This window comes from Methanobrevibacter sp. UBA212 (genome assembly GCF_905233225.1).
Lineage (GTDB): Archaea > Methanobacteriota > Methanobacteria > Methanobacteriales > Methanobacteriaceae > Methanocatella.
Genome location: NZ_CAJODJ010000001.1, coordinates 57,672 through 108,550, shown reverse-complemented (window position 1 = coordinate 108,550; position 50,879 = coordinate 57,672). Strand labels below are relative to the sequence as shown.

At 36.2% G+C, this 50,879-nt stretch carries 26 protein-coding genes (1 of these 26 only partly in view); 2 read left to right on the top strand and 24 right to left on the bottom strand.

Annotation, left to right across the window (positions count from 1 at the left end; all coding sequences use genetic code 11):
- The 5 genes from QZ138_RS00300 to QZ138_RS00280 all read right to left on the bottom strand — a co-directional run.
- On the bottom strand, window positions 1-4,881 hold a 4,881-nt coding region (locus tag QZ138_RS00300; RefSeq protein WP_292884765.1), incomplete at its 3' end, for a hypothetical protein.
- Window positions 4,882-5,280: 399 nt separating this feature from the next.
- Window positions 5,281-8,088, bottom strand: coding sequence for a hypothetical protein (locus QZ138_RS00295; protein WP_292884763.1), 2,808 nt, complete (start codon window positions 8,086-8,088; stop codon window positions 5,281-5,283).
- A 40-nt stretch (window positions 8,089-8,128) separates the two neighbouring features.
- A complete protein-coding gene (locus QZ138_RS00290) occupies window positions 8,129-12,703 on the bottom strand; it encodes a C1 family peptidase (protein WP_292884761.1) in 4,575 nt (1,524 codons plus the stop codon).
- A 96-nt stretch (window positions 12,704-12,799) separates the two neighbouring features.
- Complete coding sequence (locus QZ138_RS00285; protein ID WP_292884759.1) at window positions 12,800-16,258, bottom strand: Ig-like domain-containing protein; 3,459 nt, start codon at window positions 16,256-16,258, stop codon at window positions 12,800-12,802.
- A gap of 153 nt (window positions 16,259-16,411) precedes the next feature.
- Window positions 16,412-21,295: a C1 family peptidase gene (locus QZ138_RS00280; RefSeq protein ID WP_292884757.1), complete on the bottom strand. Its 4,884-nt coding sequence runs from the start codon at window positions 21,293-21,295 to the stop codon at window positions 16,412-16,414.
- A gap of 108 nt (window positions 21,296-21,403) precedes the next feature.
- Between QZ138_RS00280 and QZ138_RS00275 the strand changes: the two genes are divergently transcribed.
- On the top strand, window positions 21,404-21,799 hold the full coding sequence (locus QZ138_RS00275) for a hypothetical protein (RefSeq protein WP_292884755.1): 396 nt from the start codon (window positions 21,404-21,406) through the stop codon (window positions 21,797-21,799).
- On the opposite strand, the gene QZ138_RS00270 is transcribed toward QZ138_RS00275, so the two are convergent.
- Window positions 21,791-22,768: an Mrp/NBP35 family ATP-binding protein gene (locus QZ138_RS00270; RefSeq protein ID WP_292601252.1), complete on the bottom strand. Its 978-nt coding sequence runs from the start codon at window positions 22,766-22,768 to the stop codon at window positions 21,791-21,793. The genes QZ138_RS00275 and QZ138_RS00270 overlap by 9 nt on opposite strands.
- A 26-nt stretch (window positions 22,769-22,794) precedes the next feature.
- Window positions 22,795-24,126 (bottom strand): FAD-dependent oxidoreductase, encoded by a 1,332-nt coding sequence (locus tag QZ138_RS00265; protein ID WP_292884753.1) that lies wholly within the window; start codon window positions 24,124-24,126, stop codon window positions 22,795-22,797.
- A gap of 90 nt (window positions 24,127-24,216) precedes the next feature.
- Here QZ138_RS00265 and QZ138_RS00260 point away from each other — a divergent pair, with 90 nt between their 5' ends.
- Window positions 24,217-24,840 carry a CatA-like O-acetyltransferase gene (locus tag QZ138_RS00260; protein ID WP_292884751.1) on the top strand — a complete coding sequence of 208 codons (624 nt, stop codon included), beginning with the start codon at window positions 24,217-24,219 and terminating at the stop codon, window positions 24,838-24,840.
- On the opposite strand, the gene QZ138_RS00255 is transcribed toward QZ138_RS00260, so the two are convergent.
- The 17 genes from QZ138_RS00255 to QZ138_RS00175 form a co-directional block, all read right to left on the bottom strand.
- Window positions 24,837-26,465, bottom strand: coding sequence for a hypothetical protein (locus QZ138_RS00255; RefSeq protein WP_292884748.1), 1,629 nt, complete (start codon window positions 26,463-26,465; stop codon window positions 24,837-24,839). The two genes, QZ138_RS00260 and QZ138_RS00255, sit on opposite strands and share 4 nt — an antisense overlap.
- Before the next feature lie 64 nt (window positions 26,466-26,529).
- Complete coding sequence (locus QZ138_RS00250) at window positions 26,530-26,856, bottom strand: TIGR04076 family protein (protein ID WP_292884745.1); 327 nt, start codon at window positions 26,854-26,856, stop codon at window positions 26,530-26,532.
- Between the two features lie 16 nt (window positions 26,857-26,872).
- Window positions 26,873-29,197, bottom strand: a complete 2,325-nt coding sequence (locus tag QZ138_RS00245; RefSeq protein ID WP_292884742.1) for a hypothetical protein — start codon at window positions 29,195-29,197, stop codon at window positions 26,873-26,875.
- Window positions 29,198-29,259: 62 nt separating this feature from the next.
- Window positions 29,260-29,769, bottom strand: coding sequence for a hypothetical protein (locus tag QZ138_RS00240; protein ID WP_292884739.1), 510 nt, complete (start codon window positions 29,767-29,769; stop codon window positions 29,260-29,262).
- A complete protein-coding gene (gene npdG / locus QZ138_RS00235; protein WP_292601265.1) occupies window positions 29,756-30,445 on the bottom strand; it encodes an NADPH-dependent F420 reductase in 690 nt (229 codons plus the stop codon). Before npdG ends, QZ138_RS00240 begins: the two co-directional genes overlap by 14 nt.
- 9 nt (window positions 30,446-30,454) lie before the next feature.
- Complete coding sequence (locus QZ138_RS00230) at window positions 30,455-31,006, bottom strand: DUF2284 domain-containing protein (RefSeq protein WP_292601267.1); 552 nt, start codon at window positions 31,004-31,006, stop codon at window positions 30,455-30,457.
- A 43-nt stretch (window positions 31,007-31,049) separates the two neighbouring features.
- Entirely contained in the window at window positions 31,050-31,394 is a 345-nt protein-coding gene (locus tag QZ138_RS00225; RefSeq protein ID WP_292884737.1) for a hypothetical protein, read from the bottom strand.
- 10 nt (window positions 31,395-31,404) lie between these two features.
- Window positions 31,405-32,769, bottom strand: a complete 1,365-nt coding sequence (locus QZ138_RS00220) for an MATE family efflux transporter (protein ID WP_292884734.1) — start codon at window positions 32,767-32,769, stop codon at window positions 31,405-31,407.
- A gap of 4 nt (window positions 32,770-32,773) precedes the next feature.
- Window positions 32,774-34,126: a CCA tRNA nucleotidyltransferase gene (gene cca / locus QZ138_RS00215; protein ID WP_292884731.1), complete on the bottom strand. Its 1,353-nt coding sequence runs from the start codon at window positions 34,124-34,126 to the stop codon at window positions 32,774-32,776.
- A 5-nt stretch (window positions 34,127-34,131) separates the two neighbouring features.
- On the bottom strand, window positions 34,132-34,689 hold the full coding sequence (gene thpR, locus QZ138_RS00210) for an RNA 2',3'-cyclic phosphodiesterase (protein ID WP_292884728.1): 558 nt from the start codon (window positions 34,687-34,689) through the stop codon (window positions 34,132-34,134).
- A gap of 8 nt (window positions 34,690-34,697) precedes the next feature.
- Window positions 34,698-35,828, bottom strand: coding sequence for a 3-dehydroquinate synthase II (locus tag QZ138_RS00205; RefSeq protein WP_292884725.1), 1,131 nt, complete (start codon window positions 35,826-35,828; stop codon window positions 34,698-34,700).
- Window positions 35,829-35,836: 8 nt separating this feature from the next.
- The gene (locus QZ138_RS00200) at window positions 35,837-36,628 is read right to left on the bottom strand and encodes a 2-amino-3,7-dideoxy-D-threo-hept-6-ulosonate synthase (RefSeq protein WP_292601278.1); all 792 of its coding nucleotides are present in this window, start codon (window positions 36,626-36,628) and stop codon (window positions 35,837-35,839) included.
- 423 nt (window positions 36,629-37,051) lie between these two features.
- Window positions 37,052-37,192, bottom strand: coding sequence for a hypothetical protein (locus QZ138_RS00195; RefSeq protein WP_292601282.1), 141 nt, complete (start codon window positions 37,190-37,192; stop codon window positions 37,052-37,054).
- Window positions 37,193-37,323: 131 nt separating this feature from the next.
- A complete protein-coding gene (locus QZ138_RS00190) occupies window positions 37,324-37,839 on the bottom strand; it encodes an SAM-dependent methyltransferase (RefSeq protein WP_292884722.1) in 516 nt (171 codons plus the stop codon).
- Complete coding sequence (locus QZ138_RS00185) at window positions 37,832-38,677, bottom strand: pantoate kinase (protein ID WP_292884720.1); 846 nt, start codon at window positions 38,675-38,677, stop codon at window positions 37,832-37,834. Before QZ138_RS00185 ends, QZ138_RS00190 begins: the two co-directional genes overlap by 8 nt.
- Window positions 38,678-38,759: 82 nt before the next feature.
- Entirely contained in the window at window positions 38,760-49,850 is an 11,091-nt protein-coding gene (locus tag QZ138_RS00180; RefSeq protein ID WP_292884718.1) for an Ig-like domain-containing protein, read from the bottom strand.
- A gap of 95 nt (window positions 49,851-49,945) precedes the next feature.
- Window positions 49,946-50,879: the final stretch of an Ig-like domain-containing protein gene (locus QZ138_RS00175; RefSeq protein WP_292884715.1), read on the bottom strand. The gene runs 7,046 nt beyond the window's last position; only the last 934 of its 7,980 coding nucleotides appear in the window; the start codon falls outside the window, past its right edge — the gene reads right to left on this strand; the stop codon is at window positions 49,946-49,948.

Below are 50,879 nucleotides of genomic sequence, written 5' to 3'. Positions count from 1 at the left end.
CATTGTGGTATTTTCCACACCGTCAACGAATAAAGTGATAACACCATTACCATTTACACTTGCAGATAAATCCACACTCTGACCAGCATAAATTGTCAAATCAGATGCAGTTAATGTTAAAGAATTTGAGTAAACATGATAATATTTAGTTGCCAAATCAGTTGAAGCGGATTTGTAAGTTATATTTTCATCCTCTGCACCATTATACCTTGCATAAAGATTATATGGATTGTTATAAGGATTATGACTATTTGAATCAACAGTATATACATATGATTCACCGGCATTGATTCTTGCAATATCATTATAACCGTATAGGTCTTTACCTATTGTTACTGTTCCCACATTAATTTCTTTACCTTCTGAATCAACAACATGAGGTGTGATTAGTATTTTACCGTTTACGAGCACTTCAGTAGTGTTAATTTCCAAAGTTACAGTTGGTGTAACTTCAGGCAATACGATAATGTAAGTTTCAGCACCAGACTCACTGGCTCCTAATTTTAAAGTTTCATTTTTAATATAACGGGCAAAAATAGCATTTGAATATGTTCCTTTTGCCTTATTTGGTGTGTATGTGTAGTTTTTATTAGTTGCCAAATCAATTGTTGCAATTAATGTTTCGCCGTCCCAAATTTCAACCTGTCCTGCCTCAACATTCTGATTATTTGCAGTTACGGTTGGAGTGATAATTATGGATTGCCCTTTAATAATTGTATTAGGACTAATTGTAATTGAAGTTTGAGTTTCAAATTCTTCCAAAACAACGAATGTTACGGTTTTTGATTCAGCATTATAATTGACATCATCACTATATTCAATAACTATATTATAAGTTCCATTAGCAAGATTTGATAAATCTAATGTGATTCCTTCACCAGATACATCTCCTGAATATGTGAATTTTCCTGTTGCATTGTATGCAGAGGTTGAAACAGCAATGGATTTGGAACCTTCACCGTAAACCGTATTATTTCCTTCAACATCAACATCAAATGTTAATGTTCCTTTAGTCACTTCAAAAGAGGTTGCATTTGTTAATTGATTGTCTTCAACACACACAATATTGGCATCATAATTATCTGCGGTTAAATTGCCCAGGGATACTTCTTTTACTCCATTGTCACTTTCTATTACTTCAGCATTAACGGTTTTGGAACCGACAGTGATTGTATAATTGCCAACCCTTGAAGTTGTAATGACGGCAATGAGCTCATTCGGATATTGCTTGGTGGCTATATCAATTTTGAGAGTGTGGACAACCGGCTGATTAATTACAACTGTAATATTGTTTGTTGAATTGCTTGGGTTGTAGCCGTCACTACCTAAATATTTAGCTGAAATCACATGCTCTCCGATATCCAAACTGAATAAATCAAGTGGAGTGCCTGCAGTTAAATTGGTAAAGTAAACTCCGTTATCATAATATGAGATATTTCCAACCAATACGTTTTCACCTTCAGCAATCACAGCAGGCTGAATTGTTACTGTTGTTCCCAAATCGACATTAACCGGAGTTGTATTTTCCAGAGTCAATGATGTGTCTTTTGAAGGAGCGATAATATTGACTGTTAGATTATTACTTTGACCAGGAGCATAATAATATGTACGGTCCACATATCCCTCATATACAGCATATACTTTATGTGTTCCTATGCCGAATTGGGATGACTCGAATGTATAAGGATTTAAGGTGTATGATCCTTGAGAAGAGCTATAAGTGGTTGTGAAATTTGCAACATTCACATCATCAACATAAATAAGCACTGTTGAATCTGAAGCGCGCTTGTAGAATTGAGACAATGTCACTTCCAGTGTAATATTGTTGCCTGAAATTACGTCTATAGTGCCTGTTTGACCGTCACCAGTCAATTCAATCTCATTTTCTTTCATGCTGTAAAATGAAACTGAAGAAGAGGAGTCATAAGAATAGTAATAATCTCCATTCACTCCTTCAAAACTCCAATAAAAGCTTTTGGAACTTGAAGGGGAACTGGTGGCTGCAGGAACATCATATTCAAAACTTCCATTTTCAGCCAAATCAATAGTTGCAATTACATTTGTTTTTGAATAGTCTGAGTAAAGAGTTAAAGTACCGTTGGTCAGATACTCCTTGGAAGAGGAATAGTCCTGATAATATACCTTTGGAGTAACTGATACTTTAGTTCCTTCAACCGCAGAATTTGGTGTTAATTCCATTCCTGATGCAGTTCTGGTCTGTAAGATCTTGAATGTCACATCATTACTTTTAGATGGCAAATATGTGTCATCGCCTTCAAATTCAACGCGAACTACATGGTCTCCTGCCTCGGAACTTGTAAAGTATAATGAAATATCATCATCACTATCTGTTGTAAATGTTCCTGAAACAATTTCATCATTGTCATAAACTTTTACTGAAAGGTTTAATCCGTTTGCATCTGCATAGAATACGTATTGCGGCAGATATACATATTGATAAGTGCTATAATCAATTTGCTGAGTGGCTACCTGTCCGACAAATGATGTTTTACCGTCAACAGTTAATTCAATTGTTAAATGTTTTTTGATTTTGACAGATTTCAATTCAGAATTTGGACTTTCAGCATAGCTTAAATCATTATTTTCCAAGTATTTAGCATAAACAGATACTGTATCACCCTCTTCGCCTGCAGGTGTGAATACAAAATAGCTGTTTTCAGCCAAATTAATTGTATCGATTAAATTTCCATTTTCATAATAAATGGCAACGCTTCCGGATGTAACAGTATTGCCATTAACAGTTACTGTAGGAGTTACTTTAATGCTGTCGCCTTTAGCAATTCCAGTAGCGTTTAATTCAATACTGACTGAACTTGGATATTTGTCATATACATTAGCATAAATAGTTTGGCTTGCAGAAGTGTAGTTTTCATCACCGGCATAATATATATCAACAGCATTCATACCGGCAACTAAATTCTCCAAAGTTATTTCTCCCAAATCTTTTTCAGCACCATTATTAATTCTTACCTTACCATTACCGTTAGCGCTAACTGTCACTGTTTGAGTATCGGCAAGCAAAGTGTTGTTTCCTGTTAAAGTTACCTGAAGGTTCGCATCAGCCTTAGAGATTGTAAATGTTGTAGCATTAATCAAACTAGCATCATTGTTGTCAACGACTGTAGCGGAATACGGTGAACTTCCTGCAGCATAACCTGTAATTGGAATTTCCTGACTTCCTGCCTGATTGAATACTATTCCGGTATTGTAATCAACTCCATTGATTTTAAGAGCATATGTGCCTGCCTGACCTGCAGTGACTGTTGCAACAGTATTACCATAAGTAGTATTTGTTACAGATACTGTTAATAATCCGGTATTTGGAGTGGCACCTTCAATATGAACTGTCAAATGATTACTTTCATTTCCTGCATGATAATAAACGTTACCATTTGTATCTTCAAAATTGTAACCTTCGTATTTTACATAAACATCATAGTCACCGGCATCATAACCTGTGAAATCCAATTCATAATCATTTACAGAAGTTGTTGATGCAGCGGAAAATGTTCCAACTTTTTGTGTTCCAACATAAACATCTATAAATGAGTTTGTGCCATCATTCATATAATAAGTTGGTGTCACATGTAAATTGACTTTATTATCAGAATCAGGATTAATCTCACCGGTTTGGCCATTGCCTGTTAATGCAATTGGGTTTGAATCCAATACAAGGAAATAAACATAATTGGAACTTGAATGGATGAATCCTTTACTGTTATATTCTCCGGCAAATGTATAATACAATTGAATATAGTCACATTCTGCAGTAATATCTACCAATGGAACTGTAAATGATCCCCCATCAGTTGATACTGTAGCGATTCTGTTTGCATCAGTGTATGAGCTTGAAGAGTAAAATGTGACATAACCTGAAATAGGTCTGGAAGTATAACCGTCTGCAGATGAGGAACCTGAAGACATTGCTGTTGGAGTAATGGTTATGTTTTGGCCTTCAATGCCCCATTCAGGATCAACAGACAATGAAGCTATTTTATTCTGTCCGGATACAACATAAACTTTTACTTCATTACTCTTTTTACTTCCGTCTACAACATAAATGGTATTTTCGCCTAAATTGTCAGTGTTAAATTCAAGAGTTGCGGTTCCTGATGAAATGCTCTGTTCAGTGCTTCCGAACTTGATTTTTGCAGAAGATGAAGCGCCTTCAACCTTAAATGTCACTACCGCATTATATCTGGCATTATTTCCTGTAGTCGCAATGAACACATAATCTTCAGTGTATGGGAAATGCATAGAGCTGCTTTGTCCGTCATATTTGCTGTATGCATCAGTGACCTTTAAGGTAATGTCAGATTCATCACCTCCGGATGAACTACCTGATTCATCTTCCACTACAGTAAATGTTACTGAATCAGATGTGTATGTTCCAAACATTGAACTTCCACTGCAGTAAACAGTGTTTTCACCAATTATTGCATTTGAAAGAGAAAAAGTAAATCCTGTGCTTGAATGAACCTCACCGTAAGTTGTAGTCTCTATCTTACCATTGTTAAGATAAACATCCACATCGCCGCTGTCTGAGGCCATTGAGTATGAACCCATCTTTACAGTAATCTCGTCGTTTTGAGTGTATGATGTTTTCTCGTTAATAATTTCTAAAGTGGTGTCGGCACCCAATACTTCTTCATCATCAGCTGCCTTCAATTCATCATTCTTATTTTCATCTGCAATGTCAACAACGTTTCCATCATCAACATCGGCATTGTTTACATCAACAAGATTTAAATCTTGCGAGTTATCGTTAGCTGCTATTGCCGTTTCGTTAAAACTAGTTTCATCAACAGCACTAACAGCACCTAAACCTATCATGACTATAGCAATAGCTACTACAGCCACGATTAACGTGCTATATTTTTTAATAATTTCACCTCAAGTACTTGCGAATATAAAACTAAAAATTTTATATCCTAATAATATTTAGGCATGACTAAATATTTAAAGATTATTAGTAAGCATCCAAACATTTATCAAAAAAAATGAAAATAAGATTAAAAAACTAATAAAGGCATAATAATTTAAATCCGTGTGTACTTGAGGTAAAATTAAATAAATTCAAACTAAAACGCCTTTATGTAGGTATAATTTACATTATACAATAAAGTATAACTTCTTTTTAATATATAAAATAATCGTTTTTAATACTCATATAGACAAATAAAGGTTTAGTTATGCCTAAAAAATGTAAAATATATTAAACCTTATACAAAAAGAAAAAAACAGATAAGAAATCAATTCTTATCTTTTTACAGTTACGGTTTTTTTGATTGAAGTTTTAAGATAGGAAATAGTTATTTTATGTTTGCCAACTTTAAATAAACTCTTAATTTTGATAGTGGCTACACCTTTTTTATTGGTTTTGGCAGAATAAATTTTTCCTTTGATTTTAAAGGTGATCTTTTTGCCACTTAAAGCCTTACCACTAGTGGTTTTTAAAGTTGCAGAGAATCTTTTAACATTGTATCTTTTAAACTTCTTATTTTTAGATTTCAAAATCTGTTTGACAACCAGTTTGTTTGATACCTTAACTCCTTTATACTCGGCAGTTATTGTATGAGTTTTTGGAAGCAAGTTCTTATCCTTAACAACAAGTTTTGCATAACCGTTTTCATCTGTCAAAACAGTTTTTGCATTTTTGCCGTCAATCATAAAGACTACTTTTTCACCTGCTCCAACAGCCTGGCCATTATCTCCATATACCTGAACTTTATAAGTTGCTGAATATGAATAATCCGCTTTTATATCATTATTTCCGTTAATCCTTGAAACGATGGTTAAATTATTTGTTATCTCTTCATTGGTCGCAGGATTGAATGATGTTATTGTGTAAACCCCCGCAACCAGGGAATTTTTAAATATTGCATAACCGAATTCATCGGTTAAAACCTCATATTCATTTCCATTGAAAACAAACAGAACTGTCTTATTCCTTAAAGGATTTGAATTTTTATCCAAAAATCTTGCCTTAAAGTCATATGCTGAATTTTGCGCTCTGATGACATTTTCAGAAACTATTGAGGATTTACCTGCTGAAGGCATTACTTTTATAGTTTGAGAAGATGTGGAGGTAACGTTTTTACCTGAAACCTCAACTTTAGCCCTGTATTCCCCGGCAACATTTTTATCAGGATTAATCCGAGCAATACCATTATTATCAGTGGTTGCAGAATATGTTATTCCATTTATTGTCAATCTAACTTCTGTATTGTTAACAACACGGTTGTATTTGTCCTTGACTTCAACATTGATTGTTCCATCTTCATTATAGAAGTAGCTGACGCTTACCTCATCGGTCAATGGTGTTGAGGTACTGTTGGCAACCCATATCTTTGATGGAGTTGAGTTTGAAATTATCTTTCCTTCTACATTAACGCTGATGTTATGCTCACCCGCAACCAATTGAGGAGCAATTTGAGCAATTCCCTGTGAATTGGTAACACCATCATATGTTTCACCATCAATAACGACCTGAACTTCCTTATTAGCTACCGGCCGATCATATTCATCAATTACAATCACGTTCATGGAACCGTCATCATTGAAGGAATATGAAACTGTTGCCTCCAGCTCTTCACCGCCAACAATAAACAATGAAGAGTTTTGAGTCAATGAAAACTTATTTGAGTTTGAATCGCCTGCAATTAAAACTGCAGTATAATTACCGACATTCAAATTATTTAATGTAAGTGTATCGCCGGTCAACTCATATTCCTGACTGTCTACAATAATGCTGTAGCGAATATTCAAAAGATTATTTGTTCCGTCATCGTGAGTTACTTTAATTATTTCAGTTTGACCATAATCAATGTCTGATGTTTCAATTGATGAGACAATATCAAAATTTGAGTTTTTGATTGTCAGAGATGATGCATATCTTGCACTGTAAATATTATTACCATGTGCTGCGGTATTGTCCTTGAAAGTACAGTTGTCAATGGTTATTGATGCTGAAGAGCTAATGTATAAAACCCCTCCATAACCTTTGGCGGAACAGTTTCTAAATACGGAATTTTTAATAACGACATTTTTTGCTTCCCCTTCAACGACTATTGCACCGCCATCACCTGAACCATATTCCTCATGGAACCATAATTTGGTTCCTGTTGAGCTGATTTTATCAAAAATACAACTGTCCACTTCCACGGTACTTTTCTTATCAATATTTATTACTCCAGCAGCATCCACAGCCTTGGAGTTTAAAAAACTGCAGTCAATGAATTTTACAGTACTCTCCTTAACATAGAATAGTCCGTTTTTTGCAGAAGAGTCTCTTACTGTACAATTGTGAACTTCAACATATGCCTTTTTTGCATGAAGTGCACTTCCTTCCTTTGAAACGCATCTTTGAACCAGGGAATTGTAGAGGTATAAATTTGAGTTTTCATCACAGTATATCGCTCCACCCTTTTTACCTCCATTTGCAAAAAATGTGGAATCATAGATATGGCATGTTCCGGAGTTGTGAATTGCTCCCCCTTCAGTACCTATTCCCTGATTAGATGCAAAATAACAATCAGTTACAGTCAACTGACCCATGTTTACAATAGCCCCTTCACCATCATAGCCGGTTTTTGGCCCATCAGGATTTCCCTGTTTTTCACCAGTGTATGCATTAATGAATGACAGCTTTGTTAATGTTACGCTTCCCTGTGTTTTGAAAAATCCTCCTGACCCACTGGCATTGATTACAGTATTTCCACTTCCTTTTAAATTGATATTATACACAACTGTGTCCTTTATATCATAGTAAGTGCCGTTTGCAAACTGAATTGTATCACCTGAACCTGCATTATTCCATGCCTGATTCCAGTTTGTCGGATCCGCTTCGCTTGAACCTGATCCGGTACCGTCAGGAGATATGTAAATTGTATTTCCACTACTTACTTTATCTGTCGTATCTTCACTTTCAATTTCATCAATTTCAGCTTGAGTTAATGTATCCTCAAAATTTGCACCTTCCTCAGCAGTTATATTTTCTGCTGAGACAAATGAAAGTGAAAACATCAAAATCAATGAAAATAACACCAATGTCAATATTTTTTTCATAATTTTCACCTTAAAAAATATATTAATAGGGTTTCAAACCCTATCTTTTTATAGTAATTTTTTTAGTAATCTTTGTTTTCAGATAACTGATTTGCATTTTGAATGTGCCCACTTTCCAGAATTTTTTAATGGTAATTTTAGCTACACCCTTTGAGTTGGTTTTGGCCTTATAGGTTTTACCTTTGAATTTGAAAGTAACCAGTTTGCCTTTGATTGCCTTGCCTTTGGATGTCTTTAAAGTTGCAGTATATTTTTTAGCATTATAACGTTTGAATTTTTTATTGGAAGCCTTTAAAATCTGTTTTACTACAACTTTATTAGACAGAGTTACGCCCTTGTAATTTGCACTTATTGAGTAAGTGCCGGGCAGCAAATCGCTAACCTTAACTGAAGCATAACCATTTTTATCAGTTATTGCAGTGTAAGTTTTGGAACCTGCCTTAATCACTACTTTTTCACCTGCCCCAACAAGCTGACCGTTATCTCCATAGACTCTAACGCCATAAGTTCCAGAGAAGGAATAATCAAAGTTAAGGTCATTTCCGCCTGCCATTCTTGGAACAATTGTAACTGTCTTAACAATTGACTTTAATGTAGCGGGATTCATGATAGTTATATTATACATTCCAGGTGCCAAGTTATTTGCAAATTTCAAAACACCATATTCATTTGTTTTAACAAAGTAATCATTTCCGTTCAGGACTAAATTGATTTCCTTGTTTTCAAGAGGATTTCCATTGGCATCATATAATTTTGCCTGCATATCCCATGCACTATTCTGTGCCCTATCTGAATTTTCAGCAATAATTGAAGCAATGGAACCTTCAGGAACATTTACAATCCTCACACTATCAGATTGGGATGATGAAACTGTAATTCCATTAACGGTTACGGTTGCAGGATATTCTCCATCATCCAAACCATCAACCTTGAATGTGGCCACACCACTTGCATCGCTGACATTGGAATATTGTTTACCCGCAATATTCAATGTCACTGGAGTGTTGGGAATTGCTTTGCCTGCACTATCCAAAATGACTGCACTGATTGATCCGTCATCATTATAAATGTATTTGACATCTCCAATTGTTGCAGCATCACCTGAACTGTTGCCTGTTGATAGGATATTTACAACAACTGAAGCTGAAGAGGATATGTAAGCGGCTGAACCTGCAAAACTGACAGTTCCGGAATACTTTCCAACATCAAAAGCATTAATTTCAAATACCGCAACGCCGTTAGCGTCTGTTTTAGCAGTTACTGAACTGCCCTTTGTAAATGTTAATGTTAACTCAGCGGATTTGACAGGGTTGCCTAAACTGTCCTTTAATGTTGCAGTTACATAAGCAATGCTTCCAAAGTTATATTCTCCGCTTTCAACATCAATACTGGTCGACAACTTTTGAGTATCCTGATTCAATACAGTTATCCTTGATGATTGACTGGATGAGAGATATGCATCGTTACCTGCAAATGAAACTTCAGCATCATATTGGCCGACATTTAAATCATTTGCCTGAATTGTAAATGTTACAATACCATTGCCGTTTGATTTTCCATTATAATTTTTATTACTTACCTTTAATGTCAAATCAAGGTTTGCAATAGCTTTAGATGATAAATCTGTAATTATTGCTGTTACACTGGCAGTACTGCCGTAAATGTATTCAACATCACAAACAGTAATTTTAGTCACTTTTGGAGCTGCTTTTGATACTGTTACCTTGGCTGTGTCGCTTGAAACACTATATGTTGTTGAACCTGAATTATAGGTTGCCTTTACATTGTAACTGCCGGCTTCATTAAATACAGTTTCAAAAGTAGCATAACCGTTACTTACCTTGACGGCCTCTGTAATTCCATTTACTTCAAAGGTAACATATCCCAAGTTGACTAATTTGCCGTTTTCATCTTTAACCAATGCTGTAATTCTTGTTGTAATGCCTGTTTCACTTGCAACATCACCAACAGATGTTGTGGTTGACAGAGTAATGTTTCCAGCTCTTGTAAACGCTTTTATACAGGCCACCTGTGACGCATATCTGTGTTCGATTTCAGGACGGTCCAGTGTGAATGTGTACAAATCAGTCCATGAATTTCCATTATATGAAAAGAAGGAAATTCCTTCGGAATATGTTAATCTTGTAGCTGTAATCACTTCACAAATTGGAATTGAAGCCCCACCTGCTCTTGAAATCTTAAATTGGATTGTGAATGTGTCTCCTGCGGTCAATTGATATTCTGTTGTTAATGGGATTGTATTATATCCTGCAAAAGCATGGCCTTTTTGAGTATGTTTTAATGCATCATTAATGTATACGCTTAACTCATAATCCATTGCATCTTCAAATATTGTTGAAGCGGCTGTTAAAATATCATTTCCGAGTGCTGTGAAAGTATTTTTGTAATATAATGTCTGATTGTTACCTGTAGGATATAGGAAATCAGTCATTCCACCGATATCATACTGATAGTTTCTGTTGTACCTTACTGTATCATTTAAAATGAAAGTGTATGCAACATTTTTTTCACCGATTTCAAAGACAACAGGATCATAATATGAAACATAGAAGTATCCGTCATCTCCCCAATCGGTATTCCAGCTGTTTTTTACAATCCATGCGCCATTACTTTCAGCCATACTTCCCATCGGGAAATTGTCCCTGTCATAATTGTCATCCCATCCGACAACAGTTACTGCATGGTTTGCATAAGCTTTGGTTGTGGTTGCAAGGAAATATGCGGATTTGTCCTTATCATAATTCAGGGGTGAGTCAAAATCAGCATACATCAGCACGCTTATTGCACCATAGTCCATGATTGCCTTTTTAATCGCATCATTATCAAGCGCATTGGCACGTGCAGGAAGGTAATATACATTTTGAACGTGCATGAATGCTTCTTTTAATGTTGATAATGTTGAGTAGTCATCATAAGGATCATCACTTTCCAAAACAGGACCCAGCCAGCTTATAAGATTACCCCAGGTCATTTCAGAGTGACCTCCTTCGTTGGTGGTCATTTTCCAACCGTATGCGGAGTATAATTCAATCAGGTTTTTAACGCTTTCTTCAGATAAGTCCACTGATTTTCCTGTTGCTTTGAGAATGCAGGATTCCAGTGCGGCGATTCCGGCAAATGCCCAGCAGTTGCCTCCGCCTTCCTGGTCACGAACAGGTGTAACCATACCCAGTTGCCTTAAATCATATCTTGAAGGCAATACTCCTGAATATGATGAGTTATATTTCATCATTTCATAATCTGAATTGTATCCTATGTCATAATCATACTTGTCTTGATGATAAATTACAGGTCCGATTGGAGCGGTACTTTCACCCAATGTCACATTATCCAAATCAACAGTTTTTCCGTTTGAAAATATTGTTCCACCATACCTTAAAGCGGCACTCTTATCGAATGTGGAATGGGATATTGATATGGATGTGCAGTTGTCTTCAAAAACAGCCCCTCCATCAAGAGCAGAGTTTTTCCTGAATTGGGAGTTTGTAACGGCAACATTTCCATACATTACATAAACTGCTCCCCCTTCATATCTTGCTGTATTATTGTTGAACCTGCAGTTATCGATTACCAAATTTGAGTTTAAATTACATATTGCTCCACCAAAGTCCCCGTAACCGTTGTTGAAATCTGTATTTTTAACTGTCAAATCGGTTACCTTGGAATATATTGCTCCTCCAGCATCTGCTCCGGCACGGCAGTTTTCAAATTCACAGTCTTCAATGACTATTATTCCCCCGTCTGTTGCAAGAACACCTCCGTAGAGGTCTGCATAGCTGTCATAGAATTTGGTATTTTTGATTATGGTATCCCCATATTTGTGATAAATGGATCCTCCATAAACAGCGCTGTTATTCATGAACAAACAGTCGTATAATTTAAGATAGGATTTCATTCCGTAAGCTTCATAATAATAGGAACCCGGTGAGTATATTGCTCCTCCAAATGCGTTGTTTCTTGTAGGATAGTATTGTGCAGTTGTATCGACTGCAACACAGTTTTTAAATACAAGACCATGCCCTTCAAGGGTTCCCCTGTTTTCTATTGTTGCATGGTCAAATGTCATGTTATATGCAAAGAGCCTTGCAATGTCATTGATTCTGAATGCCACTGCACTGTCATTTGTGCATTTGAATATTACTCCATCTGTACTTTCACCGTAAAAGGTTACCTGTGTAGGGGGACTTATAAGAACTCCGTCATTTGAATATAAATCACATGTGCCTGTAATTTCATAAACCCCATTTGCAAAGTAAGCAGTAACTCCGTAAGGCAATCTGCCATCAGTCACATATTTGAAAGGATTTGCTCTTGATCCGTCCCCGTCAACTGCAACTGAAGCGTTGAAATACATTGTTTGGGCATAAATGTCATCACCCTCACCCACTTTGCCGTCTTTACTGTCTGAAGATGACACGTCATCAATTTTAATGTCCGAATTGACATTAACAGCATCATCTGTGCTTATAATCTCATCAATATCATTACTAGCATCTGTTAAATTTTCATCACTTATCTCCTCAGCACTTACTGATGAAACTGACACTAAAAATAATATTAATGCTAAAAATAAAATTGTCTTTTTAACATTCATATAAAAACCTCAAGTATACTTATCCCTCTGTTTAGAGTCATGATAAAATTTGGTTTACATAAAAAATTTTAAAAAAATAAGATAATGTTTAAAACATTATCTTTTAATTCGAATAGTTTTCTTGACTGAAAGCTTTTGATAGCTGATTGTTGCTTTAAACTTACCGATCCTTTTCAGATTTTTAATCTTAAAGGTGGCTACTCCTTTAGCATTGGTTTTAGCCTTATAAGTTTTTCCTTTGACTTTCAGGAAAATCTGTTTACCTGCAACAGCTTTGCCGGTAGAAGTTTTTAAGCTAACCTTATACTTTTTGACCTTTTTAGCTTTTTTAAACTTGGCATTTTTAGCTTTCAGGACTAATTTTTTAACAACAACATTATTGGATACTTTAACTCCCTTATACTCTGCGGTGATCTTGTAAGTTTTCGCCAGCAAACCGCTGATTTTAAGGCTGACATAACCGTTACCGTCGGTGTATGCAGTATGTACGACATTGTTTAATGTAATTGATACCGCTTCATTTGCACCGGCAACATTACCGTTATCTGCATATACCCTTATCCTATAAGTGGCAGAAAATGTGTAATCAACATTAATGTTTTCATTGCCTGTGATTCTTTTGACAATTTTAACCGTTTTATTAAGAGTTTCACCACTTTCCAAGTTTTTGATTTGGATTTCATAACTTCCGGCAGCCAATACGCCCACCAGTTTGGCAACACCATACTCATCTGTTTTGACAGTATAATCATTGCCGTTGACTATGAAAATCATATCAGCATTCTGAAGCAGTTTTCCATCCTTATCATAAAATGTTGCCTTAAAGTCATATGGACTGTTTTGAGCTCTTGTCAAATCATCCGCATCAATGGTTGAAGCATTATACGAATTGTTTGAATTTGTTCCATTATCAATGACAATAACAGTATTATTTACATAAAGAGAGGTTATTTTTTTAATTGGACCGTAATTATCATCGCCGGAATATTGTATAACAATTGTATGATTACCATCAGCCAAATTATTCAATGTTATTGATGCTTTACCGTCAACCAAAGATTTTGATATTGGATTATTGTCAACAGTGACCGTAAATGTGCCTGTTGCATTAGCCAGATTAATGGAAAATGTCAGTGAGGAGGAATTGGCTGGGACATTAATGTCAACTGCACTGTTTTCATCTACATCAGCTTTTAAAACTTTAAAAGAGGTTGCATTTTTAAAAGTGGAATTTGTTTTAGATACTACTTCGGCAGTATAATTATCTGATGACAGGAAAAATGCAGTTGTTCCGATTCCTCCGCCAACAATGACCTCTTTTGAAGTATTGCTGACAGTTACAATATATATTCCATCAATGCTTGATTTTACAATGACTACTGCTTCATCAGGATAGGTTACATCACTGACAGTTATTGTAAGGCTTTGGGTTACCGGAGGATTATCTGAAGTTTCATTTGAAATTGTGAATGTTTTTGTATCACTCACACCATTGTATTTTTCATTACCTTTATAAAATACAGTATATGAATAATCTCCTTCATCCAGGCTTCCCAATTCCACATTAGCAAATCCATTTGAAAGTTTAACTTCAATTGGATTTTGATTGTTTAATGTTAAAGTAACGTTTTCATTGATATCCAACGGCAGTGTGATTGTAATATTAACCATATTTCGATCAATCATTGCATTAATTGATATTTGAGGTGTTGTTTTGTCAATGCTCAATACTCTGAATGTTGTTGAATTTCTAAAAGATGAATTAGATTTGGATTCAACGGTTGCGGTATAAGAATCAGCAGGCAGTGCGAAATTTACACTTCCAACTCCTCCGCTTACAGTCACATCCTTAGAATTGCCACCAACAGTTACGGTATAGACTCCATCAACACTTGAGCATACAGTGGCTGTGACCTCATTAGGATAAAATACATCGCTTACGCTAATTGACAATGTTTCATCATCAACAGTTTGGCTTTGATTGTTAATTTCAACATGATATGTTATTGAATTACTATCAATACTGCCCTGTTCACCCATAAATATCCAATAATTATATTTAGCAGTGAATACATAATCTCCGGTTTCATTAATTAATATGCTTCCACCTATAGAAGTAAAAGTTTTATCAACAGGATTAATGGATGTCAATGAATTTCCATTACAATATATCACCAAATCATTAACCAAAAGATCACCTGAAGGAACTGTGACATAATATTCAATCAAAACATTGTATTTGTCGTTAAGGTTGATAACAGCGGAATTTGGATTGTTTGAATCCCTGATGATTAGCTGCATTTCACCCGGTTGAGGTTCAGGGTTTTCTCCAGAACCGTTAGTATTGTTGCCTGTTCCGTTACCTGTTGAGTTACCTCCACTGGTATTTCTAGTAATGAAAGTCAAATTATTACTTGTTGCAGTAACAGTCTTGCCATTATAGCTTGCAGTATAAATGACATATAAAACCCATTCATTATCTTCATTGATTATGATATTGCCCAATTGATTGGCCGAATTTGGAGTTGTCACACCAATACTTTGACCATTAACAATAACATCCAAAGATTCATCACTGAATCCGTCACCGGATTTAAAGATATTATATGCAATTCTTGCAGTATAATCCCCTTCAGAAGTTATTGTGGTTAAATCAGGATAAGAAACATCATAAATTGAAATAGTTGCAGTACCGTTTTCATCCTCAGTACCATTTCCTGATGAGTTTCCACCACTGGTATTTCTAGTAATGAAAGTCAAATTATTACTTGTTGCAGTAACAGTCTTACCATTGACAGTTGCGGTGTAAATTACAGTCAGAGTCCATTCGTTATCTTCAGTGAATGTCAGATTTCCTAAACGATTTGAAAGTTTTGGAGTTGTTGAACCGATTTTTAGACCGTTAACAATAACGTCCAAATTCTCATCTGTAAATCCATCGCCTGATTTTGTTATGGTATATGCAATGTCTGAAACATAATCACCATTGGAAACGATTGTGGACTGACCCGGATAAGCCATATCATATATGGAAATGCTTGCAGAATCTTCAGCAGGTCCTGTTCCATTTCCCTGAGATCCCCCATTATTATAGATGTAGGTTATATGATTACTTTCATAAATATGGGATCCAGTATCAACCTTTAAGACATATGTTCCCTCTTTTGCAAAGTTATATGTAAAAACGGAATCTGCACTGCCGTAATTTTCAAATAAACTGATAGAATATGAATTGGTTGTTTCTACACCATCAACATACAGGTATAATGTTGTTCCGCCTGCACCTGACCATGTCATGTCCAATGATACTGATGAATCTGATGTTGTTATGGTACCAGTCTGTCCGGTTTTATGATCCTTGATTTGGACATAATCTCCGGCATTTTCCAGTTTGCTTTCTTCTTCTATATTAGAACTTTTTAAATCTGTATAATCTAAATTTATCTCATTTAACTGTGAGTTATCATCAATAGAAACTATTGTGGAATTCGTATCATCCAAATTTTCAGCAGATACGCATCCCAAACCAATATATAACATTGTTAATGTTAACATTAACAATATTATCTTGCTAAAGTTTTCATTAATATTTTTCACCTCCTCAAGTACACACGATATAAAATAAATTATATCAAAATTATATATGTTCCTTAAAATATATAAATTTAGTCATGCCTAAACTTTGAAAAAAATAAAGAGAGGTAAAAATTACCTCACAATCTTAACTGTTTTTTTGATGCTGGTTTTAAGATAGGTTATGACCATTTTATATTTGCCTGTCTTAAACAGGCTTTTAATCTTGATTGATGCCATTCCCTTCTTATTGGTTTTGGATTTATAGGTTTTACCATTGATCTTGAATTTTACAGTTTTTCCCTTAATTGCCTTGCCTTTTGATGTTTTTAACGTTGCAGTGTATTTTTTAACAGAATATCTTTTAAACTTCTTGTTTGAAGCCTTTAAAATCTGTTTCACAACAACATTATTTGACACCTCAACTCCATTATACTCACAGGTTAAGACATACGTTTTAGGAAGTAGGTTTTTAATTTTAAAGACAGCATAACCATTTTTATCAGTATTAGCATTATAGGCAACACCGTTCAGCCTGAATGTTACTGTTTCACCAGCACCTGCAACCTGACCGTTATCATCATATAAACGAATCTTAAAATCACTTGCATATGAATAATCAACACTGACGTCCTTATTTCCTGTTATTCTCTTAACTATTGTCATGCTTTTAGTCATGTTCAGACCTGTTGCAGGATTTTCAATGAAAACTTCATATTTTCCAACATTAAATTTATTGGACAGGCAGGCAACGCCATAATCATCTGTTTTAACGTTATATTCATTTCCGTTAACTATGAAAGTGACTTCACTATTTGCCAATGGAGTTCCGTCAGATTTTAGGAAAGTTGCCTGATAATCATAGGCACTCAAATAAGACCGGATCATATCTTCAGCTTTAATTGATGAATTTCCCTGAATCTTTTCGGAAATTGTTAAATAGCCATCCCTGCTTATCGGATTATAATTTAAATCACCATTAAAGAAAACTGTATATGAATATGTTCCGCAATCCAAATCATTAATGGCAAAACTTGCTTTAGAATCTTTCAGCTGTTGAGATAATGTTTTATTATTAAATATCAATGTTACATTGCCCTCTGAATCATTTTGAAATTCCACATTTATAACGACATCACATCCGTCAATTATATGATGAACCAAAAGATTAGGATTCAGTTTATTGCTGATGAGAGCAGACCTTTTAGTTTCAGCCGCTTTGTAGTTCAAATCCCCTGAAAAAGTTACTGTATAGTCATAAATCCCATTATCCAGATTATTGATTTTAAATGATGTTTTGCCGTTTACAGGTGTTTTTGTAAATTTCAGTGAATTGAAATTAAGAGTTACGCTTCCCGCAACATCTTCTGGCAATTCAACACTGATTGAAACAGAATTTGCATTAATAATGTCTGTAACTTTCAAATCAGCAGTTTTTTTAGCCTTTTCAAGAACTTCCAGTGAATCGGTTAGTGATGCCGAATTATATTTCATGTTTCCATTGAATTTTATTGTATAATTATACTTGCCCAAACCAAGTTCAGGAACTGTAAAGGTTGCCTCACCATTTGAGGCCTTAGAAGTTATTGTCTGTGATTTGATTGACAAGACAATTTCGTCATCAATGTCCTTTGGCAGGTAAACCTTAATCAGTGCGGTTTCGCCTTCAACAATATCATCATCAAATATTGACAGTGCAGGAGTAATTTTGACCACATTGAAAATTTTGTGAGCAGATGCTTTTGAGTAGTATTCATTGCCATTGAATGTTGCCTCCGCTTCGTAACTGTTTGCAGATAATGTATTTTCAATTGATATTGCTCCAAAACCATTGGATACATTTATTGGATAGTTTTTTCCATCTATTAAAACGTTTACTTTATCCGTTATGTTATTTGACAGTTTTACTTTTATCTGGATTTTTTCACCGACAGTCACATCGGCAATTTCAAGTGAAATTGCTGGTTTTGCTGTTGTTACCTTAACTGTTTTATTTGTTGTTTTACTGTTGAAGTCATCACTTTGGGCTGTTTGCACACAGATGATATAATCCTTTGGGGACGGATTGGACAGGACAAATTCCCTCTGAGTGTATGTATCACCATTTACATGAACTGTAAAAGACAATGGGATTTCTTCGCCGATAGAATTTGTAATGATAATTTTAATCGGCAAATCCTGACCATATTGAATATCATCGGCAATGATGCTGATGACGGGAGTGTCACGACCTACATAAACAGTTTTTGATATTTCAGAAGAGTTATAGTATTGATTTTCAAGGTATGCGGCATGAATTGTATGGGAACCTGCCTTCAAATAAGTGTCAAGAACTGCAGCGGAATTGACGACATTGGACTTATATGAGGTTCCATCAACTGCGAATTCCACTTCCCCTGTGTTTATAATGCCTCCGTTTTGGTCTAAAACCTTGACTTCAACTGAAGTGTTATTCACATTTAAAATCTCAATTGATGTGTTTAAAACAACCTTTGGACCTTCTTTGGTAAATGCCTTGAGACATGCCACCTGATTGAAATAGTTATGGCCACTGTCCCCACTGCCAAAACTTGATTCGTAACCGCAGAAATCAGTCCATGCAACACCATCGAAACTGAAATATGACACACCCGGCTTGAAATACTGCTTTACCAATGTATAATCCGGACCGGATTCTGAAATGGGAATGTCTGCTGTGGAGCTGCATTCAATTTTAAGGGAAATGGTGAATGTGTCACCAAGTTTCAAAGGTATCTGCTCATTTAAGTTAATTGTCCAATATCCGGGGTTGGATTTGCCTGTTTGTGTTGTTTTTAGCTCATCATTTACAAAGACTTGTGCTTCCCAGTTTGTTGTCTTTCTGAAGTATGTTGAAAAAGCTGATAAAATATCACTGCCTGTTGAAGTGAATGTGTTCTTATACCACATTACCTTATTGTAAGTTGGAGTTAGGAAATAATCAGTGAATGCTGCATCATACTGGTAATTTTTATTAAATCTTAATGTATCATTGAATACAACCGCAAAGGAATTATATGATTCATCATATACCCTGAACAATGATTTGTCATAATAGGAAACATAGTAATATCCTCCATCTCCACGGTGTGGGCCATAACTGTTTTTAATTATCCATGCTCCTGCTCCAGGAGCTCCTGAAATTGTCTTTGCATCATCCCATCCTACAACGGATATCGCATGATTTCTCGCTTCATTACCGCTATAGTAGTAATTATTTCCGTTTAAATAAGAACTTGACCAATATATCTCGGAACAGACCGCCCCGTAATCCATAATTGCTTTTTTGATAGCATTATTATCAGTGAATGATGTTCTTTGCAGGAATAAAATATTTTGAACGTGAACTGCACTGTTGATGATTGGAGCGATCACATCCCAGTCGTCAGTCGGGTCAAGGGAGTTCATTACAGGTCCCGCCCAACTTGTCAGATAACCATAAACAAATGGATACTTTCCGCCATTGTTTGTCTCATATCTCCAGCCAATATCCGAATAGATATTCGCCAGGTTTTTAAGGTTTCCTTCTGACAATATTATTTTCTTTCCTGTTGCCTTTAGGATTGCTGATTCAAGTGTTGCCATTGTTGCAAATGCCCAGCAGTTTCCACTTTGACCCTGATCTTTAACGGAGGTTACTCCGTTAACTGTTCTTAAATCATATTTTGATGGAAGTGTTCCTGCATATGATGACTTGTATTGAATCATCTCATAATCATCACTTCCTATGTTCAATGTGATTGAATCAGTCTGATATAAATCATTATGCTCTGATGCGGTGTTTGATGTATATGTTGGATTTGTAATCCTATTAACAAGATTGGTGAATGCAAATATTGCACCGGCACTTCCATTAGCTTGATTGTTTTGGAAGATTCCACCATTTACTTCAAAGTATGTTAAATTATCTGCATAGATTGCTCCACCATGGTATGCTGAATTTTCATAGTAGTCAGAACCAGTTGAAGTCAATCTTCCAAACATTGAAAACACAGCACCACCAGTCCAATTTGCCTTATTTGAACTGAAAGTGGAACTGGAAATTGTTACCGGAGACCTCAATGATGCTAAGGCCCCTCCGATAGCCGCATGACAATTCAAAAATTGGCTGTTTTTGATTGATGCTGATGTTGCATTAAATACATAGATGGCACCGCCGGCATCATATAATGAATAATCGTTTATAAATTCACAGTTGTCAACTGTTAATGCGGCTCCGTTCAAAACAGATATTGCTCCTCCACCGTTTTCCGCATGATTGTTTTCAAAACGGGAATTGGAGATGGTTACAGTTCCTTTTTCCGAATATATTGCCCCTCCATAAGCTGCAAAATTATTTCTAAATATGCAGTTATCGATGTTGATTGTTTGGGTTGATGATGAGCCTCCGCCAAAAATACTGCCCCAATCCAATCCTGTTGAGGCGGACTGTTTAATGGCACCACCATAAGAGTTTCCATATTTATAATTGTCAGATTCCGTTTCTATCTTAGCTACTCCGCTGTCAAAAATTGTGTCGGTGGCAGTTAAGGTTCCTCCAGATGTCTGAATACTTCCTCCCTTAATTGTAATGCCGGTAAAAGTAATTGAATTGCCTGTTGTGATGAAGGTATCGCTTCCAAGATACTGCAAAATGGTATTGTCTTTATTCTCACCAATAAAGCTCAATCCCTCATATGATATGAATGAAGACAATGGACTGCTTATACTATAGGTTCCCTGCTTAAAATGATTTTTAGAACCTAAATTAGAAGAAGTAACAGTATTATATGGCCTAGATTGACTGCCATCACCACCAGATGATGCTGATGCATCAAAATATACATCGCTTGCTCCTAATATTTCCTCATCATCACTACTGCTTATTGTAGAGTTTTCACTAACTGCACCACCATTTTCACTTATAACTTCATAAGTGGCGTTATCAGCAGCAAAACTAACCGGAATAGCAATGATTAATAAAAATAATAGGAATAAAATAAATCTATTCTTATTAATCAAAATTTCACCTCAAGTACGTACAAGGGTATTTTTGATTTTATCAAATATAAAAGTTTAGTTTAGCCTAAATTTAATAGATATATATTAAAAAAAATATAATATAAGACAATGAAAATTGAAGAAATAAACCATCCGGAACTTAAGAACTACATTAACCTGGCATATATGCAGGGTGAAAACGGAAATCAGGAAGCCGTCCTGAAAATAGAGGAAGATATGAAGAAATACCTGAAGGACAATGTCTTCATAATATCAGTCGAGGACAACGAGCCTGTTAAAATTCCATACGGCAATGACGGTGATTATATAGTTCCCATCTTTACGGACAAAAGGGAATATGACATGGGCATGCAGTATTTCTCATTGAATGAGATGGCCGAAAACAAGGATTATATCATTGAAAAAACAGATTATTTTAAAAAATTAAAAGAAGATCCTAATTTCTTAGGATTTCTGGTAAATATAAGCAGCGTAAGCTATATAATCAACACTAGCTTACTCTAAAAACTCTTTTTTTATATCTTCAACAATTTCAACAAACCTTTTTGACACTTCGTCATCAGGGTCAAGAACTGAAATGGTTGCATCTTTGGTAGGAGATTCGGCAACGCTTTCCTTGATAGGCAGGTCTCCAAGATATGTGATTTCCATTTCATCAGCGAATGTCTTGCCGTTGCCTTCGCCGAAAATGTGAAGCTTTTCATCACAGTGAGGGCAGATATAGTATGCCATGTTCTCGATAAGGCCAATGTTTTTGATGTTCATCATCTCAACCATCTTTACACACTTGAGAACATCTTCCTGTGAGACCACATTCGGTGTGGTAACCATCAATACCAAATCGGTTTCGGGAATTGACTGAAGCACGGTCAAAGGTTCATCCCCTGTGCCCGGTGGGTTGTCGATTACTAAAAAGTCCAATTTGCCCCAGTGTGCATCACTGATTAGCTGTTTTATTGCACCGGTTTTTTGAGGTCCTCTCCAGATGATTGGCCTGTCCAGGCTGTCAATCAGAAACGCCATTGACATCACTTTCAATCCGCTTTCGGTTTCAACAGGAAATATTGAATGCTGATATTCCTTTTTCTTCTCTTCAATGAATTCACGCTGTTCCTCTTCAGGCAAGCTGGTGTCAAGACCCTCTTCAACAAGTTCTTTAAATTTATCAAACTGATATTGGTTGAACTGCTCTTCAAGCATTTCGATACCAAGCATCTTAGGAACGTTCGGACCGTGAATATCCGCATCAAGGATACCTGTCTTGTATCCCATTGCCTGCAATGTCTCGGCGATGTTGGCTGCAACGGTGGATTTTCCTACTCCTCCTTTTCCACTCATTACAACAATCTTATGTTTAATCTGGCTTAAGTTCTTAGCCAGTCTGATTTCCTGCTGCATCATTTGCATTTGTTGTTCCGGAGTCATCTGACCCCCATGACCGTGATGGCCATGTCCTTGACCATGTTCTGGCATAATTATCATCTCCAAAATAATTTAATTTAACTGAATTTTTTACTGACTTCCTCAACAGCGAGGATTAATGGGTCGGTAACCATTGATACAGGCGGTGCATAAGCAAATTCCATATTGCTTAAATCAAAGCAGGTCAAACCTTCTGTAATGGCCAAAGTCATTGTATCGATTCTTTCAGCCACCCTTTCTTCCGCTATGATTTGACAGCCTATAATGGTTCCGTTTCCATCACAAATAACTTTGATATCCATTGGTTTTGCATTCGGATAGTAGCGTGCTCTTGTAAGTGCCTGCACTTTCTGTACAACGGGCCTGATACGGTTTTGCTGTGCGAAACTGGTGGTGTATCCGACAGCACCGAATTCCAGCTTTCCGACCTTTGAAACCATAGAATTCAATACAGGATTGAATTTTGATTTTTTATTACATATTGTACGGGCCAGAGTTTTTGATTCACGAACTGCAGTGGTACCCAATTGTGAAATGGTATTTGAACCTAAAATCAGGTCTTTTGACTCAACACAGTCCCCCACTGCATAAACGTCTTCAACTGAGGTTTCCATTCTGTCATTTACAAGTATTGCCCATCTTCCGATTTCACATCCGGCCATTCTTGCAAGATCCAGTTCGGCCCTCACTCCTGTTGCCATGATTACCATGTCGGCGTCATATAATTCCTCATCGCCAAAGCATGCCTTTTCAACCTTGCCGTCACCAATCAGTTTGGTTATAGGTTTTCCCAGGACTACCTGTATTCCTTCCTGTTCCAGATATTTCACCAGAATGTCTGACATGTCCTTGTCAAGTGATCTTGGAACAATTTGAGGAAGCATTTCACTTAGGATAACATTCAATCCTTTTTTCTTTAGGGCAAATGCAATTTCAATACCGATTAAACCGGCACCTGTGACGATAGCGCTTTTGGCGGTTTCCATAGCTTTTTGAACCCTAATACCATCATCAATATTTCTGATTCTGAATACTCCATCCAGTTCAACCCCCTGCATTGGAGGCACAAACGGATTTCCTCCGGTGGCCAAAACCAGTTTGTCGTATTTTAAAACTGTATCTTTGCCATTTTTTTCATAAGTCACTGTTTTCTTGTCGGAATCGACTGTGGTCACTTCGACTTCAGTGATTACTTCTATATTTTTTTCCTTATAGTCTTCGGGAGTTCTCATGACAATGTCATCAAATGATTCTATTGTTCCTGACAATACGTAAGGAATGGCGCATGGGGAGTATGCCACCTTGTTGTCTCTTGTGAGAACTGTTATTTCTATGTCTTTGTCGAGTTTACGAATATTTGAAGCTGTGGATATTCCTCCAGCTCCTCCACCTACAATTACTACTTTCATTATAACAAAACCATCTATGATTTATAACATTAATATTTATTATCGAAAACATATAAAAAACTAACTATTAATAAGAATTTAGGTTAAAAAATGAGAGAAATTGAATTTAATTTGGATGAAAATCCCTTTATAAATTTATTATCAGCACGCTATGCGATGTCTGCAAGGGTCAATGTGGAAAAGATGTGGAACTGGTGCCATGAAAACGACAAGTCATTTTTCATAATGAGCATGGGATGCCTCATGAATGCAGTCAATTCAGTTCCTGAACTTAAAAGAAGAATAATAGATGGAAAGGTTGTTGAATATGACTATCTTGACGGAGTATCTCCAATAATGGATGAGGGAAACGAAATCTATAAGGAAATGAGAGTCAAAGTGCCTCAGGAATTTGACGATATCATGGCCTGGCATGACTATGTCAGGGAGTTGTCTTCAGACATATTGTCCGGCAAAAAAGAGGGATTCTTCATTGAGATGGAAAAGAGGGACTTGACAAACATTGCAAACTTCTCCTGCATTCCATGGGTTGACTTTGACATGATCACCAACTGTGTCGCTTCAGGCAATGCAATCCAGCCTTTGATAACATGGGGAAAAGTCAACAGTAACTTTGAAATGAGCGTTTCCATAACCGTTTCCCATATATTTGTCAACGGCAGGGAACTGGCCCATTTTTATGAAAATGCCCAGAATGAATTCAACAGCATTTAACGGCCAATATTTGGAATTCTTTCATGGACATTTTGCCTATTCCATTTTCCGCCCATGCTGGAATAATAGTTCTTCAATTGCTTTTTGACATTTTTTGATAATTTATATTTTGGCTTAACGACCAGGCCAACTCCCGCAAACTTGGATTTCAACTTTTTAACGGATACCCAGTTTGTCGGAATATGTCTGCATCCGTCATTGTAGCTTCCATATGAATTGCTCACCAGAACCTTCTTGCCGTCGGGACTTACATCTATAACTGATATGTAGTGATTTCGAAGAAATACTATCAGTGCACAGCCCTTTTTCAATTTTTTCATTGTCTTTTTAAAGGAATCGCCATAGAAATATTTTACGCTGCAGTGATTTTTTTCTATAATCCTTTTAAGAACTGGAATATTGATTCCGCTGGTCACATGGCCTTTTTTCTGGAAGTATTTTTCCGAATGGAAATTCTTCAGAACCTGACTGCAGACGCTGGCGGATGTAGGTCCGCATGTATATTCGGTATTTTGAACATCACGAACTTCAGAATAGGTATATGATTTTCCCTTAAGGGACACTGTAACCGTTTTTGGCCAGTAGTTGTACTTATTCTTCTTAACGACTTTGGTATATATCTTCCTTTCAATAACATTCCATTTTTCCCGCTTGAGAATGTGATAAGTCTTTGGGGAAAGCTTTGTTTTGAAAAAGGTATATTTTGACAATTTGCCATATAGATACAGACCATAGCTGTCCCTTTTCATGACTTCACGATAATCTGATTTTCTTAGAATATATTGAGCGTCACCATCTCCCATCACAAAGTTTTTAGGCATCAAATCAACATCGGGAACGCCGCCTTTGGTTGGAACCTTCTTCTTTAAAGGATTTATGACATTGCCCTTAATGCATTTGACCATTTTGGATTGCTCAATGCCAACATATGATACAGTGATCTTATAGGTTTTGGGGCTGACATTAGGCTTAAAGACAACAAAACCCTCCTTATTTGTTTTCATTTTAAAAACCTTATTTCCAACTCTTATTGTAATCATTTTATTGGAAATTGCATTTTGCGGGCCATGCAGATAGACTCTAAGATATCCGTTGGTAAGAAGCCTTGAATTTCCAATCTCGATTGAAACCGCCTTTAAAATTACTACGTTGATCGTTTTGGAAAATTCATTGTATCCTGCATCGCCATTATAGGAGACTTTCAAATCCACATTTGACTTGGCCATGTTTATATTGATGGCGAACTTGCCGTTTTGACCTGTGGTTTTTTTGTAATCCTTTCCGTTAAGGTTTATGATTACTGTTTTTCCGACTACCCCATTTCCGATTGAGTCAGTCAGATACATATCATAATCTTTTCCCTGCACAACATAATTGGAATCGGTTTTAACGGTTAGATCCTTTTTTGATGAATCATTACTGCTTGAATTATCTTCAGAAATTCCCAATAGATTTGGATTGCCATTATCGAAGCTTGAAATTTCCTGAACCGTAGTATTGATTGATTTCAATTCATCTTCACTATCTGCCTGGACAATATCGGTTGAATTCTCATCGATAGCGTATACTGCTCCAATGGTTAAAAATAATAATGATAAAATAAATAAAAACTTCAATTTTTTCATCATAATAAAGTTAAATTTAATATTATATAAAATTATGGCAATTTCAAAACAAAATTTTAGTTAACTAATCGCCTTTTGATTCAATGTCAGTTGCCTCAAGTTTCATGATTACCGGCCTGAGGCCGTCATTGCATGACACGATTGCAACACCTGGAGTTTTAATCCAATCGGAGTAATACCATATCTCCTGAACTCCATGCGCCAAGGCAAAGACGTACTGATATATCGCTTTCCATGCCTCATCACAGAATCCGTCAGGCTTTGCATAATCGGCATAGTATACCTCGCCTTCCTTCATTAGAGGGCATGTTGCAAGGCCGTCAACTCCGTATTCCCTTGCAAGGTCTTCCTGAAGGGTTGTCTTCAAAATGGTAATCCTAACTTTTTTCATAATATGCCTTTAAAAATTATCTCTTAACTGTGATTTTAGCGGACTTGGATAAAGCTGTATAATAACTGTTGCCCGCATATTTGACAGTCGCAGTATATTTACCTTTCTTTTTTAATTTAGTAATTTTAAAAGTGGCTCTTCCTTTTGAATTGGTCTTGGCAGTATAGGTTTTCCCCTTAACCTTTAATTTGACCTTGATATTTTTCATCACCCTGTAAAGATTATCTTTTAAAACTATGTAGAACTTCTTGGTCTTTTCTTTTGCATAATATTTCATGTTGGATACAATCATGTTTGGTTTTGCCTTTTTGACAGTGATTGTGGCGGAAGATGAAGCCTTGAAATATTTATTGTCACCATCATAGTTTACCAAAACATTATATGACCTAGGAGATAATCCTGTAGTAGGCACCAATACCTGACCGTTACTGTTTGTCCAGTATGTTTTTAATGCGCCATTGATATTCACTTTGACCGGAGCGTTTCTGAGTATGGAGCCGTCGGAATCATGAAGGTTAATGATTAAAGGATTATTTATTCCGTAAGTTGCAGTTACGCTGACCACATAAAATGAGGTGGCCTTTTTGATATTGATATATCTGGTGACCGGATCGACATTGTAGTTATTGTCCTCAACGCTCACAACAAGGGTAAACTCACCCAAATCCAAATCGACAAAACATGTTCCTCCACTCAAACAGTTTGAAACGAAGACCACATTCTTGTTCATGTCATATATCTTCACTAATGTCTTTATATTGTTGATGTAATTTTGAGAATCGGATAACTGTACTTTAATCTCGCCGCCAAAACCATAAATAGCTTCAAAATTTGAAACTTCCAATAGATATTTTGGCAGATTGTCATAAAGGTGGCAGTTTACGATGGATGTCCTGTAATGGGCTCCTCCTGTGATGTTGGCCACATTTCTTGTGAAATTTGAACTTACTGCAGAGCCGCTGTACATTGCTCCTCCAGTATTTGCACGATTTTCAACAAATGTGCACAGCACTGCTGAACCTCCATAGATTGCACCGCCCTCATCGGCATAGTTTTTGAGGAAGAAACAGTTTTCAGCAGAGTTTGCATACATTGCCCCACCTGTTACCGCATGGTTTTCTTCAAATCTTGAATTTTTTGAATCCCCTTCAATGGCTCCTGCCCTGTATGCACTGTTGTCAATGAACAGACAGTCTTCAGCATATCCTTTTATTGCACCGCTTGTTTCGGTTGCATAATTACTTATGAAAGTACAGTTTTTGGCAGAGCTTCCATACATCGCACCGCCTTCGTGAGCATGGTTTCTTCTGAATTCACAGTCCACGGCATAAACATTGGCCAATGCTCCGCCCATCTCATTAGCATAATTGTTGATGAACTTTGAATTTACAACTGAATTGACGTTTCCTGAAATGGCTCCCCCATAGTTTGCATGATTGTCCCTGAACTCGGAATTGCTGACATATGCCATGTAGACAGCTCCTCCCTCATTTGTAGCGTAATTGTTTACGAAGGTACAGTTGTCAGCTGAACATCCGCTGCCCCCAATTGCCCCTCCAATGGTTGAGGCAAAGTTGTTGATGAACTGGCAATTCAATAGGATGGCCTTTGATGCTGCCCCATATGACTTTGCGGAATTTCTGGTGAATGTACAGTTGTTTGCGGAACTTCCCTCCATTGCCCCTGAACTTATGAGAGCAACATTGTTTGTGAATGTTGAATCGGAGGCATAGGTATCATATATTGCACCACCATATGTTGCATTGTTGGACTCAAAGCTGGATTTCACTGCTGATCCGTTATAAATTGCAGCGCCATAGAATGCATCATTATTTTTAAACACACAACTTTCGGCATAACCATTATACATGGCGCCGCCGTAGTTGTCTGCATGATTTCCTATAAATGTGCATCTTATTGCCCCATAGGTGTCTCCGGTGATTGCACCTCCATTTACGGCTTTTCCGTTAAGAAATGTGATTCCACTTATAAAGACATTGCTGGAGGTAACCTTGAATATTCTTGCACTGTTGCAGGCGTCAATTTTATTTCCATTACCAACTATGTTTACCGGCCTGTTAATGACAATCCCATCTTTAAAACCGGAATCGGTACTTTCATCATATGCATAACTATGAAACAGGTATATATGGGTGTCGGTGCTATTATAAATCAGTTGATTCAATTCTGCGAAACTTTTTGGAGGTTCGACTTCTGATATGTTTTCATTATCATCATAATTAACAACATCATTATCACAAGTTACATTATCTTGCGCATAAACTGTTGAGAGGGCAAATAGACTTGCCAGAATAATTATAATAACAATTTTTTTATTCAACAAACACCCCAACTCCAAAATCATTCAATATATACAAATATTTGTTAAGAATACTATATAAACTAATTTGTTTTAATTTGTATTTCATTGATGATTTTTTGCAGATATTTCTTTTTTAAAACAAATTCACGCTTATTTGCCAATTTGTCACTTTTTGGTTGGGGCACTTTTTCGTCCAATCTTGAAGCCCCCAAAAATCTTGTGTCCCCTTCCCTTAAGATGTGGGCGTTACCATTGTCAATGGCATTTTTGATGATGGTGTAATCTTCAAAAAGGATATCAAAATCATTGCTTAGGTGATATATCTCCAAATTGGTAATGAGGCCTGTTTCATCATGCCAAACGATCAGTATCGATTCCTTTTCAAAGAGCTTTGAAAATGAAATCAGGTCAAAATAATCCAAATCAGCTATCCTGAACTTGTCTGAGGGATATCTTCTGCCGCAGACTTTGGTTGAATACTTAAGAGGAGCTATAAAAAAAGTTTTTGATTCATTTAAGGTGACTTCATCGATATTTTTTCCAATCAATGCCTCAAATGAATCCATATTAATCAAATCAGTCTTTGTCAAGTGCAGGAATTCCTGTAATTCTTAAACCGCCATAATGTGATTTGTATTTAATGTTTAAACCAATCAGCAGAGGAGTGATCTTTTCGATGATCCTTGCCTTTTCAAGAATTCCACAGTCAATTGTCTTGATTCCAGGTATTTTGTCAATGATTTCAGCAGCTGTCGCTTTTGCATCTGCATCATCGCCTGCAATCAAACAGTCACAGTCAATTTCATCAGGAATGTTTGCAAGGTGTGAATTTGAGATGTTACAAAATGCACAGATTACCTTAGCGCCGGTTCCATCCAGAATGGAAGCGGTTCTTTCAGCAGCTGATCCTTCCATAAGGTCAATGAACCTGAATGGCTTTCCGCCGATTGCAGTTTCCAGTGGCACTGTAGCATCCATGACAATCTTGTCTTTACAGAACTCCTTGATGCCTTCAACAGTCGGTTTTTGGGCAGCTAAAGGAACTGTCAAAATCAGCACGTCACCTTCACGGGCAGCATCTTCGTTTGCCATACCTACCATGTTAGATAAGTCATAATCCGCCAATTCTTCTTTTGCTTTTGCAACTACATCAAGTGCCTTTTCCTCTTTTCTTGAACCGACAATTACATCAACACCGGCAATGGCCAATCTTTCTGCAATTCCCAGTCCCTGTGGTCCTGTTCCGCCTATTACACTTACTTTCATGATTTCACCCTATTTCCTTTCATAAAGCAAGCCGCCGACAAACATCAAATATTCAGGCAGCTTGCCGTCATGAGCATATTGTATCTTTAATCCGAAAATGTCCTCCACAGTCCGGTCGACATCAGCCCCCAATGCCTCCAGAGGGTAACGCATCTTAAAGGGCATCTTGCATTGCATGCCGAATTCCCTTGTGCATTTCATGCATAGATTGCATTTGCCTAAAAACAGTCCCTGTGAATCCTGATTCTCCAGGACATAGATTTCATTCATCAGCCTGGCCTTGAACCTTTCAAATCTCTTCAAAATATTATTCAGTTCAATTTCAGAAAAAGTGTGTTCCAGTTCCTCTTCGGAAAATTCTATTTTGAATGCAACTATCTTGAGTTTATTGAATGAGTTCCATAGCTCATCAACATCAAAGTCAAAAGGAGGATAGCTCCAGTTATATCCAAGCATCTCCTGCTCTTCAATGCACAGTTTGGAGAATTTTTCAAAGTCCACATAGTTCTTATAGTATTCTTCGACATCAACATCGGCTGTGAGTTTTTTAATTTCGGACATGATTAATATTATAAAAATTGAATATAATAAAAGTTTCTAAAAATTATCCGTCAAGCACACGGTTGAGGGCGATTTTTTTATGATTGTAATTTAATGACTTGTTGGTGTCGTTCAGCGATTTCTTTAGGGTATTGACAATCGCATTTATAAGCTCATCATCAAAATCAATGCATTGGCCTCCCCTGAATTCACAAACCCTTGAAATCTTTTCATCCTCTAAAAAGTCAATGTATTCCTTCCAGTCATAGTCTATTTCATCAATCAGAAACTTGAGATCAAGCATTTTGTCGTTAAGCCTTGAGGCTTTCTTAAGTGCCTTCAACTCAATGTCTGACAATTCATCCAATTCTTTTTGGTCATATTCATAGATATATGTTTTTTCACTCATCAAATCACCTTCAAGCAGTGAAGTAATCCTTATGTTTGTTTAAATAATGGTTAATGTAGATATAATTGAAAATGCATCCTATAGACATTCCCACCACCATTCCGATATAAATGCCGATATCTGCCATATTGAATATGAATGCAAACAATCCGGCAAAGAGAACCTCTAAAACGAATGCCCTTAAAAATGTCAGGGCAAGTGATATTGTTCCTTTGCCCATTGATTGAAAAAGATTTCCCGCAAGTATGCCGAACGGCATCAATAAAATAAAGAAACATAATATATGCAGACATTCTACAACCCTAGCGGACAATATTGAAGCATTTGCAGAATAGGAAAATATGTATGATAATGGCTCTGCAAATACAAACAGGAATACGCATATTATTACGGAAGATATCAGTCCCAGCTTCACGCCATAATTAAGGGCTGTCTTAAAGTTAGCCAAATTGCGTGCCCCATAGGCGGCGCCGCCCACTGTCAATGCAGCCATTCCAATACCTATCAACGGTGCAATTCCCATTGCAACCAGTCTCCAGGTTGCGCTGTATGCGGCAACGGCAATTGTTCCTGAAAGCATTGTCAGCCAGTAATTCATCAGGATTGAAACGAATGACAGGATGAACTGTTCCAGACTTGCAGGAATACCTACAACCAGTATGTCCTTATATATCCCGAAATCCCTCTTGTACTCGCTCATCTTAACTTCCAAAAAGCTATCCCTTTTGTAAAACATCCAATACATCATCAAAAACATTGGAAGTGTGCCTGACAATACAGTGGCAACTGCTGCACCTCCAACTCCCAAATTGAAGTAATAAATGAATATCGGATCCAAAATCATGTTTATGACTGCCGTAAAAAGCAGAGGATATGATGCACGTCTGATTTCGCCCTGTGACCTGAAGACAGCGGCCATCATCGCAGGCAGAAATATCGAAAAGATTCCTCCAATGACAATGCTACCATATGTCATTGTCTCATCTATGATGTCTCCCGCCCCCATAGTCAGAAGAAGGGGCTTCAGGACTATCAGCATAAAGACGGTGGCGATAATCGTAACGATTATGCTTAACATTATCGAGTGGATTGCGCTGTTTCCGGCATTCCGATAGTCTTCGGCTCCGATATATCTTGCAATCAGGCTGTTGGAACCTGCTCCCAAACCGTTTGCAAAGCCGACCATCGCCAAAAATAGTGGAGTTACAAAACCGACAGCTGCAAGAGCATCAGGACCTAATCCCGCTACCCAAACACCATCAATAATATTATTAAGCATCATGAATAAGTTTGAAATGATGATAGGTAAGGCCAACTTATTTATTGCCTTTTTCGGATGGTTTACAATCAAATCGATTTTTTCAGTCTTTTCCATTTATTCACCTTGAAATGTATTGACCAGGATTGAGGAAATCATCCAAAAATTCCAAATCAACCTCATCAATGTCAATGAACTCATAGGTGTTAATAATGCTCTTTTTAAGATTTTTTCCAACTTTTATCAATCCGATATGCTCAGTTGTTAAAATATATCTAATCATGTCGACAGCATTGACAAATTCCCTTTTTTGCATATGGACCAAAAAGTCATCTTGGATATAACAGTTTTCACGGCCATATTTGGCAACGAAATTCTCACAGGCCTGTGTAATAAACACTTTAGGGCCAACATTTACCTTAACATTATTTAAGTTTGATGAAGCCATCTCTAAAAGGATGACACAATAGTCTATTTCATCGCTCCAATAGTCTGCCTTAAATACATTGAATTCCTCGCTATTCAATTTCCTTTCCAATGCCTGGCAGGTCTTCCTAAGCTGAGGATGGAGCGTGTCTAAAGGAATGTCCGGAATTCTGAATTTGAATGCAATCAAATCACTGTTTCTTGTTTCAAATTCTTTTAGAACATCTACCTTATTTAAATCTTTATTCAATGGATAAAAATAATCTTTTTTGTTATCAGAAAATATATAATTACGGGCTGACTGGATAAATTCGGCCATCTTATCCAATCTTAAAGCAGCACCAACATTACGATTCTTATCGGTAGGGTCAATGACTATTAACGGGTCTTTGAAATTTCCTGCAGTGCCATATTCTTCAATATCAATTTCATGACCAAATTTCCAATTGATGGCCGCCTTTAATGTTTTTTCAAAATCCCCATAAAAAAGAATTAACAATTCACATAAATAACCTGCAAATCCGCCAACCTTAAATTCGGAACCGTATGTGCCTGTCATTGCCATGAACCTTTTCAATAACAGAACTTCATCCTGCTGATTTTCGCTTAACTTACCCTTGATATAGCGGGTGTGCAGAATTGTCCTGTCCACCGCCGATTTCAACTGGTCGCCATCTTCGATTGCATAGCATGGCACAATATCGACTTCACATCCTTCAAGAAATGTTGTCACATACGGATGTGATGCATAATGATGCTGAGGAGTGATTCCAAACTCAACACAGCATTCATGTGCCAGATCAAGGCCATATCGCTTTAAATCTTTCTTATCGGTATCCAATGGAAAAGCTATAAAAATATCAATGTCTGACTTTCCTTTAAGTGCAGTATTTTTAGCGACAGATCCCACCAAGTTTATGGTGGCATCAATTCCCTTTTCATCACATGCATCCTGCAGGAACTTCATTATCTTATAGGATACGCTGTCAATATGCTCCTTTTCAGATTCAGTTGGCTTAATATCTTTTAGTATAGCTTCATAATCCATGGCAATCATAATTCAAATATTTTCAAATCCTCATATATCGGTCCGGCAGGTGTCAAGGTTGATTTCTTAAGGACAATACGGTCAACTTCCATCTCTCCGATTTCAACATCACTGAACTCTTCTATTGTTGATTTGACTTTATCCTTGCCTTTTGCTGATTTCATGCGTCCGATGGTGAGGTGTGTTGAGAACCTCTTGTCCTTATCAAAGCCCAGGCGCACAAATTCCTTATCCAGCTTATCATGAAGGTCCCTGATTATGGAATCCTCATCGATTCCAACCCAAATCACCTTTATGCGTTTATTGTTTGGAAAGGCTCCGCAGCCTGCAATTCTTATCTTAAAGGAATCGAACTGAGAGACAACATTAGTTATTGCCTCCTCAAGCAATCCCAAACCCTCGGTATCAATATCACCAAAGAATTTTAAGGTCAAATGAAGGTTTGCCAATTCCACATATTTTATTCTGGCATCGGTTTTTTTGAATTCCCTGATGATTTTGTTTATCTTAGGCTTTAAATCATCATCCAAATCAATCGCAAGAAACGCCCTTATCTGTGACATCAAAACACCTATTGTTCGATAATTGTCTCATCAATCGCTATTCCGAAGTGGCGTGCATTAGACTCGATGTAAACCTTTACCTTGTCGCCCGGTTTCACGTCAGCCACTGACAAAGGATTGTCGTTTTCATCGACGATTCTGATAGTTTCGGCATTCTGAAGAAGAGTTCTGATGATTTGGCCTTCATATTCCGCTTCAATTAGAATCAATGGCCTTCTTTCGATTTTGCTTCTTCCGACATAGGCTGTTCTGGTTTCGCCTTCGGTATTGACAATCAGCACTTCATCTCCGGCCACCAGTTCGGAGAGGTATCTTGTCTTGTTTCCAGGAACCATAACATAAGCCTGGACAGGCCCTGCATTTACCCTGAATGGACGTGATGCAACATATTCGCTTTCCAGACTTTCTGAGTGAACCAGAAACATTGATTTTGAATAGGATCCTATGAGCATTCCTTCGCCCGGCTTCATCATGTCGGTTGTATCAACGCAGACACGGTCACCTGATCCCAATGGCTTCACATTGGTGACAGTTGCAATCTTGAGTTCATATTTTGCCTGTGACGCTTCGACAACCTCCTGGGCGATTTTCTTGATTTGGTTAAATTCATTAGCTTCAAATATCACGCCATCAGTTCCGTGCTCAAGTGTTTCGAGTGCCACACGGGCACCGTCAAGATCACGGACTGCAGCAATGATTTCAACATCAACCTTCTGCAGGTCTGCAATAATGTTTTCAAGAGGAATGATTGTCCAGTCGGTTCCCACAAGAATGATATAATCTACAATTTCACCAAGCCTTACAGCCAATTGCTCATGTGCCTTATCAGTAATTACTATATATGCACATACTGTTTTTCCTTCGCTTTTTGCTTTTTTTGCATTTGCAATATCAACTGAATCCTTAAAGTCCTCATTCAAATCTATGAATCCGTCTCCTTCACCGTTTATTCCGACCAGATATATGTCGGCATCATCGCTGTTGGAGATTATCTTCACGTTTCCCAATTTTCTGATGTTTTCAATGTCATCCAAATCGAGCACATGGTCAATTCCTGATTCCAATGCTGTGGTAATCATTTCCTTTTTGTCATCCCACACTTCATCAGGTGTTGATATCCAAGCGAACTTGTTTTGCATTATTCCACCTAGTCCAAGAATTTCATGGCTTCGTCAACTTCAGCGTCATGATGGACTATCTCTGAAATTGCACGGGTGATTTTTCCAGGATTTTCGGCCTGGAAGAGATTACGTCCGAACGCAACTCCTGCTCCGCCAACTTCAAGGGAATCCTTTACCATCTGCAATAGTTCCTCATCGGTGTCTATTTTCGGACCGCCGGCAATGACTACAGGCACGATTGCTCCTTCTACAACTTCCTTGAATGAATCAGGGTCTCCAGTATAGTTGGTTTTTACAATGTCAACTCCAAGTTCGGATCCTACACGTGCCGCATGCTTTACGAATTCCACATCATGCTCATTTTCAACTTTCTGGCCTCTTGGGTACATCATTGCAAGAAGAGGCATTCCCCAGTAGTCACAGGTTTCGGCAATGACACCTAATTCCTGAAGCATCTGGCTTTCGGTTTCTGAACCGAGGTTTACGTGAATGGATACTGCATCTGCACCTAACTGAATTGCCTTTTCGACACTTGTTACGGTAACCTTATCGTTTGGGTCCGGTGCAAGTGAGGTACTTGCTGAGAGGTGTACGATAAGACCTATATCCTTACCGTAACCACGGTGACCTTGTTTTACAATTCCCTTGTGCATTAGAATAGCATCTGCTCCTCCTTGGGAGATTTCTTCAACAGTTTCATCCATATCGATGATTCCAGGAATTGGTCCGCTTGACACACCATGATCCATAGGTGCTATTACAGTTCTACCAGTATTTCTATTTATGATTCTTTCTAAACGGATTTTTTTACCTATCATTTTTTACAACCTTTTTACTTATGAATTATATTTTTAGTGATTATGGTATATAATAGTAATTGTACACATTTAGACATTAATTTTAATGATTGGAAAAAAAATTTCAATTATTGTAAACATATAACGTATTAAAATCAATATTTATGTCTGAATAAAAAATAACAAGGCTAAAACAATATTTGGATGAATAATGAGAAACAGATATATAATTAAAGGATGAATAGAAAGATTTATCAAAATTAAATAAATTAAAGACAATTACTATTAAGTAGTAAACATGAATTAAGTGATTTTTACTGTGATGATGACTAGAATAAGATTATGAAAAAAAGATAATCACATTTGATTTCATAATTCTAAGAGGTCCAACAAAAAAATTTTTTCTGTATTTTGATCTTAACAGATATTAAAAAGAAAAAAGAATTAAAACGGAACAAAACGTTGTTCTCTCATTCTTTTCTGCAATTCTTTTTCTTTTTTAGTTAATGGCCTGTCTAAGCTATTTAAAAAATCTTCAGCTTCTTTACCATACAATATAGGAGTATCACCAATAGGTTTTGCCATATTAATACCTCCTTAATTTATCCTAATTCTTAATTTAGCATTAATCATTTATATAATTTGTGATTAGAGAATTATATGATTGTTTTCACCCTGAAAAATTGCTTTGAAAAAACCATACTATTTATACTTAACTATCTTTTGAGTTTTGGTGTCCACAAGTCGAATTCCTTTATCAATGGAGGAATGCCTGAATCATGATAGCTTTCAAGATAACCCGTGCTTGTACGGTAATCCTCATCACAGGCACTTGCCGAATTAAAGAACTCCAAAAGGCCACGGTTCCTTATTGCAGTATGTTTCGGTTTGAATGTGCTTGACCATATATAGAATACCTTGAAAACAGTATCCGGATGATATCCGCCACCCAAATCTATTGCCAATACATCACATGATTGAGTGATCTTATAAACTTCACCAATAATCTCATGCAGCCGAACATCTCCTGGAATGAAATTCACATTTTCGATGTTTTTCATCTCATCGATTGCCTCAGGAGAATTGTCAACTGCAATAACTTTGCAGCCCGGCGAAATCAGTTTTGTTGTGCCTCCCACATGGCATCCCAATTCTATAATAATATCGTCCGCTTCAACCAATTCCAAAAGGTCACGGCGATATTTTTTTACATCATAACTTAACTTAATCATAAACTATCCCAACATTGTTGAGTTTATCTATATGCAAGTTTTCAACTTCCTCATTTTTGAAGACATCTTCATTTTGCGCAAATGCAAATACCGTATTTCCAAGCATACCCATTGAACTACCTAAAATATCAGGTCTGGAATTAAAATAATCAACTAGATTTTTCACTTCATCTGACATCAGTTTTGTCTCATTGGAAAACCTGTTTGAAAAGTCCAGAAAATTTTTCAAGCTCGGCTTTTCCTCAAAGTACTCAAGGTACTTGAGACCAGCATCAGATATTACCTGATGGTGACGGGGATTTCGGATGATGCTTGAAGTTTCAATCCCGCCGAAGGTTTTCCAGGCAATGCAGACATCATGCTCGAATGACTTGATCTTGCCGATTCCGGGAGCCCCCGGCTCAACCCTTAAAACCAAACCATGGCCGGTTTGTGCAATGACATCGCCCAGGCCTGCACCCAAGTTGACTTCAGCCATGTGTGCAATCTGGCCGCACAGTTCGGTTGAATATCCAAGGTCCAAAAATTCGTTTAAGGCAAGAGTGAGACTCAGAGCCGATGCGGCTGATGTTCCAAAACCCGCTCCAATAGGCAGCTGGATATCCTGAGTTACCTTAAAATCAGTGTCGATTTCCATAATCTTTAAAACCTCATCTATTACGGTGGAGTCTCCCTGATTGACATCAATTTCCAACTCATCTGAATCTGATATGGTTGTCCTGACACCTCTGGACAATAAAAAGCCTGCACCGCATGATCCTTTCTTAAGAGTGATATCATGGTCTTCAATAGTGAAAAAACCGGTAATGTGGCCCGGAACAAAAACTGAATTTGACATAATAGATATTATGTTTTCAAAACAATTAAAATTTTTCTAAAAATAGCGGATAAAAAAAATGGAAAAATAGAGAAATGAATCCCTATCTTTTTACTTTGAGTTTTTTGGTAACTACATCTTTGCCGTAGCTAACCCTATATTTGTATTTTTTGCCAACCTTAAGTTTTTTGAGAACGTTCTTTTTGAGCTTAAAGGTTGCAACACCTTTCTTGTTGGTTTTAGCCTTTAAAGTTTTGCCCTTGATTTTGAGTTTCAGCTGTTTGCCCTTGAGGTATTTGCCGTTGACTTTTTTCAGGGAAACCTTGATTTTAACGACTTTTCTGGATTTCTTGATCTTAAGGTTTTTGGCCTTTATGATGCTGTTTACTTTTACATTATTTTTGACAGTAACGTTGTGGAATGTGGCAGTGATAGCGTATTTTGCTTTTTTAGGCTTTGCAGTCGGCAATTTGAATGCAGCATATCCGTTCTTGTCTGTTTTGACATCATATGTCTTGCCATTGAACTTGAATGTAACATTTTGGCCGACAATCGCTTTGCCGTCAACAGTTACATGAACTTTGTATACATCATTGGCTGTGTAAAGCATTGCAATATCCTTATTTTCACTTAAAACAGGTTTGGTTATGTTTACAGTGGTGTTTTGAGCGATTGAATCATATTTATCATCACCGCTATATACTACAGTGACATTATGACTGCCGTATGCCAATTCAGGCACTGTAATGTTTGCCTTACCATCTTTTAAACTAACAGGTCCGATTTCCTTTCCGTCAACAATAACTGAGAAGTTACCTGTAGCATTAGGCAAGTCAATTGAGAATGTCGGTGTTCTGCTTGCATCCTGAAGGTCCATGCTGATTGTATCGTTTATCGGAATGTCAATCTTATTAACGGTGACGTCAACAGTGATTGAATTTCCGAGATACTTATCATTCTCTTCAAAGCTGACGATTATTTGTGTTTTGCCAACCTTAACGGCTTTGATGTTTCCTTTTGCATCAACGCTTGCAATGCTTTCATTAAGACTTGTGAAACTCAATTGACCTTCATGATCCAATGTGGCATTGAGGTTGATTTCATCGTCAACAGTTACTGAAATGCTTTCATTAACCATGATTGCTGTTGGAATCTTATTAACCTTAACGACAACAACTGAAGTGTTAGATGAATACTTATCGCTTTCGGCAACATTCAATAAGACTTCTGCAGTGCCGTTTGAAATACCTGTTACCACACCGGTTCCTCCAATTGAGACAATTGGGGACATGGTAAAGAATATGATTGGACTGTCACTGTTGGTTGAAGCGACAATTTGTTGTTTTCCATCCACTTCAACAGAAATTTCATCATTTTCAATAATGATGATTGAATCATGCTTTTTGACAGCTACAGTAACGTTGACACTCTTTGCAAGGTACCTGTCGCTTTCAGGAACACTTACTCTGACGATGACTTTACCTCCAATGAGTGCAGTGACATTGTTGAGATTGACTGTAGCTACTGATTCATCAAGACTTTCATAGATCAATCCTGCATCGCTGTTTGTTGAAGCGTTGATTAAAACATTGCCCTCGACTTCAACAGCCAATGAATCGCTTTCAAGATCAATGACCGGCTGAAGCTTATTGACGGTTACGGTTACATTGATTTCGCTTCCAAGGTACTTATTGGTTTCGTCAAAGATGATTGTAATATTTGCAGTTCCGCCGATAATTCCTTTAACCATTCCTGATTCATCAATGCTGACTATTTCCGGATTTCTGTTGATGTAGCGTAAACTGCCGGCAACGTTAAGTGTCGCATCAATTGATTTGGTCCCATCAACATAAACTGTTATGTTGTTTGCGGAAATAACAGATTTTGCCTTATTGACTGTGACTGTGACATTCACATCTTTCGCCAGGTATCTTCCAGTCTCGCCAACGCTGACAGTGACATTGACAATTCCGCTTGAAATACCTGTGACGGCATTGCCCTCAACAGCGGCAATTGAAGAATCAAGACTTGCATAAGTCAAACCGGCATCGCTATCGGATGAAGCGTTAATTAACACGCTGCCGTCGACATCAACAACAAGACTATAACTTTCAATATTGATTACAGACTGAAGCTTATTGACAACAACTGTGACATTTGCCTCATTTGCAAGGTACCTTTCAGTCTCATCAACACTTACCCTAACCTTGACTGTACCTCCAATCACACCTCTGACAACATTAGCGTCAACAGTGGCAATTGAAGTATCAAGACTTTCATAATCCAGATTTCCATCGCTGTTTGTTGATGCAATAATATTAACGCTTCCATCGACATCAACAACAAGACTATAACTTTCAATATTGATAACTGACTGAAGCTTATTGACAACAACTGTAACGTTCGCTTCACTGGCAAGGTATCTGTCGCTTTCAGGAACACTTACTGTTATGTTTACAGTTCCTCCAATGACACCAGTGACAACATTACCATCAACACTAGCAACGGAAGAATTGAGGCTCACATATGTCAAATTAGCATCACTATTTGTTGTCGCAATGATATTAACTGTTCCATCAACATCCACTGTTAAAGTTGCACTTTCAATATTTATAACTGATTGATGCTTAATGACGGTTATTGTAACATTAACTTCATCTGCCAAGTACTTATCACATTCAGGAACACTTACTGTTACATTAACAGTCCCACCAACAACACCAGTGACAACTATTCCATTCACACTTGCAATTGTAGAATTAAGGCTCAAATATCTCAAATCAGCATCACTATTTGTTGTCGCTATGATTTCAACATTGCTTCCCACCTCTACAACCAACTGTTGACTTTCAACATCGATTTTTGAGGATAGCTTATTGACTGTCACTGTGACATTCACTTCACATCCTTCATATTCGCTATCTCCTTCAAAAATTACAGTAATGATAGTTTTACCACCAACTATGCCTTTTACAACACCATATTCATCAACAATTGCAATTGACTCGTTATTACTTATATATCTTAATGGACGACCTGTTTCCATATAGGCATTTAGAGATTTGAAACTATACACATCAATTGAAATCGCATCGTCAACAAATATTTGAGAGGATAATTTATTGACCACCACATTAATTGTGATTTTTTCAGCAGCGGCATATTTGCCATTTCCATCATAAGATATGGTGATATTTGCGTTTCCTCCGCCGATTGCGGTTATTATACCTTCATCATCAACAGTGACAACATTTTCATCACTACTTGCATAAGTTAATTCACCCGCTTGAGGATAATTTAAGCTTGCAATAATTACTGATTCATCAAATACGCTTATTTCAACAGGATTTTCGTTATCCACATTAATTATTGTTTCGAATTTAGTGACTTCAACACTAACAGTGACATCTTCAGCTTTAAGATATTTATCTGTTTCCTCGCAGGAAATTGTGATATTGACTAAACCAGCACCAATTGCAGTAATCTCGCCAGTTGCTTCATCAATTGTGATTACACTGGAATTGCTGATTGTATATTTTAATTGTGAGCCATTATGATTTATTGAAGCTCCAATTGGAACTGTATCATCCACCTTGAGTGAAAATGTATCATTTACTTCAATTACTGTTGGAAGCTTATTTGAGATTACATTAACAATTACATCTTCTGCTGCAACAAATTTGTCATCGCCAGCATAAGAGATTGTAATATTTGCCTGTCCCCCGATTAATGCAGTTATTCTGCCGTCACCATCTACGGCAACCACTTCAGGATTGCTGCTAGTGTAAGTTAGTCCACTGGCCCCTGTATGATTCAATCTTGCATTTATCAATTGATTGTCATTAACATCAATTGCCAGTTGCAATTCCTCAACATTAATGGCAGTTGGAATCTTTTTAACTGTCACTTTCAGTGTTGTCCTGTTTGAAAGATGAGTATCAGTTTCGAATACCGCTATAATCACATTTGCAGTTCCTTCACTGAGACCTGTTACTTTACCGTCCCCTGCAAGTGAAATTATTGAGGAGTTGGTTGTGAAGAACAATCCTCCATCATTGTCAGTTGTTGCAATAACTGTTGCATTATCATCAATATACATTGTAATAGTTTGTGTTTCAACAACAATATTGGATGGCAACTTATTAACGGTCACGCTTATTTTTGTACTGTTTGCCAAGTATTGGCCATCTTCCTCATACCTGACGGTTATGAATGCAGTTCCGCCAATGATTCCTCTAATCAATCCTCCATTATCAACAGTCACAATATTTGGATTGCTACTTTCATATATAAGCTGACGGTTATGGCCAACACTTACTGGCAGACTTTTTGTTTCATCAACTTTAACGGATATTTGATTGTCGCCTGTGAAAATTGAAGGCAGTTTTTTAACATTTACAGTTATGTTGATGCTGTTTCCAAGGTATCTGTCAGTTTCAGGGAATTTGATATTCAATAAGGCAGATCCTCCTGCAAGAGCAGTTATTAAACCATTGTTGTCGACAGTGAAAACTGTTTCATTGCTTGATGAGTACTCAGAGTTTGTATGGTCATAACCGATTATGAGAAATTCGATGTTTGATGTTTCAAATACTGTCAGGTTAATCGGTTCGTTTTCATAGTCCGCTGGAAGTCTGCTTACTGTTACTGTCACGGTAGATGAGTTTTCCAGGTATATTTCATTTCCATCAAATATTACATTAATGGTATGTACTCCTCCCGCTAAGGCTATTACCAGACCATCTTCAGTCACATTGAGCTTGGTTGAATCAAATTCATAGTGGACTGAACCATTATGGTCCAGTGTTGAGTTGATTGTTGCATTTTCATCGACGCTTAAGCTCATCGGACCGTTTGTGAAAATGGACGGCAATTTATTGACTGTCACAGTTACATTGACAGATTTTGCCAGATACCTATTAGTTTCACCGACTGCAATTGTGATATTTGCTTTTCCTCCAATTACACCTGTCACATAACCTGTTTCATTGACTGAAGCAATGCCTGGATTTGTACTGACATAGGATATGTCCCCATCACTTATGATTTTGGCATTTAATGATTTGTTTTGATAAACATCAACTGAAATTGGCTCAACATCGATTATTGCTTCGAGCTTATTGACTGTCACTGTAACATTAACCTCACTTCCGAGATATTGGTCATCCTCATCAAATATTACTGTGACATTTGCACAACCTCCAATGACACCGGTAATCACGCCATTGGCATTTACCACAACAATGCCTGAATCGGCGCTTACATAACGTAATTGACGGTTCTCATTTACGTTTGCCCCAATTGTTTTGGATTCATCAACGTAAACGGAAATCTCATTTGCCACATTTATTGTTGATTGTAATTTATTTACGGTTACGGTCACATTTGTTTCATTAGCCAGACATCTGTCGGTTTCAGGCACACTTAAAGTAACGTTTACTTTTCCGCATTTCAATGCAGTTACAATATTTCCGTCGACAGTGACAATTGAAGCATCACAGCTTGCAAATTTCATTTCCCCATCATTATTAGAACTGACCTGAATTAAAGCATTTCCATAAACGTCAACAGTTATTGCAGGGTTTTCAATTGTGAAAGTGGATTTCAATTTATTTACGGTTACTGTAACATTTACACTATCTGATAGGTATTGACCATCCTCATCAAATATAACAGTAACATTTGCAGTGCCACCAATTACACCTGTAATTACTCCTGTGTATTCATTGACTGTGACAATGCTTGGATTTGCGCTTACATAATGTAGTGATCGACCGTTATCCACTGTTGCACTAATATTGTTATTTGCATCCACATCCACTGAAATTGCATTTTCAACTGTTATATGTGACGGGAGCTTGCTAACGATTACAGTCAGATTAACATCTTCGGCCTTTGCATACATATCATTTCCGCCATATGAAATAGTAATGTTTGCCCTACCTCCAGCTTTTGCAGTTATTTTTCCAGTTGTCTGATTAACAGTAACCACATTAGGATTGCTGCTCACGTATAATAAACTGCCTTCATGATCTAAATTAGCCACAATTTGAGCTTCATCAAACACATTGATTTCCAAAGGATTTACAGTGCTTAAAGTTATTGATGATTCTACTTTACTTACCACTACACTTACACTATCGCTTGAGTTAGCATATTTGTAATTTCCATCGTATTTTGCAGTAATTATAGCAGTTCCCTCACCAACCGCAGTTATTTTACCATTTGAATCAACGATTGCAACACTCTCATTACTGCTTATATAATTAATATTTCCAGCAAATGAGACATCAGTTGATGTTAAAATGGCAATGACATCTGAGTTATTACCCACTTTAAGTTCAAGTTCCTTATCACTTGTAATAGTGGTTGTAGTCTCATATTTGGTTACTATAACAGTTAATGTTGCAGAAGAGTTTTCATGTGTAGCATTGCCACCATACTTGGCGGTGATAATAACCGTGCCGTTTCCTTGAGGATTAAGTACACCGGCATCCTTGTTTACGGAGACAATACTTGGATTGCTGCTGTAATATTCTACATTTCCACCAGTTACATTTACTGATGCAGATACAGTATATGTTTGTTCTACTTTAAGTGGAAGAGTGTCTGTGTTAGGCTCGTCAATAGTTACTTTAGTTTTAATTCTATTTACAGTGATATTTACTGTTAGATTTTGACAATTGAATGAATTTGAATCATCATAATATAAAGTCAAATAAACAGTTCCGCCTGTTTTTGCAGTGATGGTTATGTTTCTTGAAGAATGCACCTTATTTTTATCAATATCAATAACCTTATTATAATCATATTCATTAGTATTATTTAAATCTACAAACTTTAAATGAGACAATGAAGGAGTTGTATATCCTGAATGATAAGTAACCCCCTGCAAATCAACATTTAGTTCAACAGTTAAATTAAAGATATCATCAACATTAACTGAAATATTATTTCCATCCAAATTAGTTATATTAATAATCACAGGTATTTTTATAATTTTTACAGTGAAATATTTAGTCTCAGCAGCATCATGGTATGCATCGCCCGCATAAGAAACAGCAATGATTGCTTCACCTTCAGCATATTTTTTCACAAATTGAAACTTATTATTAAATGTATTAATAGCAATCTCAACTGCATCAGGATTAGAACTTTCAAATATTAACTTGCCTTCATGATTTAATGTTGCAAATTGACTTAAATATGGATTATCACCAAAATACAAGAATATAGTATCATTTAAAAGAGTAATGAATGATTCTTGTTTAACAGTAATGTCAATAATATATTCAAAGCCTAGGATATTTGTATTTATATTGGCACTGCCTATTTCATTCGCAGTAAAATTAAATTCTTCATTAATAAATACGCTTTTTTTATCAAGTTCGCCAAATTCTGAAGTTAATGTAATGTTTAATTTAGGCAATCTATTATAATCAAAGTCAGTGATTTCACCAGTATCAGTATCATATAATTGGAAAAACAATTTTGCAGTTGAGGAATTTCCAATATACATTGTTGCTGATTCGAGCGTGGAGTTTATAAATACCCAATTCTTTGGTTTTCCATTTTTAAGAGTATTTAAATTGTTTTTATAAAAATTTTGATAATTTCCAGCAATATTACCCCACCAGTTGTAATCTGCAACTGTATTGCCCTCTTCATTATTTATAACATAAGAACCTCTGTTATTCAGCAATACAGAGTTATTTACTAATAAACTGCCACCATCTGAATCCTTGAAGTATATTGTACTGAAACCATCTTTTGAATTATTGATAAAAGTGGTATAATTTATGGAACTTGCTGAATTTCTGGTACTAATTCCAATGGCACCTCCTTCACGGGCAGTATTATTAATAAAAGTACAATTATCTATATTGAAAATTGCATTTTCAACATCAATATAAATCGCCCCACCATAAGCAGCAGCGGAAGGTGCCGCATTGTTTATAAATGTTGAATCCTTAATGTTATAGTTACCACTATTTGCAACTATTCTTATTGCTCCTGAAGCATCATAATAAGTTAATGTTCCAATGTTATTCGTAAAGGTACAATTAATTACATTGAACTCAATTGGTTCAGTATTGTCAATTTCCAGATTAATTGCACTACCCTTAAATGATTGGCCATTGACAAAGGTAATGTTTTTAAATGTGACTCCAGTGGCCTGTACATTAAATATTCTTGCTTGATTTCCTGCATCAATTTTGTGGCCTTTACCATCGATTGTAATGTTTTTATCGATTACTATACCCTCTTTCAAATATTCATAACCTATAGTGTATGTGTAATCCCTATCTAATTCAACAACGGAATTTTCTGGATAGCTATCAATTAATTCTTGTAATTTTGTAAAATTACCTTTCTTAATTTCCTTTGACACATTTATATCATCATTATATGTTACATTTAATAATCCAGAATCAGAAGTCAATTCATATCTGAGATTGAATTTACCATTTTTAAGAATAACTTCATCAGCAGGAATTGTTAAATTTTCATTATTTGAAATTTTAAGTGTAACCTCTGGAACACCATAATAAGAATAATCTGTGATTTCTTTTGAATCTGCATCATATCCATTATTTATGTTAATAACTGCAGTGTCTTTAAATGAGGTCAAATTAATATCCAGATATCTCCAACTATTAATAGTTACTGCAAAATAGATATTCGGTGATTCATCATAGTTTTCTATTGTATTTCCAAACCAATTTCTATCTGCCGTAAATGTGGAATACCCCATTAAGATATACCTTCCAAGATTATCTAAAAATATACAATCAGAAACACTGGCAGGTGTTTGTGTAGATATAACAGAAGCATCTTCACCAATATTTTTTATAAATATTGATGAATCAACATCAATTGTTCCGTCTTGTGCATATATTGCTCCACCACCGTAACCACTTCCGGTATTATTAACAAAAATACAATCTATAACTTGACACACGTCTACCTCATCATGATAATAATCAATTGCACCACCATAACTAGCAGTATTATCCATAAATCTACAATTGCTAATTATTCCTTTAGAAACACAGTAAATTGCACCCCCACCTTTAGTAACAGTGTTATTAGTAAAGTTACAATTAGTTATTAGATGATTATCAGAATGATATTGAAGTTGAATAGCGCCTCCATAATCAGATTTACCATTTACAAAATTAATGTTATTCAATTCAACACCAACATTAGATTTTGCTATATTGAAAATTCTTGATTTAGCCTTTGCATCCAATGTATTACCATTACCATTAATGGTTATTTTCTTATTAATGAGAATTCCATTAGTAATTTTATCTTTATCAGAATAAGTATAATTTTTAGTTAATTCAATAACATCTCCTGCTGAAGCAAATGAAATTATTTGCTGTAAAGCATTGAAACTTCCATCATCAACAAATTCCATCTCTTTTAATAAAATAACCTCATAACAATAAATTTTAATAAATCCTGTGTAAGAAATTAGCTCGTATGTGAAAGTTGAATCCTCAATACTGTTAAAACTAATCTTATTTTTACTAGTTGTTATATTGTTACTTTCAATATTACATATTATATTTGGCAATGCGTAATTAGAAGTAAAAACATTATTGCCGTCATATAAACTATTTAATGATACTGTAACAACAGAGTTATCATCATCAATAGTCATATTTAATAAGAACCAATTATTTACAGAAGTTCCTTCGGTTTTACTAATGTTTGTATTGTAATTTTCAAAAGTATTACCCCACCAATTACTATCAGAAATAACATTACCAGTTCCTTTAACATTAATCGAAGCAGTATTATTTATAAAAATAGAATTGCTAATATTTCCAGTTGCATCAATGTAAACAAGAGAACCTGTAGCAACATTTTCTACAAAAGTACAATTAATTATCTCAACATTATTTGCTCTTGCATAAACTACAGAACCCTCATCACCAACGGCATTTACAAAGTTAATATTTCTTAAAGTAATAGAGTTAGATTCATTATTAATGTAAAATATATTGCTTAATCCGTTTGCATTAATAGTATATCCATTACCGTCAATAGTTATGCTTTTGGCAATTTCAATTCCATTTGTGATAGTTGTGTCTTTTGTTGAACTATATGCATAATCTTGATCTAAATAGACGACACCCTCAGCGGAATTTTCTATGAGATCTTTTAATACTGTGAATGTGTTAGGCCTAATAACCTTTGATAGGACTACTCCATTGTAACTTACTGTTATTGAGTATTCTTCGGCTGGTTGGAAGCTAAAAGTTGATTGTCCGTTATTATCCAAATTTAACTCTACAGTATTTGGAACTGTAATGTTTATTCCTTCAACATTAAGTTTTATTGAAGGTAATGCATAATTAGAACCATCCTCATTCTTCAATGAAACAGTTGCATCACCATTTTCTTTATCCACATATAAATCCAAATAATACCAATTATTAACAGTTACTCTATTGTCTACATTAGTAGGTCGTGATTCTTTATTTGCAACAGTATTTCCAAACCAACAATTATTTGCGGTAATGACATCTATATCATCATTAGGCTCAATATCAGTGCCCACATTATTAATAAAAATTGAATTAAATACATTAGTTGTTGCTAAATTTAATACACTCCCTCCTGTTGCAGAATTATTTATAAAAGTACAATTTACAATTTCTGAAATTCCATCATATTCATATACCGCCGCACCACCGTATTCAGTAGCAGTATTATTTATAAAAGTACAATTAATAATTTTACCATCTCCCCCATCAGGAGCCCAATAAATTGCACCACCATAACTACTCTTACCATTTAAAAAAATAATATTCTTAAATGTGATATCATAATTACCAGTTAAATATATAGAAAAAATACTAGATTTTCCTTTTGCATCAATTTTATGGCCTTGACCATCAATTGTTAAACTACCAGGGATATTAATACCCACAGTACCTGCATCTGTGATAGAATATTCATAATCATTTTCTAAAAGAACAGTCCCTCCTATAGCACCAGTAATATTATTTCTTAAATCAGCAAAGGTTCCAACCTCCGAACTTTCACCATCACCTAAAATATCTCCATCGTTTTCCGTTCCCAAACTATTATGATTGATTGCATTTGCAGTTTCTGCAACATCAGCAGTAGCATTAACCGCATAATTTGAACTATCAGTTGCACTTACTGAGGCAATCAACAAAAAAATGCATAAAACTGATAGCATTATTATTAAACTCTTTTTAATATTCAATTTCATCCCTCTCATAAAATAATTAAATAGAGATTTAATCTCTATTTTTTAATTTTAATTTTCTTGGTAACCTTGTCTTTTCCATAAATTACTGTGTATTTGTATTTTTTACCTACCTCAAGATTTGAATAAATATTCTTTTTAAGTTTGAATATTGCAATTCCTTTTTTATTTGTTTTTGCTTTGTATTTTTTACCTTTGAATTTTAAAACTACCTTTTTGCCTTTCAAGACCTTATTATTCACCTTATTCAATTTAATATTAATCTTTTTATATTTTGATGATTTTTTTACCTTCAGATTTTTAGCAATAATAATATGGTTGAATATGATTTTATTAGTTACTTTCACTCCCTTATACTCAGCGGTAACTGCATATTTGCCTGCAGGCAATTTAACGCTTATTGATGCAAAACCATTGCTGTCCGTTCTTGCATAATATGTTTTGCCTTTCACCTTGAATGTGACTGTTTTGCCAGCAACAACCTGAGTGTCTATCTTCAACTGAACTGAATATTTGGCTGTTGCAGTATAGATTGCGGACACATCATTGTTCTTATCGAATTTGACTTCTTTAATGTGAACGGTCTTTTTTTGTGTAACTGCAGCATATTTGTTATCACCAGAGTATTTCAAGGTAATCTCATGGTCGCCAGGTGACATGCCATCAACATTTATTGTCGCTTTGCCCTCTATAAGGGTTTTGGTCTGGTATTCTTTTCCATCAACGAATACGGTAAATGTCCCTTGTGCGTCTTTTGACAAATTGATGGAGTATGTTGTGTCCTTACCATCTTCCTCAACACCCACATCAAATTGTACAGAACTTGCATCCTTATTTACGTATACTGTTACTTTCTGTTCGCATGCAAGATATTGGGGATTTCCTTCAAACCTTACGGTTATTATTGTCATCCCTTCGCTTCTTCCTTGAAGAAAGCCGTTACTGTCAACTGCAGCTATGTTTTCATTGTTG

Bases quoted from the DNA above. Each gene is read 5' to 3' on its own strand.
- QZ138_RS00295 (WP_292884763.1), bottom strand. From the start codon at position 8,088: ATGAAAAAAATATTGACATTGGTGTTATTTTCATTGATTTTGATGTTT.
- QZ138_RS00185 (WP_292884720.1), bottom strand. From the start codon at position 38,677: ATGTCAAATTCAGTTTTTGTTCCGGGCCACATTACCGGTTTTTTCACT.
- cca (WP_292884731.1), bottom strand. From the start codon at position 34,126: ATGGATTATGAAGCTATACTAAAAGATATTAAGCCAACTGAATCTGAA.
- QZ138_RS00230 (WP_292601267.1), bottom strand. From the start codon at position 31,006: ATGTCCGAAATTAAAAAACTCACAGCCGATGTTGATGTCGAAGAATAC.
- QZ138_RS00225 (WP_292884737.1), bottom strand. From the start codon at position 31,394: ATGAGTGAAAAAACATATATCTATGAATATGACCAAAAAGAATTGGAT.
- QZ138_RS00195 (WP_292601282.1), bottom strand. From the start codon at position 37,192: ATGGCAAAACCTATTGGTGATACTCCTATATTGTATGGTAAAGAAGCT.
- QZ138_RS00200 (WP_292601278.1), bottom strand. From the start codon at position 36,628: ATGATAGGTAAAAAAATCCGTTTAGAAAGAATCATAAATAGAAATACT.
- QZ138_RS00275 (WP_292884755.1), top strand. From the start codon at position 21,404: ATGAAAATTGAAGAAATAAACCATCCGGAACTTAAGAACTACATTAAC.
- thpR (WP_292884728.1), bottom strand. From the start codon at position 34,689: ATGTCACAGATAAGGGCGTTTCTTGCGATTGATTTGGATGATGATTTA.
- QZ138_RS00290 (WP_292884761.1), bottom strand. From the start codon at position 12,703: ATGAATGTTAAAAAGACAATTTTATTTTTAGCATTAATATTATTTTTA.
- QZ138_RS00255 (WP_292884748.1), bottom strand. From the start codon at position 26,465: ATGAAAAAATTGAAGTTTTTATTTATTTTATCATTATTATTTTTAACC.
- QZ138_RS00205 (WP_292884725.1), bottom strand. From the start codon at position 35,828: ATGCAAAACAAGTTCGCTTGGATATCAACACCTGATGAAGTGTGGGAT.
- QZ138_RS00190 (WP_292884722.1), bottom strand. From the start codon at position 37,839: ATGATTAAGTTAAGTTATGATGTAAAAAAATATCGCCGTGACCTTTTG.
- QZ138_RS00285 (WP_292884759.1), bottom strand. From the start codon at position 16,258: ATGTTAACATTAACAATGTTATATATTGGTTTGGGATGCGTATCTGCT.
- QZ138_RS00260 (WP_292884751.1), top strand. From the start codon at position 24,217: ATGAGAGAAATTGAATTTAATTTGGATGAAAATCCCTTTATAAATTTA.
- QZ138_RS00220 (WP_292884734.1), bottom strand. From the start codon at position 32,769: ATGGAAAAGACTGAAAAAATCGATTTGATTGTAAACCATCCGAAAAAG.
- QZ138_RS00270 (WP_292601252.1), bottom strand. From the start codon at position 22,768: ATGCCAGAACATGGTCAAGGACATGGCCATCACGGTCATGGGGGTCAG.
- QZ138_RS00265 (WP_292884753.1), bottom strand. From the start codon at position 24,126: ATGAAAGTAGTAATTGTAGGTGGAGGAGCTGGAGGAATATCCACAGCT.
- QZ138_RS00250 (WP_292884745.1), bottom strand. From the start codon at position 26,856: ATGAAAAAAGTTAGGATTACCATTTTGAAGACAACCCTTCAGGAAGAC.
- npdG (WP_292601265.1), bottom strand. From the start codon at position 30,445: ATGAAAGTAAGTGTAATAGGCGGAACAGGACCACAGGGACTGGGAATT.